Annotated in this window: 51 protein-coding genes (1 of these 51 running past the window's edge); 24 read left to right on the top strand and 27 right to left on the bottom strand. The window is 48.4% G+C overall.

The genetic code is table 11. The annotated features are described in order from the left end of the window. The first annotated feature begins 53 nt into the window (after positions 1-53). The 3 genes from folD to ACKFKH_RS22560 all read left to right on the top strand — a co-directional run bounded on the left by folD (position 54) and on the right by ACKFKH_RS22560 (position 2,478). A complete protein-coding gene (gene folD / locus ACKFKH_RS22550; RefSeq protein WP_446860604.1) occupies positions 54-908 on the top strand; it encodes a bifunctional methylenetetrahydrofolate dehydrogenase/methenyltetrahydrofolate cyclohydrolase FolD in 855 nt (284 codons plus the stop codon). A 53-nt stretch (positions 909-961) separates the two neighbouring features. Then, positions 962-1,936 carry a geranylgeranyl diphosphate synthase CrtE gene (gene crtE, locus ACKFKH_RS22555; protein ID WP_446860605.1) on the top strand — a complete coding sequence of 325 codons (975 nt, stop codon included), beginning with the start codon at positions 962-964 and terminating at the stop codon, positions 1,934-1,936. A gap of 77 nt (positions 1,937-2,013) precedes the next feature. After that, positions 2,014-2,478: a divergent PAP2 family protein gene (locus tag ACKFKH_RS22560; protein ID WP_446860606.1), complete on the top strand. Its 465-nt coding sequence runs from the start codon at positions 2,014-2,016 to the stop codon at positions 2,476-2,478. Between the two features lie 16 nt (positions 2,479-2,494). On the opposite strand, the gene ACKFKH_RS22565 is transcribed toward ACKFKH_RS22560, so the two are convergent. From ACKFKH_RS22565 to ACKFKH_RS22585, 5 genes are all read right to left on the bottom strand, one after another. Further along, positions 2,495-3,163 carry a hypothetical protein gene (locus ACKFKH_RS22565; RefSeq protein ID WP_446860607.1) on the bottom strand — a complete coding sequence of 223 codons (669 nt, stop codon included), beginning with the start codon at positions 3,161-3,163 and terminating at the stop codon, positions 2,495-2,497. A gap of 124 nt (positions 3,164-3,287) precedes the next feature. Beyond that, a complete protein-coding gene (locus tag ACKFKH_RS22570) occupies positions 3,288-3,614 on the bottom strand; it encodes an MgPME-cyclase complex family protein (protein WP_446860608.1) in 327 nt (108 codons plus the stop codon). A 299-nt stretch (positions 3,615-3,913) separates the two neighbouring features. After that, on the bottom strand, positions 3,914-4,636 hold the full coding sequence (locus ACKFKH_RS22575; RefSeq protein WP_446860609.1) for a pyridoxine 5'-phosphate synthase: 723 nt from the start codon (positions 4,634-4,636) through the stop codon (positions 3,914-3,916). Positions 4,637-4,821: 185 nt separating this feature from the next. Beyond that, entirely contained in the window at positions 4,822-5,499 is a 678-nt protein-coding gene (locus ACKFKH_RS22580; protein WP_446860610.1) for a LabA-like NYN domain-containing protein, read from the bottom strand. A gap of 223 nt (positions 5,500-5,722) precedes the next feature. Next, positions 5,723-7,726 carry an amylo-alpha-1,6-glucosidase gene (locus tag ACKFKH_RS22585; RefSeq protein ID WP_446860611.1) on the bottom strand — a complete coding sequence of 668 codons (2,004 nt, stop codon included), beginning with the start codon at positions 7,724-7,726 and terminating at the stop codon, positions 5,723-5,725. A gap of 387 nt (positions 7,727-8,113) precedes the next feature. Here ACKFKH_RS22585 and ACKFKH_RS22590 point away from each other — a divergent pair, with 387 nt between their 5' ends. Further along, positions 8,114-8,533, top strand: a complete 420-nt coding sequence (locus tag ACKFKH_RS22590; protein ID WP_446860612.1) for a hypothetical protein — start codon at positions 8,114-8,116, stop codon at positions 8,531-8,533. Between the two features lie 89 nt (positions 8,534-8,622). On the opposite strand, the gene ACKFKH_RS22595 is transcribed toward ACKFKH_RS22590, so the two are convergent. Next, positions 8,623-9,909 carry a Glu/Leu/Phe/Val family dehydrogenase gene (locus ACKFKH_RS22595; RefSeq protein ID WP_446860613.1) on the bottom strand — a complete coding sequence of 429 codons (1,287 nt, stop codon included), beginning with the start codon at positions 9,907-9,909 and terminating at the stop codon, positions 8,623-8,625. A gap of 139 nt (positions 9,910-10,048) precedes the next feature. On the opposite strand from ACKFKH_RS22595, the gene ACKFKH_RS22600 reads away from it, so the two are divergent. After that, the gene (locus ACKFKH_RS22600; protein WP_446860614.1) at positions 10,049-10,648 is read left to right on the top strand and encodes a DUF4126 domain-containing protein; all 600 of its coding nucleotides are present in this window, start codon (positions 10,049-10,051) and stop codon (positions 10,646-10,648) included. 67 nt (positions 10,649-10,715) lie between these two features. On the opposite strand, the gene argJ is transcribed toward ACKFKH_RS22600, so the two are convergent. Continuing rightward, a complete protein-coding gene (argJ, locus tag ACKFKH_RS22605; protein ID WP_446860615.1) occupies positions 10,716-11,957 on the bottom strand; it encodes a bifunctional ornithine acetyltransferase/N-acetylglutamate synthase in 1,242 nt (413 codons plus the stop codon). 422 nt (positions 11,958-12,379) lie between these two features. Next, entirely contained in the window at positions 12,380-13,171 is a 792-nt protein-coding gene (locus tag ACKFKH_RS22610; protein ID WP_446860616.1) for an alpha/beta hydrolase, read from the bottom strand. Positions 13,172-13,352: 181 nt separating this feature from the next. Between ACKFKH_RS22610 and ACKFKH_RS22615 the strand changes: the two genes are divergently transcribed. Further along, positions 13,353-14,357 carry a CHAD domain-containing protein gene (locus tag ACKFKH_RS22615; protein WP_446860617.1) on the top strand — a complete coding sequence of 335 codons (1,005 nt, stop codon included), beginning with the start codon at positions 13,353-13,355 and terminating at the stop codon, positions 14,355-14,357. Between the two features lie 8 nt (positions 14,358-14,365). On the opposite strand, the gene map is transcribed toward ACKFKH_RS22615, so the two are convergent. Then, a complete protein-coding gene (gene map, locus ACKFKH_RS22620) occupies positions 14,366-15,127 on the bottom strand; it encodes a type I methionyl aminopeptidase (RefSeq protein ID WP_446860618.1) in 762 nt (253 codons plus the stop codon). Here map and ACKFKH_RS22625 point away from each other — a divergent pair. Then, positions 15,111-15,296 (top strand): hypothetical protein, encoded by a 186-nt coding sequence (locus ACKFKH_RS22625; RefSeq protein WP_446860619.1) that lies wholly within the window; start codon positions 15,111-15,113, stop codon positions 15,294-15,296. The two genes, map and ACKFKH_RS22625, sit on opposite strands and share 17 nt — an antisense overlap. 92 nt (positions 15,297-15,388) lie before the next feature. Here ACKFKH_RS22625 and ACKFKH_RS22630 read toward each other — a convergent pair whose 3' ends face one another. Continuing rightward, positions 15,389-16,192 (bottom strand): DUF2513 domain-containing protein, encoded by an 804-nt coding sequence (locus ACKFKH_RS22630; protein ID WP_446860620.1) that lies wholly within the window; start codon positions 16,190-16,192, stop codon positions 15,389-15,391. A gap of 92 nt (positions 16,193-16,284) precedes the next feature. After that, on the bottom strand, positions 16,285-18,621 hold the full coding sequence (nrdJ, locus tag ACKFKH_RS22635; RefSeq protein WP_446860621.1) for a ribonucleoside-triphosphate reductase, adenosylcobalamin-dependent: 2,337 nt from the start codon (positions 18,619-18,621) through the stop codon (positions 16,285-16,287). A gap of 226 nt (positions 18,622-18,847) precedes the next feature. On the opposite strand from nrdJ, the gene ACKFKH_RS22640 reads away from it, so the two are divergent. From ACKFKH_RS22640 to ACKFKH_RS22650, 3 genes are all read left to right on the top strand, one after another. After that, positions 18,848-19,396 carry a hypothetical protein gene (locus ACKFKH_RS22640; protein ID WP_446860622.1) on the top strand — a complete coding sequence of 183 codons (549 nt, stop codon included), beginning with the start codon at positions 18,848-18,850 and terminating at the stop codon, positions 19,394-19,396. A gap of 356 nt (positions 19,397-19,752) precedes the next feature. Beyond that, a complete protein-coding gene (locus tag ACKFKH_RS22645; RefSeq protein ID WP_446860623.1) occupies positions 19,753-19,980 on the top strand; it encodes a hypothetical protein in 228 nt (75 codons plus the stop codon). Between the two features lies 1 nt (position 19,981). Further along, complete coding sequence (locus ACKFKH_RS22650) at positions 19,982-20,722, top strand: type 1 glutamine amidotransferase (protein ID WP_446860624.1); 741 nt, start codon at positions 19,982-19,984, stop codon at positions 20,720-20,722. Between the two features lie 10 nt (positions 20,723-20,732). Here ACKFKH_RS22650 and ACKFKH_RS22655 read toward each other — a convergent pair whose 3' ends face one another. Beyond that, on the bottom strand, positions 20,733-21,221 hold the full coding sequence (locus tag ACKFKH_RS22655; RefSeq protein WP_446860625.1) for a hypothetical protein: 489 nt from the start codon (positions 21,219-21,221) through the stop codon (positions 20,733-20,735). Between the two features lie 198 nt (positions 21,222-21,419). On the opposite strand from ACKFKH_RS22655, the gene hisC reads away from it, so the two are divergent. The 4 genes from hisC (at position 21,420) to ACKFKH_RS22675 (ending at position 25,941) form a co-directional block, all read left to right on the top strand. Further along, positions 21,420-22,478: a histidinol-phosphate transaminase gene (hisC, locus tag ACKFKH_RS22660; protein ID WP_446860626.1), complete on the top strand. Its 1,059-nt coding sequence runs from the start codon at positions 21,420-21,422 to the stop codon at positions 22,476-22,478. Positions 22,479-22,614: 136 nt separating this feature from the next. Next, complete coding sequence (locus ACKFKH_RS22665) at positions 22,615-23,001, top strand: hypothetical protein (protein ID WP_446860627.1); 387 nt, start codon at positions 22,615-22,617, stop codon at positions 22,999-23,001. 94 nt (positions 23,002-23,095) lie between these two features. Then, the gene (locus ACKFKH_RS22670) at positions 23,096-23,305 is read left to right on the top strand and encodes a hypothetical protein (RefSeq protein ID WP_446860628.1); all 210 of its coding nucleotides are present in this window, start codon (positions 23,096-23,098) and stop codon (positions 23,303-23,305) included. A 98-nt stretch (positions 23,306-23,403) separates the two neighbouring features. Then, positions 23,404-25,941 (top strand): tetratricopeptide repeat protein, encoded by a 2,538-nt coding sequence (locus ACKFKH_RS22675; protein ID WP_446860629.1) that lies wholly within the window; start codon positions 23,404-23,406, stop codon positions 25,939-25,941. Here ACKFKH_RS22675 and ACKFKH_RS22680 read toward each other — a convergent pair. Then, on the bottom strand, positions 25,928-26,284 hold the full coding sequence (locus tag ACKFKH_RS22680; protein WP_446860630.1) for a hypothetical protein: 357 nt from the start codon (positions 26,282-26,284) through the stop codon (positions 25,928-25,930). The two genes, ACKFKH_RS22675 and ACKFKH_RS22680, sit on opposite strands and share 14 nt — an antisense overlap. 484 nt (positions 26,285-26,768) lie before the next feature. Between ACKFKH_RS22680 and ACKFKH_RS22685 the strand changes: the two genes are divergently transcribed. Continuing rightward, a complete protein-coding gene (locus ACKFKH_RS22685; protein WP_446860631.1) occupies positions 26,769-27,170 on the top strand; it encodes a fasciclin domain-containing protein in 402 nt (133 codons plus the stop codon). Between the two features lie 453 nt (positions 27,171-27,623). Then, positions 27,624-28,706: a fatty acid desaturase family protein gene (locus ACKFKH_RS22690; protein WP_446860632.1), complete on the top strand. Its 1,083-nt coding sequence runs from the start codon at positions 27,624-27,626 to the stop codon at positions 28,704-28,706. On the opposite strand, the gene ACKFKH_RS22695 is transcribed toward ACKFKH_RS22690, so the two are convergent. Next, positions 28,690-29,499 carry a DUF362 domain-containing protein gene (locus ACKFKH_RS22695; protein ID WP_446860633.1) on the bottom strand — a complete coding sequence of 270 codons (810 nt, stop codon included), beginning with the start codon at positions 29,497-29,499 and terminating at the stop codon, positions 28,690-28,692. The genes ACKFKH_RS22690 and ACKFKH_RS22695 overlap by 17 nt on opposite strands. A gap of 58 nt (positions 29,500-29,557) precedes the next feature. Continuing rightward, positions 29,558-30,781, bottom strand: coding sequence for a sensor histidine kinase (locus ACKFKH_RS22700; RefSeq protein WP_446860634.1), 1,224 nt, complete (start codon positions 30,779-30,781; stop codon positions 29,558-29,560). A gap of 1,209 nt (positions 30,782-31,990) precedes the next feature. Here ACKFKH_RS22700 and ACKFKH_RS22705 point away from each other — a divergent pair. Beyond that, on the top strand, positions 31,991-33,949 hold the full coding sequence (locus tag ACKFKH_RS22705) for a tetratricopeptide repeat protein (protein WP_446860635.1): 1,959 nt from the start codon (positions 31,991-31,993) through the stop codon (positions 33,947-33,949). An 82-nt stretch (positions 33,950-34,031) separates the two neighbouring features. Here ACKFKH_RS22705 and ACKFKH_RS22710 read toward each other — a convergent pair whose 3' ends face one another. The 6 genes from ACKFKH_RS22710 to ACKFKH_RS22735 form a co-directional block, all read right to left on the bottom strand. Then, entirely contained in the window at positions 34,032-35,234 is a 1,203-nt protein-coding gene (locus ACKFKH_RS22710) for an ABC transporter ATP-binding protein (RefSeq protein ID WP_446860636.1), read from the bottom strand. A gap of 6 nt (positions 35,235-35,240) precedes the next feature. Beyond that, positions 35,241-36,041: an ABC transporter permease gene (locus tag ACKFKH_RS22715; protein WP_446860637.1), complete on the bottom strand. Its 801-nt coding sequence runs from the start codon at positions 36,039-36,041 to the stop codon at positions 35,241-35,243. Continuing rightward, the gene (locus ACKFKH_RS22720; protein WP_446860638.1) at positions 36,025-38,607 is read right to left on the bottom strand and encodes a glycosyltransferase; all 2,583 of its coding nucleotides are present in this window, start codon (positions 38,605-38,607) and stop codon (positions 36,025-36,027) included. Before ACKFKH_RS22720 ends, ACKFKH_RS22715 begins: the two co-directional genes overlap by 17 nt. 84 nt (positions 38,608-38,691) lie before the next feature. Further along, positions 38,692-41,283, bottom strand: coding sequence for a glycosyltransferase (locus tag ACKFKH_RS22725; protein ID WP_446860639.1), 2,592 nt, complete (start codon positions 41,281-41,283; stop codon positions 38,692-38,694). 13 nt (positions 41,284-41,296) lie between these two features. After that, positions 41,297-42,373, bottom strand: coding sequence for a glycosyltransferase family 2 protein (locus ACKFKH_RS22730; RefSeq protein WP_446860640.1), 1,077 nt, complete (start codon positions 42,371-42,373; stop codon positions 41,297-41,299). Between the two features lie 76 nt (positions 42,374-42,449). Beyond that, a complete protein-coding gene (locus ACKFKH_RS22735; protein WP_446860641.1) occupies positions 42,450-42,680 on the bottom strand; it encodes a hypothetical protein in 231 nt (76 codons plus the stop codon). 174 nt (positions 42,681-42,854) lie between these two features. On the opposite strand from ACKFKH_RS22735, the gene ACKFKH_RS22740 reads away from it, so the two are divergent. The 5 genes from ACKFKH_RS22740 (at position 42,855) to ACKFKH_RS22760 (ending at position 49,092) form a co-directional block, all read left to right on the top strand. Beyond that, positions 42,855-43,913: a glycosyltransferase family 2 protein gene (locus ACKFKH_RS22740; protein ID WP_446860642.1), complete on the top strand. Its 1,059-nt coding sequence runs from the start codon at positions 42,855-42,857 to the stop codon at positions 43,911-43,913. Between the two features lie 68 nt (positions 43,914-43,981). Next, a complete protein-coding gene (locus ACKFKH_RS22745) occupies positions 43,982-45,418 on the top strand; it encodes an NAD(P)/FAD-dependent oxidoreductase (RefSeq protein WP_446860643.1) in 1,437 nt (478 codons plus the stop codon). Positions 45,419-45,610: 192 nt separating this feature from the next. Continuing rightward, positions 45,611-47,320 carry an LIC_10190 family membrane protein gene (locus tag ACKFKH_RS22750; RefSeq protein ID WP_446860644.1) on the top strand — a complete coding sequence of 570 codons (1,710 nt, stop codon included), beginning with the start codon at positions 45,611-45,613 and terminating at the stop codon, positions 47,318-47,320. A 274-nt stretch (positions 47,321-47,594) separates the two neighbouring features. Next, the gene (locus ACKFKH_RS22755) at positions 47,595-48,101 is read left to right on the top strand and encodes a hypothetical protein (RefSeq protein WP_446860645.1); all 507 of its coding nucleotides are present in this window, start codon (positions 47,595-47,597) and stop codon (positions 48,099-48,101) included. Positions 48,102-48,330: 229 nt separating this feature from the next. Then, entirely contained in the window at positions 48,331-49,092 is a 762-nt protein-coding gene (locus tag ACKFKH_RS22760) for an FRG domain-containing protein (RefSeq protein ID WP_446860646.1), read from the top strand. A 52-nt stretch (positions 49,093-49,144) separates the two neighbouring features. Here the strand turns inward: ACKFKH_RS22760 and ACKFKH_RS22765 are convergent, their stop codons facing one another. From ACKFKH_RS22765 to ACKFKH_RS22775, 3 genes are all read right to left on the bottom strand, one after another. Then, positions 49,145-49,876: a hypothetical protein gene (locus ACKFKH_RS22765; protein ID WP_446860647.1), complete on the bottom strand. Its 732-nt coding sequence runs from the start codon at positions 49,874-49,876 to the stop codon at positions 49,145-49,147. Between the two features lie 306 nt (positions 49,877-50,182). Continuing rightward, on the bottom strand, positions 50,183-50,884 hold the full coding sequence (locus ACKFKH_RS22770; RefSeq protein WP_446860648.1) for a Crp/Fnr family transcriptional regulator: 702 nt from the start codon (positions 50,882-50,884) through the stop codon (positions 50,183-50,185). A gap of 416 nt (positions 50,885-51,300) precedes the next feature. Next, positions 51,301-51,711, bottom strand: coding sequence for a response regulator (locus ACKFKH_RS22775; protein WP_446860649.1), 411 nt, complete (start codon positions 51,709-51,711; stop codon positions 51,301-51,303). 352 nt (positions 51,712-52,063) lie between these two features. Here ACKFKH_RS22775 and ACKFKH_RS22780 point away from each other — a divergent pair, with 352 nt between their 5' ends. Beyond that, positions 52,064-53,209: a cysteine desulfurase family protein gene (locus ACKFKH_RS22780; protein ID WP_446860650.1), complete on the top strand. Its 1,146-nt coding sequence runs from the start codon at positions 52,064-52,066 to the stop codon at positions 53,207-53,209. A 177-nt stretch (positions 53,210-53,386) separates the two neighbouring features. Here ACKFKH_RS22780 and ACKFKH_RS22785 read toward each other — a convergent pair whose 3' ends face one another. The 3 genes from ACKFKH_RS22785 to ACKFKH_RS22795 all read right to left on the bottom strand — a co-directional run bounded on the left by ACKFKH_RS22785 (position 53,387) and on the right by ACKFKH_RS22795 (position 57,247). After that, positions 53,387-55,147 (bottom strand): ABC transporter ATP-binding protein, encoded by a 1,761-nt coding sequence (locus ACKFKH_RS22785; protein ID WP_446860651.1) that lies wholly within the window; start codon positions 55,145-55,147, stop codon positions 53,387-53,389. 290 nt (positions 55,148-55,437) lie between these two features. After that, positions 55,438-56,658, bottom strand: coding sequence for a YdcF family protein (locus tag ACKFKH_RS22790; protein ID WP_446860652.1), 1,221 nt, complete (start codon positions 56,656-56,658; stop codon positions 55,438-55,440). A gap of 424 nt (positions 56,659-57,082) precedes the next feature. Then, the gene (locus ACKFKH_RS22795; protein WP_446860653.1) at positions 57,083-57,247 is read right to left on the bottom strand and encodes a hypothetical protein; all 165 of its coding nucleotides are present in this window, start codon (positions 57,245-57,247) and stop codon (positions 57,083-57,085) included. Positions 57,248-57,318: 71 nt separating this feature from the next. Between ACKFKH_RS22795 and galE the strand changes: the two genes are divergently transcribed. After that, positions 57,319-57,671 carry the beginning of a UDP-glucose 4-epimerase GalE gene (gene galE, locus ACKFKH_RS22800; RefSeq protein ID WP_446860654.1) on the top strand. 652 nt of this gene lie beyond the right edge of the window, so 353 of the gene's 1,005 nt are visible here — the first part of the coding sequence; its start codon is at positions 57,319-57,321; its stop codon lies beyond the right edge, outside the window.

Genomic DNA, 57,671 nt, shown 5'->3' on the forward strand with positions numbered 1-57,671 from the left:
CCTCATCCCTCATCCCTCATCCCTCATCCCTCATCCCTCATCCCTCATCCCTCATGATTCTCCTCGACGGTAAAGCCCTCGCCCAAAAAATGCAGACCGAGTTAGCCCAACAGGTGCAAACCCTGCAAGCTCAAAATCGTCCTCCCGGTTTGGCTGTACTGATGGTCGGAGACAATCCCGCCAGCGCCGCCTACGTGCGAAACAAAGAACGCGCCTGTGCAGCCGTGGGGATCGCCTCGTTTGGCAAACACTTTCCGATCGAGACGACTCAAGCAGAATTAGCGCAAACGATCGGAGAATTAAACCAGGACGATCGCGTCGATGGCATTCTGGTACAACTGCCGCTACCCGATCACCTCGATAGTGTCGCTCTGCTCAATCAAATCAATCCCGACAAAGACGCAGACGGGTTGCATCCCTTTAATCTAGGGCGACTGCTGCGCGGCGAGCCGGGGCTGAGAAGCTGTACACCCGCCGGCGTGATGAAGCTGCTCGAAGAATATCAAATTGATTGTAAAGGCAAACAAGCGGTCGTCATTGGGCGTAGTATTTTGGTGGGGAAACCCATTGCACTCATGTTGTTGGAGGCGGATGCGACGGTGACGATCGCCCATTCTCGCTCTCATGACCTGACGGCGATCGCCCAAAGTGCTGACATTTTGATCGCAGCAGTCGGTCGTCAAAACCTGGTCACAGCCGAAATGGTCAAACCGGGAGCCGTGGTGGTCGATGTGGGGATCAATCGCGTAACTGACGCGACGGGCAAAAGTCGTCTGGTTGGAGATGTCGATTTTGATGCGGTGCAGCAGGTCGCAGGATACTTAACGCCTGTTCCGGGTGGGGTGGGTGCGATGACTGTTACCATGCTGTTGCACAATACAGTGTGGAGCTATTCGCAAAAGCTTTGAGGGTTGAGAACTAAAAACTGATTTTCACCTTTCTCATTTTTATAAAATCTCTAATGCAAAATTTGCCCAATGGGAAGCAAGGCTCAGTAGGAGGGACTCTAATGGTGGTGACGGACGGAACACAGTTTTCTAAACAAGCGCCTCAGTTTGATCTGCGGGCTTATCTCGCGGCAAGACAAAAAAAGGTAGAAGCAGCCCTCGATCGCTCGCTTCCGATCGTCTACCCTGAGCAGATCTACGAAGCGATGCGCTACTCTCTGCTGGCCGGTGGAAAGCGGCTACGGCCGATCCTCTGTCTAGCAACGTGCGAATTGGCAGGGGGAACGATCGATATGGCGATGCCAACCGCCTGCGCGTTAGAAATGATTCACACGATGTCGCTGATTCATGACGATTTGCCTGCGATGGATGATGACGACTATCGGCGGGGCAAACTCACCAACCACAAAGTTTTTGGCGAAGCGGTGGCGATTTTGGCGGGCGATGGGCTGCTGGCTTACGCTTTTGAGCATATTGCGGAAGAAACTCAGAACGTGCCTGCCGATCGTCTCGTCAAAGTCATTGCTCGATTGGGGCGGGCCGTCGGGGCTGCGGGACTGGTCGGCGGACAGGCTGTTGACCTCCATTGTGAAGGCGTTTGTGATGTCAAGATTGAGACGCTCAATTTCATCCACGCCCACAAAACGGCCGCTTTACTCGAAGCTTCGGTGGTCAGTGGCGCTATTTTAGCCGGGGCCTCCGAAACAGATGTTCAGAAATTGACTCGATATTCTCAAGCGATCGGACTAGCCTTTCAAATCGTCGATGATGTCTTAGATATCACGTCCACTCAAGAAGAATTGGGCAAATCAGTCGGCAAAGATCTGCGCGCTCAAAAAGCTACCTATCCCAGCTTTTGGGGCATCGACGAATCCAAAAAACAAGCCCAACAACTCGTCGAGCAAGCCAAGTCAGACGTATCAGGATTTGGCGATCGCGCCCTACCTCTGATGGCGATCGCGGACTTTATCACCGCCCGAACCCACTAAGAACTACCGATAAAAAGTGCCGATTCAAACCAACTGAACAACCCACCAAACCCTTTCATCCCTCATCCCTCCCCCCTATGCAGGACTTTGGCACCATTTTAGACAACCGAGTGCTGCTGATCGCTCTCGTCGCGTGTTTGATTGCTCAGGCTACAAAGCTATTGGTTGAGTTAGTCGTCAATCAGAAGGTTAACTTGAAGGTTTTGGTCGAAAGTGGTGGAATGCCCAGTTCTCATGCGGCGTTGGTAGCAGCGCTGGCGGCAGGAGTCGGGCAGACATCGGGATGGGCCAGCAGTGAGTTTGCGATCGCCACCGTGTTTGCCATTATCGTCATGTATGATGCGGCGGGTGTGAGACGGGCAGCCGGAAAGCAGGCACAAATTCTCAACCAGATGATCGACGAATTCTTTCAGGGCGAACATCAATTTACTGAAGAACGTCTCAAAGAACTGCTCGGACACACGCCCGTTCAGGTGATTGTCGGCTCGATTTTGGGAATTGCGATTTCTTGTGTCGCCGAGTTTGCCTTTAATCTAAAGTAAATAATTTGAAGTAAAGCTATCTGCCGCCGATCGCAGGCACACTCACCGCAGATCTCAAAAGGGTGACGCGACGGCTATCGACAACCATCGCCCAAAAGCCGCGATCGCTGAGTTTCTGTAAAGTTGAGTTAGCGATCGCCTGATCCGTCGTTTGAATGGCTAACAGATAGGGACGCTGACCATAGGAGACCAGACCCACTTCTTTGCTCAATGCCTGCTGGACTTGTCCCGCCAATTCTGGACGATCAAAGTAGCTGACCAAGACGGCATATCCAGTCCCAAGCGGTTGAGGGTTGTAGGTCGATGGATCAGAGGCTTTGGCCGACAGAGGTGCAGGTTCGGGGGGGCGAGTCGCTGTCGGAGTCTGAGTTGAGCGGGCGACAAAGGCTTGGAGTCCAACGGTTTGGGTGAGGTATTGGGCCCACGAGTTAGCCGTCTCAACCGAACTAAAGCCACTCACACGAGTCACCACATTTTCCAGGTAGTTACAGACCGTCGCATCTGCATTGTTGGGCAACACACTCCGGACTTTGGACTGGGTTTCTGAAGTTTTGTTGAGAACCAATAACAGATACTCGCCGGACTTGGGGGGCTGACACTGAGGATAGGAGGTCTGCGCCATCGTGCTTGTGGCCGTCATCGCCAACCCTGCAACTGTAAGAAATACCTGTAACGATCGAGTCATAGTGAGTTTTGACTTTTGGATTCTAGATTTTAGACGGTCTCAGGCGATTTGTTTCAAATTTAGTCGGACGGGTTTGAGTGATTTTACCGATGAGCTTCAATCTAATCTCTGAAATCCGAAGCGCCTATGAGACAGAAGACAGTGACGCAAGCGGTTGAGGAATGGTTTCTGAAGCCTCAAACTGCCCGGTGATCACGTATTCTAATCGCAGTTTTAGCCAGGTGATGAATTGAGGATTGGTAGACACGATCGCCGCTGCGGGTTGCGGACAGCCAGCTTTGACGGATGCCAATTCGGGCGCTTCCAAAAAGGCAGGCTGACGAATTAGCCAAAAATCAATTTCCTTTTCGTTTTCTCGATAATTGCGAGTTCGTTCCTTGATCACTTCTGCGATCGGTTCTTCATCGATGAGAAATTTCTCGCTGGCCAAAACGTAATAGTAAGTCGTCATTTGCTTAAATTTGTAGTTTGGATGGCAAAAGGATGATTTGGGCGGTTTGAGTGTGAGGTTCGACGAATCTCTAAGGATCGTGAATTGAATAAGGTCGATGATTGCCTGGTTGCTTCGCCCCCTAAATCCCGCATTCTGGGAGACTTTGAGAAAGCAGACATTCTAGAATTTGAGGCAGTTTCGCGGTTCAAAGTCCCCCAAATTTGGGGGATTTAGGGGGCAGAAGCCGAATTAAACGACGCGAAATCGCGAGAATTACAGGTTGTTTAATTCACGATCCTAAGCCAAGATCTTCACGTTCAAAGTTCTCCTCGAATCGCTTGTTTCATCTCGCGCACGGCTCGTTCTAACCCGACCAGGGCGGCCCGGCTGATGATCGTGTGTCCAATATTCAATTCTTCCATGCCTGGGAGACCTGCGATCGCAAAAACATTCCAATAAGTCAAACCGTGTCCCGCATTCACGCGCAGGCCGGCGGCGATCGCTTGTTCACAGCCTTTGGCTAAGAGTTCTAATTCTTTTTGGCGATCGGACTCGCTGTGAGCTTCGGCATACTGTCCGGTGTGGAGTTCGATAAATTTTGCGCCTGTGGCGGCGGAGGCTGCAATCTGGTGAGAATCTGCATCAATGAATAAACTGACCGGAATGTGAGCGTCTTGGAGTTGGGCGACGACTTGCTGCATACGATCGCGCTGCCCTGCAATGTCTAATCCGCCTTCGGTCGTGACTTCTTGACGCTTTTCGGGGACGAGGGTGACGTAATCGGGTTTGATATCGAGGGCGATCGCCACCATTTCATCAGTCGCTGCCATTTCTAGATTGAGATGAGTTCTCACCGTCTGACGCAACAGCCGTACATCCCGGTCTTGAATGTGGCGACGGTCTTCGCGCAGATGAACGGTGATGCCATCAGCTCCGGCTAGTTCTGCGAGGACGGCGGCCGCAATGGGGTCAGGCTCTACAGTGCGTCGTGCTTGACGAATAGTGGCGATGTGGTCAATGTTAACGCCGAGAGTAGGCAATTTCTTTTTCTCCAAAAGGCTCGATCTTGATTTTAGTGCATCTACGATCGCAGCTAAAACGATCAATTCAAGTCACTCTTAAAGTCCCCTAAAATTGGCAGCTTGGGGGGCAGAAGCCGTCAACACCGAAGCCGCATCCATCAAATTCACACTAATAAACAAGAATAAACAAGAGCAAATCGAACTCAATCACGACGAATATTTAGCCAGGTGGGTGACTGAGATTCGCGACCCCTGGAGGGTAACTCGGAGAGATCGCTTTCCTCTCGCTGAACTTGGTCTTTGATGGTTGCCAGATCGGTGTAGAGGTCAGACACATTGATCAAGCTGTCACTGGTCATTGAGTAAAGGCTCACCACCTCGACCCGCACGCCCCGATAACTAACCGAATTGACTGCATAAGCGAGATCTCCATCTCCACTAAGCAAAACGATCGTGTCACAACAACCTGACAACCTCAACATATCGACCGCCATTTCAACATCCAAATTAGCCTTACGAGTGCCATCTGGAAACTGAATTAACTCTTTAGCAACGACGCGATATCCGTTGCGGCTCATCCAAAGTAAAAATCCCTGTTGTTTTTCGTTACTGCGATCGACTCCGGTGTAAAAGTAAGCCCGTACCAGTCGCCGCCCCCCGACTAAAAATTGCAGAAGCTTTGCATAATCGATGCCAACACTCAAGACCGATGCTGCATAAAACAGATTAGAGCCATCGACCAACACCACCACGCGGTCGTGCTCCTGAGAGGCATTCGTCACCCTGCTAGAAGCCGCTACTTCTGGCTCAAACGGCTCATTCCAATGATCTAAGTTAGGCAAGTGACGCTCTCTCTGAGGTCTGGGAATGAGTCCCGACATAACAGCCTCCGGGTGAATGAGTTTGCGGATTGCTCCTGGTTTTGGGGCGATCAAGCTCAAGTAAAACGATGGGAAAGGCTCTCTACCGCGCAGTGATTCAAAAGCAGAAGAATTTAAGATTTCTTTTAGTTTTTAACATGATTTCCTGACAATTGACTTGAGTTGATCAACCCAGCAATCACTCTTGATTTATCGCAACATTTTTGGATGAAATGAAACTTGGTTAGAAGTCTGTGCATTCGTCTAAGCAGCGTAAAAGTTCGGCAATGGTGCCGACATGGGCGATCGCTCCTCTCGGTAGATGCGGTGCATCGCCATCAAACAATTCTGAAATCGCGCCCAAACAAACCTGCTGCTCTAGATGAGTCTGCAACGGCTGCCAATCAAATAGCAGGGGACAATCCGCATAAAAATGATTCCATGCCCGCAAAAAAGGACTGAGTAACCAACTCCAAACTGTGCCCTGATGGTAAGCCAATTCTCGCGTCCAGACCGCGCCTTCATAGCGTCCTTGATAATTGGGATCAGTAGGGTCAAGCGTTCGTAAGCCATAGGGAGTCAGGAGTCGATCGCGGGCCACCTGCAAAATCTGTCTTGCCTGGTCTGAAGAAAACGCACAGTGATGAAGCGACAGAGCCAAAACTGCATTGGGTCGAAGGGTCGGGTCGCTGCGATCGTCTGGGGTGATCACGTCAAATAGATAGCTGCGATCGGCATTCCAAAATCGCTGAAGAGACTGCTTTACCTGACTGGCTTGATCGGCATAGCGACGGGCTTGGTTGACGAGGGCAGCATTGGTGGTATCCGATCGACTCAAAGCCGTAGCCCACTGAGTGGCCCAACACAACGCAGAATACCAGAGCGCATTCACTTCGATCGGTTTGCCTCGACGGGGAGTGACGGGTCGATCGTGGACGCGGGCATCCATCCAGGTGAGGGCGATCGTGGCATCATCCCAAATCACCAGTCCATCGGAGGCATCAATGCGAATGTTGTAAAGCGTCCCGGCTGTAAAAGATTTGTAGATTTGTTTGACTACGCCGTACTGTTGAGTGAGAAAGTCCCAATCTTGGCTGGCTTCTAGATAGAGTCCGAGCATTTCGATCCACCAGAGTGAGGTGTCGATGCTGTTGTAGATGGGCTTTCCGTCAGGTTCGGCAAAGCCATTGGGAATCAGCCCTTGATAGCAGTATTGTCCGAGTGTTTTTAATAGCGATCGCGCCAGTGAATAGCGTTGTGTCGTCAGGGCTAATCCAGGAAGTGAGATTAAGGTAAAGCGTCCGATATCTCTAAACCAGGGGTAACCCGCAATCAGCGTTGGCGTTCCGGTTGTGCTTCTAAAGGCGACAAAGCGATCGCTCGTTTCTAATAGTTTTTTCTGAAAGTTTGATGAGGCTGTGTTGGTCAAGGGTGCAATCCGATCGGTTTGTTGTTGGAGTTCGCGATCAAACGTTTCGCTGGTGAGCTTTAGTGATTCGGCTGTCAATCCTACGCTTGCTTCTAATGTGATCATTTCTCCAGCGTGCAGTCTGGTTGAAATGTATCCTGGACTATAGAGATCTTCGCAATCATTTAAACCGCGTTGAGTTTCTTCGGGATAGTGAAAATTCCAGTACCAAACGCTGTCAGGCTGATAGTGTCCTTGACTCCAGCAAAGCTGCCACGGGGTTCCGACTTGACCCGGCCGCATCGATTGCAAACTCAGATGGTGTGGCTCGACCAGTTGAGAAAAGCTCAGATCAGGGGATTGGTGTTGCTGTTGATGAATGGGGCGATCGCCGATCAAAGGACGCAATCTCAAAACCGCTGCTTTTTGCCCCTGATAGCGATATTGCATCAACACACGATGACTAAACTCAGGTAAACCAGACGCTTCTTGATCCTGCTTTTCTAACCCGTAGGGCATGAGAATCTGACGAGTCAATGCCCAGTCATCTTGTTGCCAAACCCAGGTCGGCACCGGATCAGGCGAGAACGATCGCAGCATTTCCCCTTTTGGAGACACCGTACCGTCATGCCAAAAGTTTGTCCCCAGTGAGAAGACAAATCCAGCGATTTCTAGACTGGCATCAATGTGAGAAAGCAGTAGCGTGCAGCGATCGGGGGGATCAAGCGCCGCCATCAACCACCCATGATAGGTGCGAGTACGCGCATCACAAATGGTGCCACTGGCAAAGCTGCCTAGCCCGTTAGTGAGTAGCCATTCTCGAATGTCGAGGTCGTTCATGGGGATGGGGTTAGGAAGCTTCTACTCAAAACTCATATCGTGTTTTCATCTGAGATAGCGTAATCTTTTTTAGCCTTCACGATGTTTTCATTAGAAACCTCCGAGAACTTTGGTCGTCTTAAGAAATAAAGGAATGTGCGTTAGGCTCTAATGCTGTTTTGTCTGAGTCTGAAGTCCAAAATCTGAAGTCCAAAATCTGAAGTTCAGAGTCCAGAGTCTAAAGTCCGCAGCATCAAAGTATGAGCTGGTATGAAAACCCTGATTGTGTAAAGGCTTGGCGCTCCTTCCCCGTGACACTTCACAAACAGTAACAACTCGGCTCTTAAGGACTTTCGTGGCTTGCGATACTAAATCTATTAAGTCTCGTCTCTGTTGAGGGTGAAATCGATGAAACTATCTCGTTGGGCAACAATTCCGACTGCGCTGGCCGCTGTTTTGGCAATCGGAAATCTTGCAGTGAGTCAAACAGTTGCGATCGCTCCAAACTCGCAAACCATGACCCTGAATGGAACTTCTGGCGGCCCTAAAAAAGATGCAAGCTGTGCAGGGTTTATTAACAATACGCCCAATCACGTTATCCAGGTGACGGCTGATGCCAATCTTCGCTTTAGCCTTCAAGGATCAGGCGAACCGACGCTACTAATTACCGGATCTCAAGGGCAAAACTTCTGTGTGCAAGCCGATAGCCTGTCGGGTGGCAAAATCGAAATTCCAGGACGCTGGACAAAAGGAAAGTATCAAGTCTATGTGGGCGATCGTGCCCAGGGACGCAATCCTTACACCTTGTCGATCGCACCTCAAAATTAAGCGGGACTCTGGACTTTAAACTCTGGACAGAGCAGCATTTGATGTCCAACGTCCCGTGTCTCCAGTCCATGGTCTCCAGTCTGTTGTCTTTAGTGGGCGTTGTAGTAGAGGCGAGTCCCTTTGGCATCGATCGCTTCTCCTAGTCGATTTAAAGCGTGAACGTAGGCGGCCGTTCGCATGGGAATGGAGTGGGTGTGCGCGATCGTCCAGATTTGTTCTGTCTCGTCGATCATTTTGCGCTGAAGGCTCTGGTTGACTTCGCCGATCGTCCAGTACATGCCGCTGCGGTTTTGCACCCATTCAAAGTAGCTGACGGTTACGCCTCCTGCATTGATCAAAATGTCAGGAAAGACATAAATTCCCTTAGCTTCAAGAATGGGATCGGCGGCAGAGGTGATCGGCCCGTTGGCCACTTCAAAAATTAGTTTGGCTTTGACTGCGGGAGCGTTTGTTTCTGTAACCTGCTTTTCTAATGCGGCAGGAATCAGAATATCCACGTCTAACGCCAACAGTTCCTCATTGGTAATCACCTCGTGATCCACAATGTTGCAGACCGTCCCTTCACAATAAACGGCTTTCATTGCACGAGTCGAATCTTTGAACTGGCGCACACTGGGAATATCTAACCCATTTTTGGCATAGATTCCGCCTTGAGAATCGCTGACCGCCACCACCTTGTAGCCCGCTTTGAATAGCAAGTCCGCCAGCGTCCCTCCTGCATTGCCAAACCCTTGAACGGCGACGGTTGTGGTTTGTGGAACGCGATCGAACTTCGGCAAAATTGCTTCAATCGCATAAAACGCCCCCATCGCCGTCGCCGCTTCCCGTCCTAGACTGCCTCCCATTGCGATCGGCTTGCCCGTCACCACGCCGGGACTAAGCTGCCGCTTGATAATGCTGTATTGATCCATCATCCAGCCCATAACCATCGCGTTGGTGTAGACATCGGGAGCCAGAATATCGACATCGGGGCCAATAAAGTCAGCGATCGCGTCAATATACCCCCGGCTCAACCGCTCCAATTCGAGTCGAGACAGCGCTTTGGGGTTGACCGTAATGCCCCCTTTTGCGCCCCCAAACGGCAAACTCAGCGCCGCACACTTAAACGTCATCCAAAACGATAGAGACTGCACCTCATCAAGCGAAACGTTGGGATGATAGCGCACACCTCCCTTACCTGGCCCGCGAGCGTCATCATAACGAACCCGATAACCTTGAAACACCTTCAGCGACCCATCATCCATTCGCACCGGAATCGAAACCGTAAGGCTGGCTTTGGGAAATTTGAGCGACTCGATCGTATCCTCAGAAACCGAAGTGTACTTTAGTGCCCGTTCTAACTGTCGAGCCGCATCCGATAAGAGAGAATCTGCCATAACTGTTATTTTTCCGGCTTATCTAGAAAGCAAATGCAAAGATAGATGAGGTTCCTTCACGATGAAGAAACGATTCCTGAAGTTCGTCGCCCCCAAACGGCTTTAACTGTCTGCCCCTCTTGATAACCCTTCTTAGCCCATGATTGAACTTCTCCTGGCCGTTCTCTCTGCGTCGGCGGCCGCAGGAATGAGAATTGCCCTACCGCTGCTGGTCATTGGTCTCGTCTTTGGAGGAGAGTTGTGGTCGCGGGTGCCCATTTTGTCTCGTCTGTCGCCGCCGATCGTGCTGGGTGTGCTGGTCAGTTGGTCGCTGTTGGAAATCTTCGCATCAAAGAATCGCGTTGGACAGCGATCGCTACAAATCGTTCAACTTTTGCTCAGTCCGATGGTGGGGGCAATGATGGGAATGGCGATCGCCCAAGCAACCGATGTTCCCGGCTGGTTGTCTAATCTATTAGGGGCGGTGGGAGGCTTGCTGGCCCTGGTCTTACAACTGGTGCAGGTCGGCTGGTTTTACCGTTTGAGCGGTTTACCTTTATGGATTATTTTTTTTCAAGATATTTTGTGTGTTGCGCTGGTACTATTTGCCTTTGATGCGCCTCGCCAAGGGGGAATTATTGCCCTACTGTTACTCTGGTTAGCGATTCGCAGTTCCAAAAATTGGCAACGCTGGTATCGTCAGCAAGCGCAACCAGGACAAAAGGGCAATCCTCGGCGGTATTTGCAAGACCCGGATTAGGAGGGATGAGGGAGGAAGTGGTCTTGCTAGTTTGTGGAATGAAGATTCACCGTGGGCGTAGAGGATGTCAAGTCGTGTATTCTGCGTTGATCTTCACATAGTCGTAGCTAAGATCGCAGCCCCAGGCTTTGCCGCTTCCTGATCCGTTGCCGACACTGACTGAGATGAGAACGGTGTCTGCTTGCAGATAAGCTCCGGCGGCGGCTTGTTTGAGATAATCGCTGGCAGAAGGACGATCGAACATTTGAGGTTGTCCGTTTTGCATCATCAAAAAGTCGCCCAGCTTGATCTGAAGTTCGCTTTGCTCAAAGGGGATGCCTGCCCGTCCCGCAGCGGCCGAAATTCTCCCCCAGTTGGGATCGCGACCAAAAATTGCGGACTTGACGAGAGAAGACCCTGCGATCGTTTTGGCAATTTGCCGAGCACCATCATCGTCTGGGGCCCCCGAAACTTGCACCTCGATCAGACAGGTGGCGCCTTCACCATCCCGCGCGATCGCTTTCGCTAAGTAGGTACACACTTCTGTCAACATCGCTTCTAGCTTGTCGGCATCGGCTCCCATTTCGGTAATAGCGGGGGTGCGAGACTGACCATTGGCCAGAGCAATCAGCGTGTCATTGGTGCTGGTGTCTCCATCGACCGTAATTTGATTGAAGCTGCGATCGGCGGCTCGACTCAGCATTTGTTGCCACAGTTGGGACGACACCGCCGCATCACAAGTGACAAAAGACAGCATCGTTGCCATATTGGGGTGAATCATGCCTGACCCTTTAGCAATGCCTCCCATCCGGACGGGACGATCGCCAATCATCGTTTCTAAAGCGATCGTTTTAGGAACTAAATCCGTCGTCATGATGGCTCTAGCGGTCGTCTCCGAACCCGTTTCGCTCAAGCTGGCAATTAGTTGGGGAATGCCCGATCGCATGGCATCCATTTTAATCCGCTGCCCGATCACGCCCGTCGAGGCCAGCAAGACTAAATCTGAGGAAATGTTTAAGGCTTGAGACACGAGTTGGGCAGATTCTAGCGCGTCGATCATGCCTTGAGTCCCGGTGGCGGCGTTGGCCTGTCCGGCGTTGCAGAGAATAGCGCGGGCGATCGACTTTGCCTGAAGGCGTTCTCGACAATAATCGATGACAGGCGCTCTCGTTTGGCTAGTGGTGAATACTCCGGCAGCGATCGCGTCTGCATCAGAGACAATCAGTGCTAAGTCAGGGAGACCGGACGGCTTGAGTCCTGCGGTGATGCCTGTCGATCGATATCCCTTGGGGGCTGTCACCCCACCCGAAACCTGCTGCCAATCTGCCATAATCCTATCTCCCTTCCCTTATCGATCCATGAGAGCGGATTATATCAAGTCAAAGGGGTAGAGGATGATTTCAGAGAGCCGATAGATAAGAAAAAAGGGAGGGTCGCATCTCGCAACTCCCCCTGTCATCAGGGTGCATCTACTGAACACAGTATGTCACCTTTGGGGTGTAGGGTGAAACCCCTCAAGCAATTCTTTGTCAAAATTACATAATTTTCTCGCGAAAATTTCACAGAACAAATAAAAACCAGTGTTTTTTCGGTAGAAATTATGTGCTAGGTGCCATCTAAATTCCTAGATTGAGTGTAAATCTGCTCGTTTTATGGTAGCGCTTTCAAAAGAGGATGTTTCGGTTTGTGGCGATCGAGTTCCGCGACTGCAACCAGTTTTGAACTCATCCCAGGTCAACTAGGTATGTAAGCCTAATTTAGACCTTGAGATTGGAGCCATTCTAAAATGATGTCTGCCGAAATCCTCCAATCTTCTCCCAACATTAGATCGTGAGAAAGGTCGCTTAGCAAGATAGGCTTTGTGTGGTGAATATTAGCAATCTCTGTACACTCCTTGTCTGGAACTAAGGGATCTTTTGTACCCTTAATGACTAATACCTGCTGAGGTTTCACAGGGCGATTAAACTTTAGAGACGTTAGCTCTTTTAACATTAAATATCCGGATTCAGATTGATTTACAATTTTCTGACTGTATCGATTTCTTTCCTCTTCGGTTAGCTTGTTGGGTAGGAAAAAGCTTTGAATGACTTGTGAAGAATGCCACAAAACATCTGGGTTAGAAGTCAACAGCATTTGAATTGTTTTAGCAGGATAAAGGCGAAGAAAGCGAAGTCCTACGGCACGCAATCCTGACGGTGTACTTGTAGACATGATGACTGCGGCAGGCACAGAGTTTTTTTCAATATATTTTTGAACCAGCATCCCACCCAGTGAATGACCTACTAGAATGGTCAGTTTCTCAATTTTTTGTATTGTTCGATCGATATCTTCCAAATATTCACTAAAACTAACTTTTTGAGAGCTTGAGTCACTATTTCCATGTCCTCGCAAGTTGAGCGCGTAGGCAAAATATCCCGACTGAGCAAAATAATCTAGAAAATGTTCTTCCCAACACCATGCGCCATGATAGGCACCGTGAATAAATAGAACACTTTGGCCACTTTTGTTACCTTCAGGCGATCGGGCAATCAGTTCAACCTGCATCGCTAATCTCACATATCCCTATTCTTGTCTTAAATACTAATAAACTCTAACTAATCAGTTCTAACAAATTCTCCGATCAGCCTTTAATTCTCCCCTGTTTTTAAGGAGTTATCCCATTAGCAGGAAGATTAAGAGGTTAGCGTTCTCTTATCCTGCTAGATGATGATAGATACCGACAGCTATGAAGACAACCCTAGAGAAGCCAATGCAAAAGCCTGCTCAAGAGGAAACGCTAGAGAACTTTGCTTACCAGGCGATCGCCAAACATTTCAAAAAGTTTGTCAAACATGAAGCGGACGTTTTGCAGGACAAAGATCCAGAATGTTTGCACCAGATGCGGGTGGGAATTCGGCGGTTGAGAACGGCTATTCAGGTGTTTGGGTTTGCGATCGAGTTGCCCAAAGGAGTCAGCGATCGTCGTCTTTCCAAAATTGCTCAAACCCTTGGAGCAGTTCGCGATCTGGATGTGTTGACCGCCGAACTTGAAACTCAGCAGCAAACCGATTTGCCCAAAGCCGAGCGGGAAGAACTAGCTAGCCTGCTCAAAAAAATGCACAAGCAGCGCAAACAGGACTTTGATCAGCTAAAACAGACTTTAAAGAGCAACCGATATCAAGATCTCAAAGATGGCTTCGATCACTGGCTAGAAAACCCTCAGTGTAGAGCGATCGCCCAATTCCCCATTCTAGAAGTGCTGCCTGATCTCTTGCTGCCTCTGATCAGTGAAACGCTGCTGCATCCTGCCTGGTTGGTTGGTGCCACGTTTGAAAATGGTCAGGCGACGATTCAACCTATCGACCCTGAGACGATCGGGCAATTTCTCAAACAGCACAGCCTGACGCTACACGACCTTCGCAAGCAGATGAAACGAGTGCGCTATCAGACGGAGTTGTTTGTCGATTTTTATGACGATCGCTACGCCGCTCAGGTGGATGAGTTCAAAACGATTCAAGAAGTGTTGGGGCAGATTCAAGACAGCGCTGTGATGCAAGATTATTTGATAACGCGATTACAGGTTTCTCTTGAGGAGAGTTGTCCGACGGTGGCTCGACATCTCGATCGCAATGTTGCTCATGCCTGCGAACAGTGGCAAACTCTGCAAAGTCACTATCTAGATGCAGAGTTTCGATCCAGTCTGCGACAGTTGTGTAACGCCCCCCAGGTAGCAGAATCTACTTTCTCTTAGTTCAGCGTTTAGTTCTGCGTCAAAATTTCATACCCGGTTGCCGTAACGACGAGCGTATGTTCGCATTGGGCTGAGAGTTTACGATCTTTGGTGACGGCCGTCCATTTGTCTTTGAGAACTTCGACTTCCCAGGTGCCTTCGTTGATCATGGGTTCGATCGTAAAGACCATGCCGGGACGCAGCTTTTTACCCGTGCCGCGTTTGCCATAGTGAGGAATCTGAGGCGCGGTGTGAAAAATATTGCTGATGCCGTGACCCACAAAATCTCTCACTACGGAGAACCCTTGAGACTCTGCATATTCCTGAATGGCTGCCCCGATGTCGCCGATTTTTGCGCCAGGTCTGACCTGCTCGATTCCCAGATGACGGCATTTGTCGGTGACTTCGACGAGTCGTTTGGCCAAAGCGGACGGCTCGCCGACGAGGTACATTTTGGAGGTGTCGCCGTGGTAGCCGTCGAGAATCAGGGTTACGTCGATATTGATAATGTCGCCGTCTTTGAGAATTTGTTTAGCGTTGGGGATGCCGTGACAGACAACTTCATTGACGCTGGTGCAGATCGATTTGGGAAAGCCGTGATAGCCGAGGGGTGCGCTTTTGGCTCCGTGTGCCTGTGTCCAGCGTTCGGCTTCGTCATTGAGTTGCAGGGTCGTCACGCCGGGTTTGACGAGGGGTTCGAGGTGGTCGAGTAGCTGTGCGGCTAGGTGTCCGGCACGACGCATTTTGTCAATTTCGCGGCTAGAGAGGAGGGTGATGACTTCTTGTTCCATAGGGTTTATTTTAGCTTTGATAGTCGAGGACGGGTTGACCACCTGCCTGCGCCCGATCGACTTCTCTCAATTATCTAACGCGATGGGAACTCGATCGTGCGCGATCGCTAAAATACTCGCCTCAATCGCAACTGATGAAGTATGTGAGCAGTCGATCGCCTTTGCATGAAAGGATGAGTTGGAGCAATCAGTTTTCAAGCTTTGCTACCTCTTCCACAATTGAGCCCGTTCAGATACTTCTGGCATCAGTTACCCAAACAACTATTTAGATTTCTGAATTTCTACGATTAGTTCCTGCAACAAAACCTCTAGATTTGGCTTGAATGGCTCAACTTGATTCCGCGTCGGCAAATTTTCCTTGTGACGCACTAGGTCATGATTATGTAAATCAGCGACATCTCTTGCTACATTCTCTAACGGGCTAAATAGCTCACGACGGCTTTTAGATACTTGGCTAACTACTTGCGGGAATGTCTTTTGACCAAAGATTGGTGGGATGTGGTTGATGAGTGCCCGTATCAGAAGAGTTGTTGCTATGTAATTTTCTGCGACGAAAGAACTGTTTAACTCCTCACAAAATCGAACAACTTTTGATAGATCAAACTCACAACTTTCCACTGAGCGCAGCTCTTCGATGATATTCGGGTCTACATAGTTTTCTCTTGATGACTTGTTCACTTCTTGAGTTGTAACTTTACTCGAATGTTGCAGCCTACTAATTAATTCTTGAAGTAGACCACCTTTTTCATCAGCACTTATCACGGCTTTTTGCCATCGATCTTCATCCTGTGCCGCCTCAAGAAAGCTGTGACCTAACATTGTTAAACGGTCAATTACAACCCCTGCTAAACTTAACGAATTGCCTCCAAGAATTCTAACAACAGCCAAACCACCATCGCCAAGAAGTTCTATGTGTCTACACACTTCTAGAAAATCGCGTTCACCAATATCCAGTGCGTAATGATCCCCTCCATAAATTCCTTGGGTAAGTACTAGTGGATGTCCACTCTCGCAAGATTCTGCTTCTCTCAAAACACAACGTAGCAAGTTCCAATCACGCTTCATAATTTACTGCTCAGACTCATCTCTCAATATAAACTCCCCGCTGTTAATACAGAAAACGAGGAGTTCAGGTTGAGAGCATTTTTAAGGGATAGTTAAGTGTTACCCTTTTTCTCAGGCATCATGCACTTATCGCTATCGCATCCGGCTGGCCCTTCGGCGACCACTTCACCCGAATCGTAGCGAGTCAGAGCCGTGTAGAAATCGGTCGTCTTCTGGCGTGAAAGCACTTGTTGTTGAAGCTGCTCAAAGGTGGCTCGATCGATTTTCTCAAACGGCAACCGGGGGAAAGGTGCATCAAATCGCGCTAACAATGCAGCACTGATGTAGCCTTCGTTTTGGTCGATCGCTTGATAGATTCGAGATGCCAACGCTTCGATCTCATCTTCGCGAAGTTCAATAGTTGCGCTGGTATTGTGAGCCGTGTAGTAGCGCTGAACTTGCAAATAGAAATCCATCTGAGCGATCGCTGAGAACTTTTCGATCTCAATCTCATCGGCTCCTGGAATGCTGGCCCAAGGCACTTCGACCGGAATTTCAACTAACCACTCAGTACAGCGCGGATCAAACGGATCATTCAGCAAGTTACCCGCTTCGTCTTTGTCAGATTGGGAAGGGACAATGCTGTAACCATAATCTAGACAAGCCATCGCTACCGGATCGTTTTTGCGGAACGTAATCCGACGAATGAACCGTTGGGCTTTGGGCGGGTGCCATCCAGGACTTGCGCCCGTTAGCAGCGATTTGGTTCCGGCAGGTTGGACGGTGGTGCAGCGATTGGGGCGACGCAGGTTGTGACGATCGCAATACTCTCCAACTACTTGATGCACGATTTCTCGCCAGCGAGTTAGATACTCCTGTTCTTTTTGCTTGAACTGTAAGCCCGTGACCGTATCAGGTCTACCCGCCTCCCACCAACGCAGCCACTCCACGCCAAAAGCATTCACAAAGAAATCGAAAAGTCCGGTGAAGGAAACACCGACGATCGGATCAAGCTCACGAGAATACTGATAGCGAGGCTCATTAAACTTGTGGTTCAACAATGCCGCAACCGACAACGCACCCGCTGTAAAGGCTTCTTCTTGTTCGTTGAAGTTAAACGGATCAAGCTGATTGAGGTGAACTTCAGAAAGGTTACAGTGAAAATTTTCTCCCAAAATTTCCCCACATGGGTTAAGTCCGTAGCGTCCCAGCCGATGTTCTAATTCTTGAGTCGGCATTTTTGGATAATATTCTTGTATCCATTGTTGCCCTTGACCTGCGTTGTAAGCCCGTAGAAACTCAGTCTTTAGTTCCAGTGTGGTGAGAATATCTGCGTTAGAGCGAGCGATCGCTTCGGGTGCATACTGAATCGCGCCTTCCCCGGAGTAAAACTGCTTGCGAACGGCATCGATACATTCTTGCTCAGTGGGCTGATGATGATAGACGCGAGTGTGATTGGCCATGCGAAGAACATCGCGATCGGGGTCAATTCGCCAATTGCCCTCAGCATCTTGTTGCCAAAGGTTATCTTTCGCCCCAGCAAACTCTACATCTTCACTACTGCCTTGACGCATCCCCGCTGAGCGCCTAATATTGCCGGCCACGACACAGGCGGCGGCTTCGTCAATGAGAATGCAGCACTCGACAGACGTGAGTTGACGACCGATCGCCTGATCGAGAACCGTAGCACAGCGTTCATATAGTCCCGGTAGTCGGACAGGGTTAGCCACACCGCCAAATCCTTTGAGGCGCTCACCTGCGGGGCGGACATGGCTCAAGTCAACGATGATTTCTACATCACTGGTGAAGCGATCGTCGGTTGAGAGTTCTAATAAGCTCTGGTAAGAAGCCACCCAACCCTGACGACTGTCACCGACTCGAATCGTCACCTGATTGCCTTCGACAAAGAGTTCTGTCTGGTCTTGACGCTGATCGACAGGCTGAGACCCGATTTCACTAACTGATCGAATCTTCAAGCGATTGCGAATGACTGGAAGTTGGCTTGTGTACTTGGGTTCTAAAACGGCACCTGTCCCCGATCCCATCATGGCCAGATCCATCATCAAGCCGAACGATCGCCAGTCGGTCACATTGGTACTGGTGCAATTGTAGGAGCCTGAGAAGTTTTCGGGTTTAGCAATCCAACCCGTGCCGCCCACCCACAGCCAGCGTCCAGACGGTAGACAGCGCATCGACTGCTGCATCTTCTCGATCAAAGTGCGCTCTTCTGCGGTAAAGTGTCCCAGTTCGGCGAGTCCTTGAATGGTGCGATCGCTGACTTCTTGCCAGGATTCACGGCGATCGTCAGCAATTTTGCGGCTGTAGGTACGGTAAAAGACAGGGTTTGCAGCAGGTGCCGATGGGGGAAACTGCCCGTTTAGCTGTCCTGAAGTTTGGACATTTGGATCTGAAAGGTCTCTGGGTCTAATTCGTTCAATGTCTCGAACCATTTGGGACTCCCTGTCTCATATATAGCGTTGAGGTGACAAAAAGATGTCTTACTACTCTATATGTAGTTCTTAAATTCGGCAAGGAATTGATCAGGTTTTGTGATCATTCGCTAGTTCAAGTGAACTAACTCGACTTGTCGATCGAGTATAAACCTATTTTCAAAAAACGCCCGAAAACAGCATCCACTCCAGGAATAGATCGGATATCCTAAACTTTTTGCAGAAAATGAAAAATTCTCAGAACTTTGTCAAAGCTGCGATCGTCCTCAGTGTGATGACGACTGGAACCGCCCACGCTCAATCTGCTAAACCGAACCCAGACGCTCAACTTAGCCCAGCCCATCTGCAAATTCTCAAAGCCACCGGACTCAAGGCTGCGTCCCTCTCTTACGTGCCTTTGGGGTTTCGATTAGACGAAATTCAGGTCAACGCCCAACGCAACGCGAGAATTGGCGGACTGAGGTATCTGATGATTTATCGCAAGTTTGGTCGCGACACTTCACAAGATTTTTGCTTTGCGATCGAAGCCACTAGCGGCGGAATTGGCGACCTGCCATCGGGTGAAAAAAGCTTTCCAGTGAACAATCCGACCTATGGCAAAACCACGCTGGAGTTGGGCAGATTTGGTTCGGCCAATCGGTCTACTCTATTGTCAAACTGGATAGGAAGCGGCCCGTTTTATCGATTTACAGGGGCAGATGTTAACCCAGCACTGAATCGCTGCCGCAATATCAGCCCACAAGAAGCGGTCAAAGTCGTTGAATCTATTCGTTAGATCAGCTTTTGATTTGATTTATAGGTTGATTTAGCGATCGTTTTTTGATGAATTTAGTCGGCTCTTTTTGCATTACAAATAGGGCCATTTGAACGTTACACAAATCAGAGCGTTACACAAATCACTTCTTAGATGCATCAGATGCAATGGATCTTCGATTTCCCCCAACCCTTCCTTAGTCAGGCGGGGAGCCAGAAAATCACACCTTCGATTAGGGGGGAAGCCGTAGGGAGGGGAGTTTGAGAGTCTATAGCTATGAAAGATCAAGCTGATATTAAACCAAAGTCCAAAGTTGGGAGTCCAAAATTTTCTCATCGCAAGTGCGACAATAGACTCGTCCTTTTACAGAAGTTTTTATGTGGCGAGTTATTGTTTACTGTTCTGCGGATAGTTGGCGTACCTATGCTAAAGACTTTAATGCGATCGTCGCCAAATATGGGGCAAAATCGCTCTCCAGCAAGAAGATGAAAGACGACGAGCGGCGCATTATGGAGTTTCAGATCGAGAATGTGGATGAGGCCGAATCATTTCAAGATGAGTGCCTGTTGTTAGAGGGGTTTACTGCACAATTTGAGGCATTGTAGCTTGACAAAACATCGGTCTGACTTAAAGATTCTGCTGCTGCAAATTCGTCATGACAGCCTGACTCGACAGGAAGAGTTTGATGCGTTTGTACATTACAGTCGCTTAGAAGCTCATCAGTTTTCGGTGCTGGATGTTTATAAAACGCCTGAGTTTGAGGTGACGCAGATCAATGGCTTTGATGCGTTATTTGTGGGCGGATCTAGCGACGCTTCGGTGACTCAGCCTGACGTGTATACGTTTGTGCCTGCGATCGAGCGTCTTTTAGTTTGCTGTGTCGATCAGCGCATTCCTGTTTTTGCATCCTGCTTTGGGTTTCAGGCAGTGGTAGAAGCGCTGGGTGGAAAAGTGATTGTAGACAAAGACAAGATGGAAGTGGGAACGTATCCACTTTGGTTAACGCCAGCGGCCACGCATGATTTATTGTTTTGTGATGTACCGGATGGATTTTGGGCAGTATCAGGACACAAAGAACGAGCGATCGCGTTACCTCAAAATGCAGTTTTACTCGCATCCTCCGATCAGTGCCCCTATCACGCTTTCAAGATTCCAGACAGACCGTTTTATGCGTTTCAGTTTCACCCCGAAATGAATGCTCAAGAGTTGGCAATCCGAATTCGTCGCTACCAAAATCGCTATTTTGATCACCCAGAAGTTTTGGAGCAAATGTTGAGCGAGTTGCAAGAAACACCGATCGCCAATCAACTGATTGAGAAGTTTGTCGATCGTATTCTTTTGGGCTGACGATCGCGTTCTAACGATGATTGGCAACGCTGGTAAATCCTGTGGCGCGTAGGATTACTTTTGCGCCTTTGCGGACAATCAGAACGGTTCTAGATCCGGGCGCTGTGGGGAGATCGGGGTTGTCCATCGGCTCTTCTAAAACGTAGGAGTAGTCTCGATTTCGCCAGCCAATTCGACAGATTCCGTCGCGACAGGTGACTCGTCCCCCGGTTAAGTTGAGGCAGCGATTTTGGGTATCACAGCCCCGGTAAGTGAGGTTTCCAGTGCCATTCACGCCTGACCACGAATTTGTGTTACCGATCGTAATCGTCCAGTTATCATTGCTCAATGTGTAAGAACGTTGGTCTACTTTGGGTTGTTTAGACTGTTGTTTGGATTGTGCAACCTCCCATTGAGTTGTGTCAGCGGGAGAATTTTTAACTTGCGCGAAGACGGATGGAGATAGACTTGTAAGAGCGATCGAGGTCAACAACAGCCGAAACCCTAATTTTAGAAACATTTGCTTACCTTTGATGAGCGTTCAATAATATATTCAATAGAGTTAGTATGATTTACTGACTGTCATCCTGCCAAGAAAATATCTATTTGGACTTTAGACTCAAGACTTTAGACAAGACTTTAGACTAGAAGCTTCAAATGCTCCCCTGTCTGGTGTCCCCAGTCCAACGTTTACAGTCAAACTCATCACCCGATCGCAATGGCTGACTATTTTCGTTCTAACATTCAAGCAATGGCTGGCTACAAGCCTGGTGAACAGCCCAAACACGGGAGCGGAATCATCAAGCTCAACAGCAACGAGAATCCTTATCCTCCGTCACCCAAAGCGATCGAGGCTTTAAGCGCGATCGACGGTGAATGGCTCAGACGTTACCCCAATCCCTACGGAAATGAGTTTAGACAAGCGGTAAGTCAGGTGTTAGACATTTCACCCGATGAAATCATTGTAGGTAACGGTAGCGATGATTTGTTGAATATCGTGATTCGCGCTTGTACAGAACCGGGACGCAAAGTGGTCTACCCCACGCCGACCTATGTGTTGTATCAAACGCTGACTACCATTCAAGCCGCCGAAGTGGTCGAGATTCCTTACGGGGAAGGGTTTGAATTGTCGCTAGAAAGCTTGATTGCTGCTCAGGGAGCCGTTACCTTTGTCGCGTCGCCTAACAGTCCGTCGGGGCATGGAGTGGCGATCGCTGATCTGCGAAAACTGGCCGCTCATCTGACGGGCATTTTGGTAATTGATGAAGCCTACGTCGATTTTGCTGAGACGAATGCTCTAGAGTTGGTCAAAGAATTTGAGAATGTTTTATTGATCAGAACCTTGTCCAAAGGCTATTCTCTCGCGGGATTGCGTCTGGGTTTTGGCATCGGACAGCCTCACCTGTTGAGTCAACTATTCAAAGTCAAAGACAGCTACAACATCGACGCGATCGCCTGTACTGTCGGAGCGGCCGCCATTCTCGATCAGGGCTACAAAAATGCTTGTGTCGATCGCATCAAAGCTTCTAGAACTCGACTCGCAGCCGACCTGAGACACCTCAACTTTCGAGTGTGGGATTCTCAAGCCAATTTTCTCCTGGTACAGCCTCTCCAGCCCGCAGAATTTCTCTACCAACACCTCAAAGCTCAAAACATTCTCGTCCGCTACTTTAACCAACCCGGACTAGACAACAAACTCCGCATCACGATCGGCACTCATGAGCAAAATGAAACTTTAGTCAAAGCCCTTAGCCAGACCTTGGACATTGGACGTTAGACTGAAAATCCAGGATCTAGCCTCTAAAATCCAAACTTCTGCATAACCGTAAAGTCGCGCAAAAGTTAAGTGCCCAAAAAGCGGTTCAGGAGGTGCCAAAACAAGGTATCGTGCAAAGTAGTCAACAAAAATTAACATGGTAGAACGTCCCATCAAAAAATCTGAACGTCAGTCCGCTCCTGCTGGCGACAGTTCTCAACCTTCAGAGTCTAAAAGCTCAGAGTCTCACAGTTCAGAATCTCAAAATTCTGCGCCCCAAAATTCTGCACCCAGATCTTCTACGCCGCCGCCCGCCCCCAAACGCGCTGATCGCACCGCCGATCGTTCTTCCGATCGTACCGAAGACCGGGGAGACCGTCGCTCAGACCGCAAAGGCAAACGGGGCGATCGCGAAGAATCAAAACAGCCTGTTAATTTGGCACTGATGCGCGGCCCCAAACCCGTCAAACCCGCTGCCGCCGCTCCCGAACCTGAGCCAGAAGCCGTGGCAGAAGAAACGTCAGAAGAGACCGCAGCAGAGTAGTTTGCCATGATGCAGACTCCTGTAAAACTTACGGAGAAAGGTAGGACGTTTAGCACTTCGTTCTGCCTTTTTTTGATGAAATGGCAACCAACCCATGACTAAGCGAACCTCACCCGGCGATTTGCAGGACTGGGATGATGCCCAAGACCTCAATCACATCGTCCACGACAAACGCGATGGTAAACGCGCTACACCCGCCAAAGGTCGTCGTCGCAACCGTCGCTACGAAAATCGCCTGCTCAAATTTCAAGTGGAGGGTCAAGTAGAGGGTGCAGAAAGTTTGGATGAGACCGACTTAGAGTAAGTCCCCGCTCTAGATTTCGAGCATCTGACCAAATTTTGATTACCCTGGAAGAGGTGATTTAATCCATTAAAATTGGCTGACAGACGAGGATTTTCTCAATGAAGTACCGCAATCCAGCGTTCTCTACAGTTCTTTGGCAAAGTGGGGTGGTTCTTTCGCTTTGCTGTCTGTCAGGTCAAGTGGTGAGCGCGACACCCTCAGAGCCGTCTTCTCAAATCAAGGTAGCGCAAGCGTCTCAGCCTTCTGGCCAAGCGGATGTCAGTCAGTCTCTGGCTCAGATGACGGCGTTGTTTAATATTCTGTTGACTATTCTGATTTTGCTGGTCGGAGGTGCGATCGCCACCCTCTGGATTCTACGTCGGGCAGTCATTCAAGAAGTGACGACGCGGGTCAAAGGTCAGGTTGCAGGATTGGAGGCGCTAGAAGGGCAGGTTTTGCGGACGCGAGAAGATGCGACAGCTATTTTGCACGAGTTGGAAGCGGTGGCTGACTCAGTGGAAGATGCGGCAAGTGGGCTACAAAAAAACATCGATCGCGAACAGCAAAATCTCTCAGGATTGGGAGTCGAGCTGTCTCAGTCAAAAAGCCAAATTCTCACAGATTTTGCGACTCAACTCAAAAGCTATCAGCAAAAATTAGAGCAATTAGATGCTGAATTTGTGGCCCAGCTTGCTCAAGTGCAGGAAACAGTCCAACAGCGTCAGGAACGATCGCTTCAGTCGATCGATCAGTCAGAACAAACCTTTGAATCTAATCTTGTGGAACTGCAAGGAACAGCACAGCAGCAGAAGGATTCGACGCTCAGCGCTTTGAGATTGTTGGCTTCAGAATTTGCGCCTCAGCTTGTCGCGCTCCAGTCCTCGGTTGAGCAACAACAAATGCGAGTTTTGCAGGGGTTAGAATCGTCTGAGCAAGAGTTTGACACAGAGTTGGCAACGCTGCGAGCGACGATCGAGAAACGTAAAAGCGATCTGCTAGAGAATCTGAGCCAAATTGCAGCCGAGTTTGTTCCAGAACTAGATACCTTGCGACAAACGACTCAACAGCAGCAAGAAAATCTTCTCGAAAAGTTCCGGCAATCCGAACAGACTTTGGATGCTCGATTGACAGAAACTCAACAGGTTGTTGAACAGCGTCGAGATGCTATGTTAGAGAATCTGGAAACGCTGGTTGCTGAAGTGACTCCTGAAGTGACAACGTTGAGAGAAACAATTCGACAACAGCAAGAGAACATTCTTGAAAATATCCAAAAATCGGAACAGGAGTTCAACGCTAGAATTTCTGAATTCAAAGAAATTACCGAAAAACAAAAGAATTTATCACTAGAAGATCTGGATAAACTAAAGTCGGAGCTAATTCAAAATCTACAAAAATCGGAACAGGAATTCAATATCCAATTAGTAGAATTTCAATCAACTGCCCAACGCCGCAATGATTCACTTTTAGAAAACTTAGAAACGCTAAAATCTAATTTTGAACCTCAGCTTGCTCAACTTCAAGCAGAAGCTCAGACACAGTTTCATCAGAAAAAAGACCTGATTCTCAAACGCTTAGAAACGATCGAGTCCGAATTCTCTGATCAAGTCGTGCAACTGCGATCGCAGACCAACACTGAAAAAGAATCTACGCTACAGACTCTCAGACAGCTACAATCCGAATTCTCAGCCCAACTGACAGAACTGCAATCAACTGCCCAAGAGCAAAAAGAACTCATCCTACAACAGCTTGCCGAAGCCTCTCCCGTTTCCGAAGCCACTGTCACCAAAGTTCAGAGAAAAACTCAGGCTCTCGCCGAACAAATCGAACTGCTGCAATCCATTCATCCCAATCTGTTTGTCGATACAAAGGCTTGCTTAAATCGGGGGAATGCGCTGTTTTCGGAAGGACTGTATCAAGCGGCGATCGTGCAATATGAGCAAGCCCTCGAAATCCAGCCCGACAACGCAGACATCTGGTATCAACAAGGATTGGCGCTGCAAAAAGTGGGTCGAGACAAAGATGCGTTTGATGCATTTACCAAAGCGATCGAACTTCAGCCCACTCACTACAAAGCCTGGGTCAGTCATGGTCTTATGCTCAGTCGTCAAAAACGCTATCAAGAGGCGATCGCGTCCTATGAAAAAGCCACGAAACAAAAGCCCGAATTTTCGGAGGCCTGGGTCAATCGAGGCGTGGCGTTGGGAATGTTGGGACGCAATCAAGCGGCGTTTGAGTCGTTCGATCGGGCGGTGCAGTTTCAACCTGACGACTCGGTAGCCTGGATGAATCGTGGCTTGGCGCTAGAGGAGTTAAACCAGCATCAAGAAGCGATTACCTCGTTTATCGAAGTCGTGCGGCTCAAGCCCAATTCCTATAAAGCATGGGACAAACGGGGAGTGGCGCTGATTCAACTAGGGCGCGATCGGGAAGCCATTTCCAGTTTCAATAAAGCGTTGGAAATCAAGCCAGACTATGCGCGTTCTCACTATAACAAAGCCACCTGTTACGCCCGACAAGGCAAAATTGATGCAGCCGTCGAGAGTCTAAAACAAGCGATCGACCTCAGCCCAAGCTACCAAAAAGAAGCGGCCACCGACCGATCGTTTGACACAATTTCGGGAGAAGTGGCCTTTCGACAACTGGTTAGCGGTGCGTAAACTGAAAGCCGATCGTCAGCGTTTCTAAAAAAGAGGCTTTGATTTCGCAGCCTAACAAGCCAAAAATTTGAGCTTCCGTTTTTTGCAAATCCTGCTGATCTTTGACACTCGCTTGATTGAGAGATTGATGCAGCAAAGCCAGCCGTTCTAACTCAAGCATCATCGAATCGACTTTTGATTCTTTGACATATAAGCTAGTCAAAATTTCTCTTACATTGCTGGTGTCGTCGGCTCTGATGCCCCTGTCCAACATTGGAAAGATCAGTCGATCGAGGTTTTGTTGTAAAAGTTTGCGAATGTAGTAACGAGTAGCAGGCGTAAAATGGCGGCGCATAGGTGACATGGCAGAGAACAATTCGGTAAATGAGCGCGATGGGTAATGGTAAAGCACCTAGGGGCGTAACTAATTTTTCTCTCTTTTTTCTGTAAATCGGAGAAGATTTCAGTTACATTTGTCACACCTTAACTGCAAAACACTGAGATGCGGGAAGCCGTTAGACAATCTTTATATTGTCCAGCTTAACTTCTGAAACCTTGGTGTAGAGGGAGCTTAAGCGATCATAGATAGTCAACATTACATAAGCTTCTGATTAAAATCCTTAAACCAAAATTAAGAAACTCGCGAAAACACGGATCTTTGTTAAAGCGCTCTTTTATGTTTGTAATTAAAAACTCCTGAAATACAACCTGATGATTTAGCCCCGCTAACTGCGCTAGAAGCCAATCCTTGCAATTTCTATGTCTTAAGACAGTTACATGAGCAATTAGACACTTTTCTTTACAAAAATACGTTACCTTTGCTACAGACACACAAGCTAGGTAAATTTATGTCAGACATTGTTGATACTGCCATTGGTGCTGGTTCATTTGGCACTCTAGTCGCTGCTGTTAAGGCTGCTGGTTTAGTAGATACCCTCAAAGGCGCTGGCCCATTTACCGTTTTTGCACCGACTGACGAAGCGTTTGCTAAACTTCCCGCAGGCACCGTAGATTCACTGCTCAAGGATATCCCCAAGCTGACGAAAATCCTCACCTACCACGTTGTTTCAGGCAAAGTGATGGCGGCTGATGTGGTAAAGCTGAAGTCAGCGACCACTGTCCAAGGTTCAGATGTGAAGATTGATGCCTCCAGTGGTGTCAAAGTCAATGATGCCACCGTAACAACACCAGATGTTGCGGCTGATAACGGCGTGATTCACGTCATTGATACTGTGCTGATTCCTGCATAGTTGGGCGATCGCATCTAGCAGTCCTAAATCAGTTGTAACGCCAAATTGATCTTTGAGTGCTACAGATCTTGGAGAGCAACCTAAATTCCCTACTTGTGGGAAACTTCAAGCCAAAGAAGTCTCGGATTCTCAAAGTCCCCCAGAATGGGGGATCTAGGGGGCGACGGATCTGTAGCATTCACAAATTGATTGGGTATGAGAATCCTTAAAGGGCGGGTTTTTGGCGATTAGTTCTTAGCGATCTACGACTAACCCCTCATCACTAGCCGCCGCTCACAACTCAAATAGGATTGCTATAGAACTCTATTGATGGGGTGGCAGCTAAATCAGGTTGCTGCCCCAAACTTGTTTAAACAGACTCTAGCTTTGCTTTTTAGATCTGCTTCTGAAAAGACTAAACCGATTGAGCAAGAAGTTTCCACTGCATTTAAGGCTATCAATAAGTTGAGAACTTTGATTCACGAACCGCTCATCCACCAGGCAAAGTATGCTAGAGCGTTGCGCCCTCTTCTTCCGGATGAAGCATTCGCTCCTGACCCAGGCAAACTAACGATTTTGCTCGCTAATTTAGTCATTTTGATAGTAGGCTGGACGATCGCCGCCACGCTCAGTGATTGGGACATTCGCTTACTAGGGCTGTTTTTACCGATCGCGCTGATTATGGGCAACAGTGTGATTGCCTTGCTATTTAGTGTTCATGCTTTGATGCACGGCAGCGTGATCAAAAATTCTCGTCTTAGTCATGGGGTTACGCTACTGGCACTTGCAGTTTGGTGGATGCCACCTACCCTCTGGAAGGCCGTTCACAATCGAGAACACCACAATAAAACAAACTCGATCGCTGATCCCGATCGCAGCTACACATATGAGCAGCCCAACACCTGGGGCAAATGGATTCAAAATCAGTTTGTGCCTTCTTCTGAGGTGAGTCCCCTGGGTTTAGTGATGGGAATGGTCAGCGCTTGGGGCGTTCATGGATTTCGCAATCTTACGGCTGTTGTTTTGTTTAATCGCAAATCGGTTCAGTATGTTCCGGCTGCTTTGACGGTCAGCCCAAAAGAACGGTGGGCGATCGCACAGGAATATCTTGTACTCATTGCCATTCATTTCAGCGTGATTGCTTATTTAGAGTTTGACTTAAAGCAACTGCTGCTGGGCTATTTTCTTCCGATCGCCATTGGTTATGCTGGAGCGATGTTTTACATCTTCACCAACCATTTGCTGTGTGAGATGACGAGCGTGAATGATCCGCTTGTTAATACCGTTTCGCTGCGAGTTCCTAAGCTATTCGATCGACTGCATTTAAACTTTTCTTACCATACAGAACATCACATTTTCCCCGGCATGAATTCTGATTACTATCCGATGGTTCAAGAACTATTGAAAGCTCATTATCCTGAGCGATATAATCTCTTGAACGCCGGAGAAGCTTGGCGCTTGTTGATGCACACTCCTCGTCACTATCGAGATAGCAATACCTTTACAAATTGGTCAGGGAAAGCCTCTATTTCCTGTCCGCTCAATCAGGTTGAGTAATCTGCGCCTGTTTTCTATGTTGCTCAATGGCTTCTAAATAGTCAGGAATCGGTTCTTTAGTTGCCTGACAAGCAACCCGATCGACCGCTACCAAATCGTCCCCAAAAAAGACCTTGCCAACCTCGATCGCGGTTCCTTTGTCAGGTTTCCAATCGTGGCTCATCAAACGGCGATCGGCATCCACCACGGCTCCATCAAACAGATGCCCAATGCAAAAATAGACATCCTGTAAGATTTGCGGCACCGAGGGGCGATGCAGTTGTCCGCGTGAATTGGCGCTCCTGGCTTTGTATTTGGCGCGAGGAAAGAGTCCGTAGAGATTTTTTAGTGACGCAGAAATGAGAGGCTGATCTTTCAGTATCGTGCGCTTAAAGGTTCCGACGGTGATGCGACAATCGACTTCTTGCAAAAGAGCAGGTGCCCACATCGTCTGAAACCGAACCGGAGTCGGAGAAAGATTGGGATACTCGACGATCGACAGCGCATCTGCGTCCAATAGCTGCATTCCCTCATCAAGAAGCGCGTATAGTCCATTCTTTCCGGCAATATCAGCCAGACTAACGGGAGAGCAAACGCCCTCGACAATCAAAATTTCAGCCTGGGGACTCGCCAGCCGCAACGCCGACAGCACACTCCTCAAAACGCCCATACTCACCGTCACAGGCGGCCCAACAGGATAGCCAAGATTGGGTTTTACCAAAATCCGTTTGGCATTGTGAGCGATCGCAGGGGGCTGATAAACAAAATCTTTAGCAGATGCAGTCTGAACAGGCGCAGAAATCTGAGTCGGCATACAAATTGAACTGAATATCACAAACCAATCATTGCACTCAATTCAGAACCCTCATCCCTCATCCCTCATCCCTCATCCCTGTACAAAGGACTTTTTTTGACTCGTTAACGGCGATCGGCAAAGAAACCACAAACGTTGAACCAACTCCGACTTCTGAAGTGAGAGAAATCTTTCCCTGTAATAGCTTCACTAATCGAGCGACGATAGCCAGTCCCAATCCAGTACTACCAGGGACGTGAGAGTGATCGGCTGACACGACTCGGACATAAGGCTCAAAAATTCGACTCTGGTCTTCGGGAGAAATGCCAATCCCAGTATCACGGATGGTAATTGACCAATCGCAATCGTGGAGTTGGCAAGCGATCGTAATGGTTCCTTTTTCGGTATAGCGGACAGCATTGCTCAAGAGATTGGTCAGGATTTGCTGTAGGCGCATCGCGTCGGTCACCATCAAAATCGGCGCCTTTACATCGACAATCAACTGCAAATTTTGAGCATCGGCAAGCGGTTGAATCACTTCTAACGCCGCATCAATCACCGATCGCACATCAACCCGCGTCAGATTAAGCTGCATTTGTCCAGATTCGTAGCGTGACAGTTCTAACGCATTGTTGATTAAGTGCAGCAGTTGCCGACCGTTGCGAAGCACTCGCTCAAGATGATCCAGTGTAGGAATGCTATCTTTGACCTCAGACTTTTTCTGCTGACGTAGTACTAATTCTGAATAGCCAATAATGGAGTTGAGCGGTGTTTTGAGTTCGTGGGCGAGATAAGAAAGATTGTCTTGGCTGACACTGACGAGACGATTTAATTCTTGATTGGTCAGCGTTAACTGGGTTTGGAGTTGTTCTAGTTCTTGTAACCGCTCTCGCACATAGCTTTTGAAACACTGGGCGATCGCTTCATCGATCACAGCATCGATCAATACAAAAGCCCGAATCACATTCGTAACTGAATCACTGAGAAGATTGTCTTGCAACGCTGAAACGATCGTTGATCGCAATAAGTGATACTCTCGCGCAATCTCTGTCGGGTCAAACCCCTGTTCTGCCCTCAGCGCTCCATGCTCTAAGCTAGCCTTTGCTAGAGACTCGACGTTACTTTCTTCGGTGCGCGAGAGAACGGTTGACAGCGCTTTTAGCACTACCGGAATGTGGTCGCGGACAGCGGTGGGCGATAAGCGATCGGTACTTTGAATGCGTCGATCTTGAGAAACCGCTTTCACCCATTCTTCGACGATCTTATCCGCTTTTTCTGTGAGTTGTTGGCTAATATCAGTCATCATTCAATTCTCGCTGGCGGCAAAATAGCTGACCTGATGAGCTGTCTCTGGGGAGCGATATAAAGAGATAGAGAGAAGTCAATCATACACCTCTCCAGAGGGCAAGTGTAGAGTCTAGCTTAAGATAGATGTTTTTGACGCGAATTATCAACCTTTTGGCTAAAAATGTCCTGATCTGCGGTCAATTAATGCGATGAAGCACTCTCGCTAATCTTTGGATTGCTAGTGATCAGGCGTTACTGATCGTCCTGTAGGAAGTTCCAATTTTGCGTGCGCTCTAGCCTTTTTTCTTTAGTGCAGAATGCGCGATCGCCAAGGTCAGATAGATTGAAGTGACCACCTTCGTTCAGGATCGCAGATGAAAGCAAAAATTCCCGACGCTACTAAGAAATCGAGAATGTCATACCAAGTTGAAAATAAGCTGCAATCAATTGATCAGTCAAACTTAGTCAAAGCCCCCCAGAATTGGCTGCCGTGTACACCCAAGTCGATCAATCTGTCATTGCTGAGATCCTTCGCCCCCTAAATCCCCCAAAAATGGGGGACTTTGAGCCGTCGTCCTGGCTTTGAACTTTGGAAATCTTTCCTTTGTCAAAGTCCCCCAACATGGGGGATTTAGGGGGCTGAAACCGACTGAAACGAAGCGACAACGACTTATGTGTACACCGTAGCCAGAATTGGGGGATTTAGAGGCGAGGATCTGTAGCAAGTAACCGTTGATTTGGTATAAGTGTGTATTTTGCAACAAGGCTATTTGTAAAAACCACCCTAAACCACAGGTAGTTCCATTGCTGAACGATCGCGCTAATTCATTCGTTTACAGTCGGGTTGACAGGTCTCCCAGTCAGCCGCTTCTACGTTGAAAGTGTTCTTGCTCGCGTCGGATGGGTTGGTCTTGGAAGGCTGGGACTATCTGGCTACAGAGATCAAAATCAAGATAGAAAGGCAAGAGCCGTCAGAATCACATCACTTATCGGGAATGAAATTGATTGTGAAGATGGCAAGGATTTATTGTGCGATCGAGGGCGCATAAAGTGTGAGTGAAACGATAAATGAGAAGCTAATGGCTACAATCTCAGATGACAGTTCAACCAGGATTGGCTTCTATTAGAACAACAGCTTTTGATCACAATTCTCTGGGTGATATCCGAGTGTAATTGACGACGACTACAGTTGAAAACTTGACCGAAAGACTTCTGAAATATGAGTGTGATTCAGCGATTAAAACAGTGGTATAAAAGCAGCGCCGTCGCGATCGGTCGTCTGAGCGTCAAGTCCAGTTCTACCAATCCGGGCGCTCATCACCGACTGAGCAAAGCCCTCGTCCAGGCAGAACAGTGGTCAGCGGCGATCGCTGCTTGCCAACGAGCGATTGAATTGAACTCAAAAAATCCCTGGTTTTACAAAACGTTAGCTGAGGCTTACATGGGGGAGGGTCAATGGAAAGAAGCCGTTTCAGCAAGTCAAATCGGAATCGCTTTAGATCCTAATTTGCCCTGGTTGCATCATGGGTTGAGTAAAGCGCTGATCGGACAGGAAAAATGGGAAGCGGCGATCGCGTCCGTTCAGCAGGCGATTGATTTGAACGATGCAGTTTCCTGGTTTCATTTCACATTGGGAGAGGCGTGTTTTAAATCGGGCCAGTGGGCGGCGGCGATCGTGCCTTTGCGTCGAGCTATTGAGTTAGCTCCTGGGTTTCCCTGGTCTTATTATTATTTGGGTCAGGTGTTGGTGGCTCAAGAAGATGTGGAGGGGGCGATCGAGGTTTACCAACAGGTGCTAAAACGACACCCCAATATGGAGTATCTTCGGTCTTGTCTAGACTATGCTTTGCATCTCAAAGATCAGGATCAAAGAATTCAGGCTTACGTTCAAGAGTATTCTCAAAAACATTCTCAAAAGCATTCTCGGACGCAGGTGAATAAGAGCGAGTCTTTGCGAATTTTGATGGTCACGCCATATCCGACTTATCCCCCTAAGCATGGTGCAATTACTCGCATGTTTTATGAGATGCAAGCGTTGAGCCGTCAGCATCATTTAGTCGTAGTTTCGTTTGTGTTTTCGCAGGGTGACTATCGGTTAGAGGCAGAGGTGAGCCATTTTTGCAATCTGTCAATCACGGTCATGTTAGGCGATGCGCCCCCTCGACAACCTCAGCAGCCTAAACTAATTCATCGCTACAGTAGTCAGAGAATGCGTAAGATTCTCAATACTTTGCAGACTGCCAACTTTGACATTGTGTTGTGTGATTTTATATACATGGCACAATACCGAGATATTTTTCAAAATACATATTGTGTATTAGGAGAACATAATATTGAATCACAATTATTAAAACGCTGTGCGGAAGTTAACGGCAACGTAGAAGTAAATAAATTGGCAACGCAAACGGAATCAGTAAAAGCATTTCTGGAATCCGAGTCAGAGTCGGCGTTGTTAGCAGATTTTGAAACGCAATACTGGCGGAAATTTAATCTCAGAATCGTGGTGAGTGAGAGCGATCGCCAAACGCTAGAAAGTCGCTGCAATATTGGTTCAACGATCGTGGTAAACAACGGCATTGATACTACTGAAGTAACATTGTTGGAAAATCCTGACAATAAAAATATTCTGTTTATCGGCACCTTAAATTACTATCCCAACATTGACGGAGCCTGCTACTTTGTGGAGAAGATTTTACCGATCGTTTGGCAGCAAGACCCGACCATTTGTTTTTGGATGGCTGGGGCTGACCCGCCTCAAGCGATTCTCGATCTGGCCCAGGATTCTAGAATTCGGGTGATTGCCAATCCGGAGACGATGAGTGATGTGGCTCAAAATTGTCAGATGACGATCGTTCCCTTGCGAATTGGGGGCGGCACTCGGATTAAGATTCTCCACTCGATGGCGATGGGGTTACCTGTGGTGACGACAAGTTTGGGCTGTGAAGGGTTGGCGATCATGGAGGGCGTGCATCTACTCATCCGTGACCAGCCAGAATCGTTTGCGGAAGCGATTTTGCAACTCCTCTCGGATGACGAACTCCAGGAAAAGCTGCGCGTAAACGGTCGGCAATTAGTCGAACAGCAGTATGACTGGCGGCAGATTTTTGAGCGAGCGGAACGGCAGATTGTGGCAGGATTTTGGAAATGGCGAGAGGAGCGATCGGGCAGTAATAATTCTGAGTAGTATGAATTCAATAAAGGTCTTTGGCTTTGTTGTTTGGAACTTCTGTCTCCAATTCTAGGGGACTTTTGAGACATGGAGAGGGCTACAGATCGAGGGAAATGGGCGAGACGATTTCCCAGTGGCGGGGGGGACAGAGGAGGCTTTGCTCGTTGGGTGTCCAGGCGATTTGGAACGGATGCTGGTTCCAGTGATAGTCGTAGGTGAGATTCCAATCGGAGGAAAATATACCAGCGTTAACATAGTAGTGGCCACCACTGAGATCTAAGCGATCGACACACAAGCGAATCTTTCCCATTCCTACAGATATCGGAATCGTCAATGCTGAAGTGAATGTGTTGGTGTTAAAGTAGATCTGACCGTTTTCATCACTAATGCTAACGCTGAAGATCACAGATGAAAACTGCTGGTGTGATTCGTAGTTAATCTCAATCGTCATGGGATCGCCATTGTTGATCTCAGTAATAGAATTGTGACGTGAATCGAATAAATTAACTTCTATGATTTCTATTTCACGAGAATAACTGCGAAATTTTTTGGCGTGAGATTGCAAATCCATAATGCCCGCATATCGTCCTGCAACCACTTCGGGATCGCCGTAGGCTTCAACCTGTCCCTGTTTGAGCCACAAAGCCTGATCGCATAGTTGCTGAATTTGTTCAACGTTGTGAGAAATCAGCACGACTGCACAACCATTTGATTTGAGATCAGCAATGCGATCGAGGCACTTGCCCTGAAATGCGCCATCGCCCACAGATAAAAATTCGTCAATCAACAGCACATCTGGTTCTGTGTGAATGGCTACCGAGAAAGCCAGCCGCATCAACATTCCAGTACTGTAAGTGCGAACGGGATTGTCGACAAATGAGTCCAATTCTGCAAAGTTGACGATCGCTTCAAAGCGTCGGGTCACTTCTCGTCGGGTCAAGCCTGCCACGATCGCGCTGACAAATACATTCTCTCGTCCCGTCAGATCGGGGTGAAAGCCTGCCCCCAAATCCAACAGTGCGCCCATTCGTCCGTTGACTTTGATCTGCCCTTCATCGGGACGCACCACCCCGCTCAAAAGCTGAAGTAGCGTCGATTTTCCTGCCCCATTGTGACCAATCACACCCAACATTTGGCCAGGGGCAACCGTAAAACTCACCTCGCGCAGTGCCCAAAAGTAGTCGATCGCTTTCATGCGGCGATGTCCCGAAAGGGCGGCCTCCATAATGGTGCGGGGGCGATCAGCGTGATAGCGACTGTAGCGTTTACCCAGTCTGTGAGCGGTGACAGCAGGTTGCATGAGGGTCTAAATTTCTTCTACAAAGCGTTCACTCTGGCGCTTAAAAACTCGATATCCCAGAGGAAGGAGGATGCCCGATAGGATAGCCAAAATTAGCAGCGATCGCCAATTGGGTTGAGTGCCATAAATTAAGACGGCTCGATAGGCTTCGAGTAAAGTGACCAGAGGATTGAGAGCAAAGAGCGATCGAAACTGCTCAGGAACTTTGTTGAGATCATAGAAAATCGGCAGAATATAGAACATCAACTGTAATACAACGCCCAACGTATGTTGAGTATCTCGAAAGGTCACATTCAATGCTGCTAAGGGATAGGCAAAACTAACGGTGAGAATAAATTGCAATCCGAATAAGATGGGTAAAAATGTAAAATTGTAAGTTAAATGAACTCCATCAAAGATTAGAAAAAACAATAGAACAGGTAGTGCTAACAGGAAGTGAATTAAACCTGTGGTGACGGTGACGATCGGTAAAATAGTAATCGGAAAACCTGGCTGACGAACCAGAGCGCGATTGCCTGTAATTAATCCGGTGGCTTGAAAAAGAGACGTTTGTGTCCATGTCCAGACGAGTAGACCACTGAATGCAAAAGATGAATACTGAGGAACATTCACCAATAACACCAGACGGAATACGAACGTAAACACTAATAATTGCAGCAAAGGACTGATCAGCGTCCAGGCGATACCGAGGGTCGATCGCTTATACAACAGCTTCAAATCCCGGACAACCAACTCTCGCAGCAAATCTCGATAGTAGACAAACTGCCGTCTTTGCCAAAAGGTTGACCGTCTACTTTTGAGAAACATAGGATTGATTTTGGAGGGATTCGGTTCGTTCTATAACTGGAATGTAGGGCTGACTGCGACCATTGCGTTTGACGAGTTGACAGCTTTGCCAATAGCCCCAGGAGCCAGCAATTAACCCAGAAATTTCTTGCCAGAGATACAGCCAAGGTGTGTCGTGTTTGCGCTGGAGTCGATCGACAATTCGCCAGACAAAATAGCGAGGCATGACGTTGACTAACTGCCGCAATCCTCGGCTGTCTTTTTCGTTTAACCAGAGGTGGAGATGATAGGCAGTACAGCTTTTCATTTGGCCATAAATTTGACGATAAAAGGCGGACAGTTCTCGACGATGACGATGCCACACATAAGCTTCGGGAGCGTAAACTAAGGTGTACCCTGCTTTGAGAACTTTGTAATAGAGGTAGGTTTCTTCTGCACCTGCGGCGGGCGTTCCGGGGCCCAGGGTTTCTTCCATTAATCCAATTTGCGGATGGCTAAAAATGCTGGTTCGCATCGCAGAATTTGCCGATACGCCCAACTCCCAAACGGGCGGAGAATATTCAAAAGAGGCTAACCAGTTTCCATCTACTTCTAAAGGTAAAAATCCGGCGCTCAAACCGTTTTTCAGCTTTTCAAACATCCGTTGGGCGGGGGTTTCGAGTTCTAACGGCAAGACATTTCCCGTGACGACCATCACATCTGGACGCGCCATCGGAGCAATCAGTTTTTCGAGCCAATCCGGAGGAACGGTGACATCATCATCGACGGTGACAATGATTTCGCTTGTACTGGCGACGATCGCCGCATTTCGTCCATACGCTCCGCCTTTTCGAGTCTCTTGAACGAGTTTGACTTGGGGAAATTGAGCGACGATCGGCGGAGTCAAGCCTGAATCTGGGCGATTGTCGGCCACGATAATTTCTATGGATCGAGTCGTTTTTTGGGCGGTGAGATGATGGAGACAATTCAATAAGTCAGTGGGTCGATCGCAGGTTGTAATGATGATGCTGACAGGAATTTGGTCGGAGAGTGAGGGCTGGGGAGTGGTCGGTTTAGCGATCGGAGTCCAATGCTGGGTCAGCAGAAAATCTAAGGCTTTGCGGGCAGTTTCGCGGTTACGCTGGTGAGGAAGAGAGAGCAGATCGAAGGTGAGTTGGTGAGCGATCGCGTCTCTCAGTTGAGCAGCACTGATGGGTGCAACCTGATTTTTGATGTCTACAGAACCGATGAATGTCGAACCTTCGGTAACAAAAATTCGAGTGGCTTGGTAGCCTGTGATATCAAGTAAATCAGGAAGCAAATCGGGTAAATCACTCAAGTCAATTGCCTGCGTGGTCATTAATTTGGGTGTGGGTTCAATCGACACAACTTTGTGAATGGGGGCGGTCTGTCTTGCTTGCTGGTAGCCTTGCCAACTGCGCCACACGCCCTGAAATTCAGCAATAATAAAATCGCGAGGCAGATTATAGGGGCGCAACCAAGAAATACACAGCCGCGCAAACTTCCACAACGCTAAACACAAAAAGCTTAAACGTAATTTTGGATAAGCTGCAATGCCTGTGTAAATGTAAGCGTAAAAGCTGGTGAGATTGCGAGTGAGAAACGATCGCATCGCTTGATCATACTCTGGAGACCGATACCGAACGATCGCATTTGGCTCATAGAGAAGCGTCTGTCCGGCAATCAGAATTCGACAAAACATTTCCCAATCGCCGCCGCCTTCGGTCAGAGTGTCTCGATCGAGTGCCAGGTCAAACATGCCAATCTGCTCAAACAATCTGCGACGATAGGACATATTCACCCCAGAACCTAGCTGCATCGTGCCCAGATCGCTCCAGGATTTGAGAGAAGAATTCCAGCGTCGATCGCACCCTCGCCCCAAACCATACCAAAACTCAAAGAGCGCCTGATTTTCGGTTTCGATCTGGTCAGGAATTACCAGTCCTGTGAGCGCCATGACTTGAGGATTTTGGGCAAACGAGGTGGCGATCGCGCCAATCCAATTTGTATCCACGATGCCCTGTTCGTCTGTGAAGGCAATGATTTCGTTTCGTGCTTTCCCGATCGCCAGATTTCGCGCTTGATTGAGGCCAACTTTATCGGTGTAGAGGTGGTGAAAAGTTGGATAATTCTGCTGCACGATTTTTTGAAGTGCGTCACTCTGCGGAGCGTTTTCGACAATCAGAATTTCTAAATTGGGATATTCAAGTTTTTGGAGTGCCTGTAGACAATCCGTGAGATCTAATTCCGTCGATCGTCGAGGACAAAACGCCACTGTGACAGACGGCAAATTCTGAATTGCAACGGGTGTCAGCTTCAGTAAATCCGCAATTTGCCAGCTAGAATCTGGAACGGCTAATCGATAGTTGATCAACTGCCGCCCGATCGCTTCCGCAAACTGAGGAAAAATCTCTTGAGCGATGGCGTGTCCCGAACATTCTCCCCGCTTAACTGGAAGCTGAATATAACCGATCGGACTTCCATGCAGCTTAACCAGACCGCGCAAAAACTGATAGCCCTCCAGGTTAGTAATGGATTCTAACGGACGGCTTAACTCGATATCGGTGACTTTGATGCGATTGGACATGGGGGAGGGAGGACGGAGGACGGAGGACGGAGGACGGAGGAGTTTAAGAATTCGTGGTTCTTAAGACCGTTTGTCTGAGGTCTGTTACGTCTGCCTTTTTTCTACTGTTTTCATTGATGGAGCTGCTGTGTGAACTTGGGTGCGTCCTTGTTGATCGACTCGCTGCCACGATCGCCAGAGTGACCACGGCCCAGCCAGGTTTCCGGCGATTTCTAGCCAGATGAGTGACAGGGGGTAAAAGCGATCTCCTTTGAGCCAGAGCAACAGACGTTTGAGGTAGTAAAGCGGCAAGAAGATGAGTAGGGTGCCCAAAGCGCGGAGGTCGCGATCGCACAGTACGGTGGTCAAATGATAGGCGACAAACCCCTTGCTGTAGTTGTATAGCTGACGACGCAGGGCAGACATTTCGCGGCGGTGTTTGTGCCAGACGTAGGCGGTCGGTTCGTAGACGATCGTGTAGCCTGCTTTGAGAACTTTGTAGAACAGATAGATGTCTTCTCCGACTCCTGAAGGCATTCCGGGGCCGAGGGTTTCGTTCATGAGTCCGATCGCGGGATGGCGAAAAATGCTGGCGCGAAAGGCGGCGTTGGCAGTGCCTCCTAATTCCCAGGTGGGGACGGCGTGAAAGGGCGATCGCTCAAACCAGTCGCCGTTGACTTCAAAGCGCTCAAATCCGCGTCCGAGTCCGCCGTTGCCGTAGTGTTCAAAAAGCTGTTGGGGGCGGGTGTCTAGTTCCAGGGGCAAAATGTTTCCCGTCACGGTCATCACATCGGCGCGCGCAAAGGGAGCAATGAGTTTTTCGAGCCAGTCGATCGACAGCGTGACATCATCATCGATCGTGACAATAATCTCTCCTTGACTGGCAACAATTCCAGCATTGCGGGCGTAGGCGACTCCTTGACGAGGTTCCTCAATCAAGCGCACCGTGGGGAATTGGCTCACGATCGCCGTTGTCAATCCCGATGCTGGGTGATTATCGACCACGATGATTTCGACCGATCGCACAAACGTCTGAGACACCAAACTTTGGAGACAGTGACGCAAATCATCCGGGCGATCGTAGGTGCCAATCACGATCGAGACTGATACATGCGTGGGGAGTGTTGCAGAGGGAACGCGATCAGATTCCCATAATTTTGAACTCCATAATTTTGAACTCCATAATTTTGAACTCAATGTCTCTACGATTTCAGTTCCCAATCGCATCACGCTAATCGGTTGATAGTCATTTGTAATATCAACTTGTCCCAAAGGTGATCCCTGTTTCATGACAAAGACGCGGACTTTACCAACTTCTGTAACGTTGTAAATCGGTTCTAAAGGCTGTGTAATTTCAATTGCACGAACTGCAATTTTATCGGTGACTTCTTTTTGAATAGGTGTGGACTGTTTGACTCGATCGCTGGGTGATTTTCCATACTTTTTAGCAATCTCATCAGCAATCTTTTTAGATTTTGGATACTTGTCTAAACTCGTCAGACAACCCCAAAGTTGAGCCACAATCAAGTCACGCGGAAATCGAGTCGGACTCAACCAGGACAACATCAACGGACGCAAATGACCCGACCACAACCACGACAACCCTAGACGAATCAGAGAAAGCGTCGTTTCGGGATAGACGATCGCCGTTCGCACAAAAAACGCATAAACACTACCGTTGTGAGCGAGTTGAGTTCGCAGTTGGGCATAGTCTCGTCGATGTCGGTGACGCACGATCGCACTGGGTTCATAAACCAGCGTATGACCTTCTTTGAGAATGCGAAAAAACATCTCCAGATCACCTGCTCCATTCGTCACCGTGCCCACATCCAAAGCAGGATCAAAATAGCCAATCTCGTCAAACACACTGCGCCGATAAGCCATGTTTGCCCCGGTGCCCAAGTTGCCCGTTCCCAGTTGCGTCCAGTGCATGGGTTGCCCTCGGCCGACTCGCCACCACCGTCGCCGAAATCCTCGCCCAAATCCGCCATTCATCTCAAACAAAACTTGAGCGTCGGTTTCTAACTCATAAGGCACGACCAACCCCGTCACCGCCATCACTTCAGGATTTTCGACAAACACTTGAGCGAGTGATTTTACCCAGTTGCGATCGACCACCGTATCGTCGTCGGTGTAAGCCAAAATGTCTCCGGTTGCTTCTAGAATGGCTCGATTGCTGGCCCAGTCTCGTCCCAGACGCGGCTCACACACGTAGCGAACGCGGGGATAAGTTTGCACTAATTTCTCAGTTGCGTCACTGCTGGGTGCGTTGTCGATGACCAATAAATCCAGGTTGGGATAGTCTAATTGGCAAAGTGAAGTGAGGCAAAGATTGAGATCAGAGGTGCGATCGCGCGTACAAATTGCAACGGTGACAGACGGTAAAGCTTTCTGTTGGCTGATTGGCGGAAATTTGAGTAGATCATCAAACTGTAGTTTTTCAGGTAATCCTTTCAATAATTGATTGAATAGAAGCTGTTGAATAATTGAATCACAATGCTGTTCTAGAATCTGTTGCTCAAGGTAATCGGCTGAACATTGATGATTGCTAATCGGAACGTTAATCCATCCGATCGCAGTCCCATACAGTCTTACCAATGCCTGAAGCCTGACATAGCCGTGTAGTTGATCAAAGGCAGCGATCGGCTGTCCCAATTCAATCTCGACAACTTTAATCGGGGTGAGTGCAGAAGTCATGAAGGGCAGCACCTTAAGAAGAATGTTCGGATAATGTCGATCGTCCAGTTTGCCCCACTCGTGAAAGCAGCGTTTGCAAACCATTTCCCACAAGCACTTTGAGAAACACTTTGGCTCTATTTCGGTTGCTTGAAGCAGCTTGTCGATGAGGACGAGAGAATCCGAACCAGCTTTTTATTAATAATTGATAGTATCCCACTCGTAAAAATGGAGTAACTCGATCAACTCTAACCGCTTCAAAAAGCCAGAACAAGGTTGTACGATCGTCTCCCCAATCAGAACTTTGATGAGCGAAATATAAGTAGAGACTACTACTCGATAATGAATATAAAAAGTTGGGGATTTCTAAATGTTTTTCTCGAATAGATTGCAGCATTAAAGTGTGCGATCGGGCCATACAAGAATAGTCACAGGACATACTTTGCCGAATCTTACGATAACCGACTAAAAACTCAGGGACGGCTCGAAATTCATATCCTTCAGCAATTCTCAAATACAAATCCCAATCTTCACAACCTTGGGCATTTTGTGCTTTTAGCTGACAATTGTAGCCGCCCACTTTCTCAAAACAGCCTGCTTTAATCAACGTGGCGCTAGCATTTCCCAAAAAGTTGTGACACAGCAGCGTTTGAAAAACATTCCCCTCAATTTTCGCGGCGTGAAATCCTCCCGTTTGCTGATCTTGCTCATCAATATCGATCGACCAGCTATAAACCAAGCCCACCGATTTAGGAGACGCTAATAAGCATTGAACCTGCTTTTCTAAATTGTGAGGATACCAGAGATCATCCGCATCGATCGGGGCGATTAGTTCCCCTTTGGCTAGTTGAATTGCCCGATTTCGAGCCGCCGCAACGCCTGCATTTTGCTGCTTGACTAAGAGAATTCGTTCATCGGTTTTAGAGAGGCGATCGACGATTTCAGCGGTGCTATCTTGAGAGCCATCATCGACCACAATCACTTCTAGATTCTGATAAGTTTGAGTCAGAATTGAGGTCAAGGTTCTCTCAATAAAAGCCGCCGCATTGTATGCCGGAACAATCACTGAGACAAGCGGTAAAGACAGGGCAGTTGCGGATTGGCTCTTCACATCGGGATGTCACATTTCACACGTTGGACAAATCCTAGCTCGAATGGTTCGAGATGACGATCGGTTAATTAAAACTTTAGTCATTTTGCGGACGGAGCGATTTAGCGTCCTTCATTTGACTGTTGTCTTTGACACGCCCCGCATTCAAGCTCAACCCTTCCTCAAAAGCAGGTCTTTTGGTTCCCCCTCTAAATCCGCGCTCAAGTCCCGTCAGATCAGCGATCGACTCCTCTGTGGATTCCTCAAGACAATATAAAGCTTTCATAAAGTGTAACTGACTAACTTGTAGAAAACCCGACTGTGCCATCAGAGTCAGCTTTAGGTGCTTTCCGCATCTCAGGTTCATGGTATCTTTTTATTCAACAAAAAAATACGGATCAGTTAGAAGACTCTACAAAGATGTTGTCTGTAAATACCATGACTCAGGCGCGTCGAATACCATACCCCCTAGATACTCAACGAACGCTTCTCACTGACCATAATGGATTTTCCTGGACTCTCACCCTCGATCTCGATCGTTATCCCGGTCTACAACGGCGGGGAAGCGTTTCGCAAATGTCTCTCTAGTCTTAGTCAATGCGCCCCACCCACAACAGAAATTATCGTCGTCGATGATGCCGGGACGGACGACTCCTGGCAAGTTGCCAAAACATTTGGGGCAACCGTGATTAGACTGCCCATCAATCGCGGGCCAGCACATGCTCGAAACGTCGGGGCACTGACCGCCAAAGGTGAACTGCTATTTTTTATGGATGCTGATGTGGCTATCCGACCCGACACGCTGTTACAGGTGATTCGTGAATTTGACCACTACCCCGATCGTGCCGCTCTGATTGGTTCTTACGACGATTTACCGGGCGCATCCAACTTCTTATCGCAATACAAAAATCTGTTGCATCACTACACTCACCAGACTGCCAGCGAAGAAGCTTCTACGTTTTGGGGCGCTTGTGGAGCGATTCGGCGGCCGGTCTTTTTGGCGATCGGGGGCTTTGATGAAAGCTATCACAAACCGTCGATCGAAGATATTGAACTAGGCTATCGACTCAAACGCGCAGGCTATCGAATCCGTCTCAGCAAACAGGTACAGGTCAAACATCTCAAACGCTGGGGAGTGCGATCGTTGCTCAAAGCTGATTTCTACGATCGAGCCTTACCCTGGACGCGATTGATCTGGCGAGACGGCAAGTTTATCAACGACCTCAACCTGCAAACTTCTAGCCGCATTAGTGTAGTTTCAGTGTATGGCTTAGTGCTTTCCCTCATCCTTGCCTGCGGGTGGTCGAGTGCCCTGATGCTAACGGCCCTTTGTGCCTTGACGCTGATTGGATTGAATGCGTCTGTATACCGATTTTTTTATCATGAGCGAGGCATGAAATTTGCGCTACAAGCGATCCCCTGGCACTGGCTCTATTTTGGGTATAGCGGGTTAGCCTTTGCGATCGGTTCCCTCCAATTCAAATTCCAACCCCAAATCGCGCCCCCCCAACTGATCGGCTCGATTTCAAATCAGAGAGTTTCTCTGTCAGGACGAGGATAAACCCATGAGTTTATTAGATTCTGAATCAGCGCTTTATTCTACATTTCAACAACGATTTGAGGTTTTAGGTGAAACATCATCCAGTGGTGATTATTGGTGCGGGCCCCGCTGGGCTGACGGCCGCTTATGAGTTAGTAAAACGGGGCGTTCAGCCGATCGTTCTAGAAAAGTCTAATCAAGTGGGTGGCATTGCCCGAACTGAAACCTACAAAGGATACCGCTTTGACATTGGAGGACATCGCTTTTTTACCAAAGTAGAAGTGGTGCAAAAACTGTGGCAAGAAGTCATGGGAGACGACTTTATCAAGGTGCCCCGCCTCTCTCGCATCTATTACCGCGATCGCTTCTTTAACTACCCTTTAGAGATTTCAGACACCCTATTCAAACTCGGCATTGTAGAAAGTGTGCGGATTGTCTTGAGCTATCTCAAAATCAAAATTTTTCCCTGTCCCCAAGAAGAAACGCTAGAAGACTGGGTGACCAATCGCTTTGGGCGACGGCTGTTTCTCACCTTCTTTAAGACTTACACCGAGAAGGTTTGGGGAATTCCTTGTAATAAGATTCAGGCAGATTGGGCCGCCCAACGCATTAAAGGACTGTCACTGATGACGGCCGTGATCAATGCCTTGTTCAAAACCAACCATACCAAAACGCTGATCAAAGAGTTTGACTATCCGATTTTGGGCCCTGGCATGATGTGGGAGCGCTTTCAAGCCGCCGTAGAAGAGCAGGGCGGAGAAGTCAGTTTAGATGCTGGCGTGACTCAACTTAAGCGAGAAGGCAATCGCATCCAAAGCGTCACAGTCCGACAAAATGGAGCAACGATCGAGCTTTCGGGTGATCACTTTATTTCGAGTATGCCGATTTCTGCGCTGATTCAACGGCTCGATCCTCCGCCCCCTAATGAAGTGCTGCAAGCTGCCAACGCGCTCAATTATCGGGCGTTTATGATTGTCTCGCTGATTGTCGATCGCCCCCATTTGTTTCCTGACAATTGGATTTATATTCACAGTCCCGATGTCAATGTCGGACGCATTCAAAACTTCAAAAATTGGAGTCCGGCGATGGTGCCCGATGCCAGCAAAACCTGTCTGGGCATGGAGTATTTTTGCAACGATGGCGACGACTTGTGGAAAATGTCAGACACCGAGCTACTAGATCTGGCTACCTGTGAACTGGTAAAACTGGGACTCGCCAACGCCAACGAGGTCGAAGATGGAGTCGTTTTGCGTCAGCCCAAAGCCTACCCAGTCTACGATCGCGACTATCGCCAACACCTCAAGGTGATTCAAGGCTTTTTGGAGACGATCGAGAATCTACAAACCACGGGACGCAATGGAATGCACCGCTACAACAATCAAGATCACTCCATGTTGACGGGGCTTTTGGCGGTGAGAAATCTGTTTGGTGAACATCACGACCTCTGGGAAGTCAACACAGAACGCTCCTATTACGAAGAGTTTACCTATGAAAAGGAGCAACCAGCAAAATTGTTAGTGCGGTAGACAGAACATGAGATCTGCGGAATGCGGAATAATAGACAACCCCTGCGAAAGATGAATGCAGAATCGATCTGCAAATGGTGAATGATGTGAGGACAACTCCCAGCCCAAAAGATTCAGGGTAACCAGGGCACATCCCTTTACAAAATATCTCATCCCTCCCTCCTCTCTCCTCCCTCCTCCCTCCTCCCTCCCATGCTCTACTTCATCGTCGTCTGGCTGATTTTATTTGTCGTCTGCTGCCCGATCGGCACTGCCTTGCTCAACAAACTGCCCAACAACGGATTTGATCGGACGGGCGATCGCCTCATTGTGTCAGCCTGGTTGGGGTTGGTGATGTTGTCGATCGCGCTACTCGCGACCTCTCTGATTTTGCCGCTGTCTCCATTGGTCGGAGGTGTGGTGGCGATCGGGCTGAGTGCTGCGTCTCTAGAATGGCAACAAACACGAGAGGAACTGGCTGCGGTTTGGGCCAGGGTGCCGCATCGGGTGATGATTGGGGTTTTGGGATTGGCGCTCCTCGTGGCTGCGCTCACTACTGGACAGGTGGTTTGGCATGACACGGGCTACTATCACTACGGGCTGATTCAGTGGCTTGCTGAATATGGAACGGTGCCAGGATTGTCGCTGCTCTTTACCAATCTGGGGTTTACGTCGTCGTGGTTTGCGCTGGCGGCTCCGTTGAATGCTCAAATCTTTGATGCGCGGGTGAGTGCCGTGACGAATGGCTTTGTGCTGTTGATCGCAGTGTTGCAGGCTTTGATTTGCCTCAGACAGAGCCTCATGGGTGCAAGGTTGAGCGATTTGTTTGCGATCGCGTTTGCATTGATCATGCTGCCGATCACAATTTGGCTAGTTCCGATGTCACAAATTTTGGTTTCTCCTTCACCCGATCTGCCCGTCGCCTTTCTAGTCGGCATTGTTGGCTGGTCGATGTTGGTGGTGTCTCGATCGACTCTGGTCGCCAACGAGATGAATGATTCCTTACGAGCAACTCGACGCGATCGGGTGATTCCTCTGATTTTGGCCACGGGGGCATTCACAATTAAGCTGACAGCGCTGCCTTTAGTTGTGATGTCCAGTCTGTTTTTTGTCTTTCATCCCGGTGTCAATTTGAGAAGGATTGTCAGGGGCGGGGCAGTCGTTTTGTTGCTGTTGTCTCCGATGCTGATTTCTGGGATTCTTACGTCGGGCTGTCCGCTTTATCCGGCGGCGGTGCTTTGCGTTGATCTGCCCTGGTCGCCGACTTCTCAAGCAGTGCAGCAGACGGCCGCTAATACACATGGCTGGACAACCTGGTATGGGTCGCCGCCATCGGGGGTCAATCCCTGGATATGGTCAATTGGGCAATGGTTTAATACATCAACGACCGAAAAGATCACAGCGGCATTGATTGTGCTGGCTCTGGGGGCGGCGGTTTATGTGATCGTGACTCAGGCGACGAAGCTTCGAGGTGAAATTTGGGTAGCCGCGATCGGCGTTTTAGGAATTACCTTTCTGATGTTGACTTCTCCATTTTTTCGATTTAATTTGCCATACGTAGCGCTTTTGTTAGCGTTGTCAATGGCGGTTGTTTTTATGAGACAGTTTGATCGTATTCTTCATTTCCTAAAGTTTTTGGAATCGTTGATACGATCGCATGATTTAGTATTCAATTTGTTTTCGGCAACTGTTGTATTAGTGGTTGTCGGATATTCTTATCCTCAATTGCTTTTACCACTACGAATGAAGGATATTCCTGTGGTAGAAAAGCAGGCTAATGGCATTGTTTATTTCTATCCTGAAGACAATATGCATTGTTGGGCGGCCAAGATTCCTTGTACTTTTACCGATATGCAAGAGGTTGAGTTTGCCAATCCTAACCGAGGTCTGGCGGGTGGTTTTATTCGCAAAAAATCGTTCTAGGTGTAGAAGTTGATTAACGTGAATTCAATGTAGATCTTTCGCCGCGGTTATTAATCCAGCCTCCTAAATCCCCTATGAGTGAGGGACTTTGAACCCAAAATCTTGTCTAAAAGTCCTCCTGAATTGGCAGCTTGGGTAGCAGAAGTGCAAAATATCGAAGCGAAAAAACTTCATTGAATTGACGTTAAATTAGAGAGAGATCAAAGTAATTTTACTTAAAAGCTAGAGTCGCAAATGTCCTAGGCTTGGGAAAGAAAATTATGCGTTTACCCGTATGCTCAAGCGATTCGATCTAATTTTGCTGTTGACGGGCGTTCTTTGTTTGACTTCTGGAGTTGCCATGTCACCCGTTCAGACAAGAGTCAGTGCCCATCCCACTAGCGCCACCGCCAAAACCCACCAAGAAACCTTCGATCGCTACACTCGTTTTATCGACGAAGCCTGTAAGCCCCAAAAGCGCACCTTTCAAGGATTGGAATATCAACTCTGTCTCATAGAAGACTTGCCCACCAGAGTTAGTATGCAAGGGCCAGAGGGCGAAAATGGGCCAACGGCTTACTTTTATAGTGGAAAGCTATTTGCCTTTAGAGATACGGGGCGAGGAGAGGCGCAGATGTTTAGAGACGGGCGTTTGATCGCTGAAGTAGAAGTTGGCAAAGTTGCACCTGGCTACAACAAAATCACTACAAAGTTTAGTCCCGCAGACCGCAAAGCACTAACCGATCGTGCCCTAAGTTCTAGTCAAAATATGCTCAAAGTTTTTGGACGACGATCGACCTAAAAGTTAGTAAACACTGATCAATATGCTTTCTATACCAAGAGCATCGAATCTTGAAGCGATCGTGCGATTTCATTAACCATCCCATCCTCAAAATTCTCAAACCATAAGGCTCTGTCCGGTTAACATTGCGTTCCTTGCACTTCTAACAATTTCTGTTTCATAAAATCATTACTGGAGCTATGATCTTTATGCGAGTTCTCTGCTCTGAACATCTTAATGAGAAGAACATATGCAAGAAGTTGTTATTCATACGGTTACCGAGTACATTGATTGTCTTGCAGAGATCAATCGTGGAAAACGTGCGCTTTATCGGGGTCAACGGCGCGATCGCGCTCTATTACCCAAAATTGCTCGTCTGACAACTTACTTACCTATTCTTCAGGCAGAGCGAGAAATCATCGAGGTTTTTAAGCTAAGAAGCCTCCCGTTGCTTGAGCAGCATCCTGATAACGATTGGGATTGGCTGTCAATTATGCAGCACCACGGACTCGCCACAAGATTGTTGGACTGGAGCGTTAATCCTCTAGCGTCTCTCTGGTTTTGCGTCTGCAAGCCCCCCGTTGAGACTGAATCTGGTGTCATCTGGTTATTTCATCCAGAGAGCGACGATTATGCGATTCCCTCAAAGCAGGCAGACCCGACTTGCATTGATCGGAGTTATTTGCTCAGAGGCAAGAAGGTTGCTTCTCGGATTCGAGCGCAAGCAGGCTGGTTTACTGCCCATTATTTTGATATGGAACAAGAGAAGTTTATCTCATTAGAAGACGATCCCACATACAAACCTCGTCTCACAAAACTCATCATTCCATTTGATGAATTTGCAAATATTCGCTTTCAGTTAGATCGTTTGGATGTGAATTCAGCAAGTCTGTTTCCTGATTTGGATGGACTTTGTGCTCACATTGAATGGGCATTTTCGAGCTTTGCAGACGAAGCGTTTGAGGATATTCCTAAAAAGAGCTTTCCGACTCCAGATCATTCAATTATTTAGCGATCGACCTGTTTTGGCAACCAGTCGATCGCATGCTACTTGAGCGTCTACTTTAGCGAACGATCTGCGCTACGTCATATAGCCCATGTTCATTGTTGGCGTAGGTTTGCCAGTAGTTGGTTTCTTTGTCAAAGCCCGGTTGCTGACCGAGAGACTCAAAATCGTCGCGACTCTTCCATTGAGCAAGCAGCGCGATCGTCGATTTGTCAGTGCTAGGACACATGGCGGCCCACTGCAATCCGGGTGTCATTTCTAACACACCAGGCATTTCTTGACTGATAATCATCGCTAAATCAGATTGACTCTGACTCGGCTTCATCTTGAATTGACTGAACATAATCACATCCCCCTGATTAAAGTTGGGCGAGGAAGCAGATCGCGTTTCGGTATGTTGCACTTGGCAAGCAAAGGTTTGAGGTTTTCCGCCTGCTGCAATGTTGAGAACATGTTCGGATGCATAAGACTGAAAGCTCGACAAATCCTTGCCTTTCCACTGAGATAAAGCAATCACTTGAGAACCATCTTGCGCTTTGAGGATAGAGGAGTCTTGAAAGCCAGGAACCTTTGAAAATGATGCTTTCTCTTCTTTAGAAACCTGCGAGAAAACCTGGTCTTGAGTTTTTGAAGTGGTGGGATAAACGGTCATCACATTCACCACATCTTTTGTACCATCGAGCGTGACCGTCGTCGCTGCCTGAGCCAGACTGGGAATTGCCAAGAACATGCTGAGTGACAGCGCAATCGCAACCATTAAAGTTTTGACTCTGAGTAGGTGATTCATCATAACGTTCGACTTCCGCTTAGTTGAGTGATTCGTTGCGTTTTTCGGCGTTGCTGAATCAGGGGATGAATTGCCCCAAAGCGGCGGGAAACCTAATGTTCAAAGTCCCCTATTTTTGGGGGATTTAGGGGGCGAAAAGATGGACACTTCCCACAGATTCATCCCTCCAGCAACGCGCGTTTTTCAACCTCACACCAATGAACCCCATTATTACTTGAGTCAATCTTTTTGAAACCACCCATTTAGCTAGGTATGGTATAGATATTCTGGGCTGCATACAGCAGAGTTAATCGATGGTCGAACTTCTCATCACCCTGCACCGAGTAAGCGATCGTATTCAGCTTTAATTGCTTTAAAACATTCACAAGACATTGCTTCGAGTCGTTGTTGATCTCGAATTTCGATCACACCGCGTCGATAAGAAATTAGACCCAGATCTTGATATTTGTTGGCAGCTACCGTCACCCCTGCCCGACGGACTCCCAGCATTTCTGCAATAAAGTCTTGCGTTAGTCGAAACTCATTGGATTTAACCCGATCCTGGGCTTCGAGTAGCCAACGGGCAAACCGTTGATCTAACGTATGAGCGCGATTGCAAGCCACATTTTGAGAGAGTTGAGCAATAAAAGCCTGTGTGTAGTTGAGCAATTGATCGCGCAGTTCTGGATATCGCTCACATAGTTGCCGTAGTGTCTGAGCATCCAGCTTGAAGGCATTACCTGAAATTTGCACTAGATAAGTCGTTCTAGTCGTGACTTGTTTTGCCATCAGCACATTGACTCCCAACATATCTCGATAGCCCATGATCGCCGTTTCTACGGTCGTAATGCCATCGCTCATGGTGAGTGTAATTGAGCAAGCACAATCGATCGGAAAGTAAACCGCCTCGATCGGTTCTCCTGGGTCATGAAGTCGCTTTCCTTGCTCTAGCCAAACTTGCCGAAGAAAGGGTGCAAGCTCTTCATAAATCTGAGGTGACAGAGCGGCTAATATTTGATTTTGAGGAGTCATAAAAGCCTTTTCAGAACATTTTTTGGGGCAGTTTTTGAGAACGAATTCAGGAGGCAATGCTCTGGCGCAATGTTCTTCAAACTACCAAATTGTTGCCTGGATAAAACAGCCATCAAAAGTAGGTTCTGAGTTGCTTTGCATCCAAAACGAACTGATTCTATTGATTACTAAACATTACCGCAAGAGTAGAAAAAATTAACTGACCCACGCCGATCGTCAGAGAAACTTAATATGAACAAAACAACTACACAATTGGCGACTATGGGCAGAGTTGCAGTCATCGTTCTATATCATCTGAATACCGTCTCAATTCTTCAAGGTTCTTTCTTCAATGCTCTTTAAGAAAATAAGGCAATGTGCAACTTTTTCTTAGCCCCCTTTTGAAGGAAGACGTTGATCAGAAAGTTGCCCATTGCCTAAGATACATCTAAGACATATGCAAACTGAGGCATCAGAAAAGCGATCGTACTCAGTAACTTTTCAAAATCAAATGGCTTGATCAAATAATCATAAAAGCCCGCAGCAAGTGCCTGATCTCGATCTTGATCGCTGGCACAAACCGTCAAAGCGATCGTCGGCATCTCTGGCACTCTAGCTTTCAAGGTTGCCACCAACGAATACCCATCCTCGTAGGGCAACAACAATTCACTAATTAGCAAGTCAGGCTTGTCTCTTTCGACAATTTCCAGGGCTTTTTTGGCGGAGTCTGCTGTCAAAGTTGTGATGCCATATCCTAAAAACAACGTTATTAACAAGTCTCTAGAATCTTCATCATGGTCAACCACCAGAATTCTCAAACCATCAAGCGCCAAAGAATAGTACGTCACTCCTAATAATCCTTGTAACATTAGGTGAATAATCCAGCGAAGCATTTTTTGAGAGGGTTGTTTAGAATACAATCAGTTGTAACGATCGGTAGATGTTTTTATGCTGAAACCTGTAATAGTCACAAGAAACTAGTCGTCACTATCGCGGTTCAAATTAACCTTGTTCTCATAATAAAGTTCCTGTGAGTCGAGTTCAGTACGATGTCGTACCTAGTGACTCGTCCAATTTTCGTCCAATTAAGGAGTTTTACACGGCGCGACGACTGCCTAAAAAATAGGTTTGATAATTGATACCTGATGACACCAGAAGCGTCGCACCCTAGAAACTAGAATGGCTCAATCCATAAGATCGATGCAACGCCCCATTTATCTCGATTGTCACGCGACTACGCCCGTCGATCCAAGCGTTTTATCTGCGATGTTGCCTTACTTTACCGAGCAGTTTGGTAACCCGGCAAGTGTGGGTCATGCGTATGGATGGGAAGCCGAAGAAAGTGTGAAACGATCGCGCATTCAGATAGCCAATTCGATCCATGCAACACCCGAAGAAATCATTTTTACCAGTGGCGCAACCGAGGCGAATAATTTAGCCATCAAAGGTATTGCAGAAGCCTATTTTGGTCAGGGGCGACACATTATCACAGCGGAAACTGAACATCATGCAGTGCTTGATCCCTGTCATTATCTAGGATCTTTAGGCTTTGAAGTCACAGTTTTACCCGTCCAATCAGATGGACTATTAGATTTAGATCGGTTAGAAAAGTCGCTTCGATCGGACACCATTCTCGTCTCGATCATGGCTGCTAATAATGAGATTGGGGTACTACAACCTTTAGAAAAAATTGGCGCGATTTGTCGTCAACATCAGGTTCTATTCCACACAGACGCAGCGCAAGCGATCGGCAAAATTCCCCTTAATGTCGAGACGATGAAGATTGATCTGATGTCGCTAACGGGGCACAAAGTTTATGCGCCCAAAGGCATCGGTGCGCTCTATGTGCGACGACGAAATCCACGAGTCCAGCTTGCGGCTCAAATGCACGGCGGCGGACAAGAAAGAGGTCTGCGATCGGGCACCCTGTATCCCCCTCAAATCGTCGGATTTGCCAAAGCAGTCGAGTTAGCTATTGCAACGATGCCAGCCGAGTCAGAACGCATTTTAGGACTGCGCGATCGCCTCTGGCAAACCCTCAGTCAGCTAGACGGCATTCATCTCAACGGACACCCCACCCAACGCCTCGCCGGAAACCTCAACCTCAGTGTCGAAGGCGTAGACGGGCAAGCATTGTTATTAGGATTGCAGCCAGTCGTCGCGGTGTCTTCGGGGTCAGCCTGCACCTCGGCAAAAATCGAACCCTCTCACGTTCTGACGGCGCTGGGATTGTCGAATCAGTTAGCCTATGCGTCAATTCGGTTTGGGATCGGTCGATTTAATACCCTTGAGGAAATCGATCGCGTGGCTCAAGTCGTGATGGATACGATTCGATCGCTCCGCTAATTCAACACGAACTCAATGAATCTCCTCGCTCCAGTCACAAATCCAGGCAGCCCCTAAATCCCCCACGAGTGAGGGACTTTGAACCCAAAATCTTGTCTGAAAGTCTCCCAAAATTGGGGGGTTGGGGGGCAGAAGCCGTCAACAACGCGGCGAACAAACTTGGTCGAATTCACCTCTTTACTTCAGCGCTTCTTCGAGTTTGTTTTGGTTCCAGAGCGATCGATACAGTCCGTCTATTTCAATCAGGGCAGCGTGGGTTCCAGATTGCACAATTCGCCCCTGATCCATGACAAAAATGCGATCGGTCATTGCTGCCGCAGACAGTTGGTGAGAAATAAATACGACGGTTTTGCGGGCCGTTCCTTCTGAAAGATTTCTAAGAATTTTAGTCGCCGTTTGGTTGTCTACACTCGACAGCGCATCATCCAAAATCAAAATCGGACTATCGACGAGTAGGGCCCGCGCCAGAGCCGTTCGTTGCCGCTGTCCGCCTGAAAGAGTAATGCCCCGCTCACCGACGATCGTCTCGTACTGCTGCGGAAAGTTGAGAATCTCATCATGGATCTGAGCCTGGATCGCTGCCAACTCCACCGCCGACTGTTCGGCAAACGGACTGCCATATCGAATATTGTTCTTGATCGACGTGCTAAACAAAAAGCTCTCTTGAGGCACATAAGCGATCGCGCTTCGCAAATCCTCAATTCTCAGCGTTGTAATATCATACCCATCGATCAAAAGCTGACCCGGTGAAATCTCCAACAGACGCGGCAACGCATTCGCTAACGTAGATTTACCAGAGCCGATCGCACCGACGATCGCCACCGTTTCGCCAGGCTCAATCTCAAAATTGACGTGATCCAGGGCTGGAACAGCCTTTTCGGGTAAAGCAGTGGGATAGACAAACGTGAGATCGTGAGCCGTCAATCGGCCTTTAACTTGGGACAAGGGTAATGAAATCGCATCCGGCTTGTCTTTAATCTTGGATTCCACCGTGAGAATGGACTCAATACGATCGATACTCACTTCTCCGCGCTGATACGCCGTAATCGTGAAGCCGAGCAGCGCTGTCGGAAATGCCAACCGCTCGACATAGAGCAACAGTGCAATGAAATCTCCGACCGAAATCACGCCCTGCTCGATCGCGCTGCCCCCAAACCACAGGAGAATCAGCCCACTTCCCCCGGCTAACACTTGCAAAATCGGAAACAGAATATTTCTGGTCAAAGCCAATTCCAGGTTTGCATCCAACAACTGTCGATTGAGTTGACGAAAGGCACCCCGCTCGTTTTCTTCTTGAGCATAGATTTTGATCAGCGCCATGCCGCTCATATCTTCCTGGATCATCTCGCTCATGGTCGAGAGTTCTTCTTGCACTGCTAGCTGTTGATTTCGCAGCTTATTGCTAAACAAATTCACCAAAATCAACATAAACGGATACACCGAAATCGCCAGCAAACTCAATCTGGGATTAATCCGCATCATCGCAGGCAGCGTCAAACTATACGCAAAAAATGTATTCGCCAAACTCAAGACCGCAAATCCCAGCAGCCGCCGAATGTTATCCACATCGCTGGTCGCCCGATTGATCAGATCCCCGATCGTATTCACCCCAAAATAGGCAGGTTCTAAATGCAGTAAGTGATTAAAAATCCTTTGTTTGAGGTCAAATTCAACCTGTCGCCCCACCCCAAATAGCAGCACCCGCGAAGTCATCCGCACGACCCACATCACCGAGGCCAGCCCCAACACCAGCGCCCCATAGAGGAGAACTTGATCGAAGCTAAAGGTCACCCCTAACTCATCGATCCCATCTCGAATCAGCAAAGGAATGTACACCCCAATCCCATTCACCACCAGCAGTGCCACAATGCCCAGCGTCGTATCTCGCCAATGAGGACGCAAATAGACCCCTAGTTTCTTAAGCTGCGACTTTGCCATGATGATTTAATGAGCGATCGACTTCTCATCGTAGCGCTATCCGGCAGAGGAGGGATGAGGAAGAGGGAAGAGGGAGGAGGGAGGAGGGAGGAAAGAATTGTTCTTGCTCACTCCGGAGCATTTGCCTTCCTGATTTCTTGTTTGACTGCTATTGAGGAACAAGAAACGATCGGAAAATCGCAGAAGGATTTGCAGACTGGCCCATTTCATCTCTCACGAAGCAGAATAAAGTTCTCCCTCCTCCCTCCTCCCTCTTCCCTCTTCCCTCTTCCCTCCTCCCTCCTCCCCTTCTAAAGCGTTCTCACAGGCCTAATCCAGCCGCGCAAGAAGTAATAAATTGAGTTGACGTACTCGCCAACGACTCTAGAACTGAGGGCAAAAGCGTCGGTGCTGGGTAACAGATCGCTGAGACGGAACCCTCGCTCAATCAGATCTCGACCTCGAAGACGCTGGCGAAGAGCATCTCGCGGTGGGAGCGTATAAAAATCAGTCGGACGAGGAATGATCGTGACATCTGCACCATTTGTCCCAGCGTTGGCAAACTCTCTAGAAAACGTCAGCGCAGAGCGGGTCATCTCGATCGCCGAAGTCACCACGATCAGTTGATTGCCAAAACTAATGTTTCGCGATCGCAGCAACTCTCGAACATTCTCAGCGCTGTCATGTACCGTCGGACTCTGGCTCTCCTCAATGATGTCGCCTTCAGGAATGCCAAATCGATTTTGCAGATAGGTGCTGGCTGCTCTCGCTTCAGACGTGTTTTCTCGCGTGTCACCCTCTTTGCGTTCGCGGGCCGTTTCTCCAGCCGTGACCACGATTAGAGGAGCCGTGCCGCGGGCCCGTTCTTCGGCGTAAAGCTGACCTGCATAAGTCAGACGGTTTCCTCGCTCGGTCAACTGAATCGGCTGACTCGCCAAAATTCCAAACGTGCTTTCATTGAGTGGCTCAGGCGGTGGAATCAAAGGGGCCTGGGTGGTTCGAGGAAGGGCTTGATCGGGAATCGGCTGGGTACGCGGACGAAGCTGAAGGCGAGTCGTATCTTGAGCCAAGACCACAATTACCCGTCTGCCGCCCCCCAGAGCCTCCGTCGGAGCGGGACGAGTGATCTCAAGGGCCTCCGATTCGGCTCGCTGGGCCAGAAAGTAAGACACCGCTGGAATGCTCAAAATCAGCAGCAGCGGAACGGCAATTCGTACCAGGTTGATCCCCGTTTTGGTCAACCCCTTGCCGCGAAAGACCTGCGAAAAAGCAATCAGTAGAAGAATTAGAATGAGTCCGATCGGGCTAAAGGGGACGGCGATAATTCGCCAAATGTCTCCCAATAGTCCCTGTTCGGGCGATCCTCGATAAAAGGTAAGTGCCGCGACACCCAGCAGCAGCAAAAGAACTAACCCACCTAAAAACACCCTGGGTAGTGCCCTCAGCAAAACGTACCAAGCAAACAGCCCGACGACGACCCAGAGCAGAACCTGGGTTAAGAGGACAAATACATCTGTTACCAATAAAACCATGCTGTAATTCCTTAGTGTCCTGGGGTGATGACCGTCACCTGGCTTTTGGACTCACTCATTAAACCATTACAAAAGCGAATTGAACGGGAGACTTTAGATAAACCTTTGAGCCTGGATTCGGACGTTCGATTTGGGAAAATCTATGTGACGGCTAATCTTTTAGAAAAGGATCAAAAATTCGCGGGAAAATCGCTGGAAATCTAACCCCATCAAGACTAGGATTGTACAGAAGTTTTTCAGTTTGTCACTCAATTTTTGTGCGATCGCGCCTGAATTTCTTCAAAGTCAATTCAAAAAGTAAAGTTCCTTGCAAAATCAGCGAGTCACACGATCGTCGTCGGCGAAAATGCAAGATGATTTAACTCGATCGCCGAGCCGATCAACAGTCTCAAGGGATGGTGTTTAGGAGGTAAAACCAATGGAACTAATTTTGGCAGGGGTTGTATTTGTCGTAATTTTCTTTCTGCTCTCCAAAGAACTGTTTGGCAAGTAAAGCGATGGGATAACTAGAATAAAAGTCAGGACGATCGCCCGCCTCGCAGACATTTCCCCGCGCTAGATGCTGGCTGTCGAAGGGAAATTTAATCACTCTTTTGTCCTGAGTGTTGCGACGATCATCTGAATCGATCGTTAGTTGCCCAATAGTCCAAGTTGAGAGGAATGAGTGTGCCGTCAGAAAAGCCAACCATCTTAGTCACCGGGGGAGCCGGGTACATTGGGTCTCATGCCGTGTTAGCGCTCCAGCAGGCAGGCTATCCCGTTGTTGTGTTAGACAACCTGGTGTATGGTCATCGCGATATTGTCGAAAAGGTTCTCCAGACCGAGCTAGTGGTTGGGGATACGAACGATCGGGCCCTGCTGGATCAGGTCTTTGTAGATCATGCGATCGGGGCTGTGATGCACTTTGCGGCCTACGCCTATGTGGGTGAGTCTGTTACGACTCCCGGCAAGTATTACCGCAACAACGTCACTGGGACGCTGACCCTCTTAGAAGCGATGGTCGCCGCCTCCAT

The sequence above is a fragment of the Phormidesmis sp. 146-20 genome (assembly GCF_052939475.1).

Bases quoted from the DNA above. Each gene is read 5' to 3' on its own strand.
- folD (WP_446860604.1), top strand. From the start codon at position 54: ATGATTCTCCTCGACGGTAAAGCCCTCGCCCAAAAAATGCAGACCGAG.
- crtE (WP_446860605.1), top strand. From the start codon at position 962: ATGCAAAATTTGCCCAATGGGAAGCAAGGCTCAGTAGGAGGGACTCTA.
- ACKFKH_RS22560 (WP_446860606.1), top strand. From the start codon at position 2,014: ATGCAGGACTTTGGCACCATTTTAGACAACCGAGTGCTGCTGATCGCT.
- ACKFKH_RS22565 (WP_446860607.1), bottom strand. From the start codon at position 3,163: ATGACTCGATCGTTACAGGTATTTCTTACAGTTGCAGGGTTGGCGATG.
- ACKFKH_RS22570 (WP_446860608.1), bottom strand. From the start codon at position 3,614: ATGACGACTTACTATTACGTTTTGGCCAGCGAGAAATTTCTCATCGAT.
- ACKFKH_RS22580 (WP_446860610.1), bottom strand. From the start codon at position 5,499: ATGTCGGGACTCATTCCCAGACCTCAGAGAGAGCGTCACTTGCCTAAC.
- ACKFKH_RS22585 (WP_446860611.1), bottom strand. From the start codon at position 7,726: ATGAACGACCTCGACATTCGAGAATGGCTACTCACTAACGGGCTAGGC.
- ACKFKH_RS22590 (WP_446860612.1), top strand. From the start codon at position 8,114: ATGAAACTATCTCGTTGGGCAACAATTCCGACTGCGCTGGCCGCTGTT.
- ACKFKH_RS22595 (WP_446860613.1), bottom strand. From the start codon at position 9,909: ATGGCAGATTCTCTCTTATCGGATGCGGCTCGACAGTTAGAACGGGCA.
- ACKFKH_RS22600 (WP_446860614.1), top strand. From the start codon at position 10,049: ATGATTGAACTTCTCCTGGCCGTTCTCTCTGCGTCGGCGGCCGCAGGA.
- argJ (WP_446860615.1), bottom strand. From the start codon at position 11,957: ATGGCAGATTGGCAGCAGGTTTCGGGTGGGGTGACAGCCCCCAAGGGA.
- ACKFKH_RS22610 (WP_446860616.1), bottom strand. From the start codon at position 13,171: ATGCAGGTTGAACTGATTGCCCGATCGCCTGAAGGTAACAAAAGTGGC.
- ACKFKH_RS22615 (WP_446860617.1), top strand. From the start codon at position 13,353: ATGAAGACAACCCTAGAGAAGCCAATGCAAAAGCCTGCTCAAGAGGAA.
- ACKFKH_RS22625 (WP_446860619.1), top strand. From the start codon at position 15,111: ATGACTTCTTGTTCCATAGGGTTTATTTTAGCTTTGATAGTCGAGGAC.
- map (WP_446860618.1), bottom strand. From the start codon at position 15,127: ATGGAACAAGAAGTCATCACCCTCCTCTCTAGCCGCGAAATTGACAAA.
- ACKFKH_RS22630 (WP_446860620.1), bottom strand. From the start codon at position 16,192: ATGAAGCGTGATTGGAACTTGCTACGTTGTGTTTTGAGAGAAGCAGAA.
- nrdJ (WP_446860621.1), bottom strand. From the start codon at position 18,621: ATGGTTCGAGACATTGAACGAATTAGACCCAGAGACCTTTCAGATCCA.
- ACKFKH_RS22640 (WP_446860622.1), top strand. From the start codon at position 18,848: ATGAAAAATTCTCAGAACTTTGTCAAAGCTGCGATCGTCCTCAGTGTG.
- ACKFKH_RS22645 (WP_446860623.1), top strand. From the start codon at position 19,753: ATGTGGCGAGTTATTGTTTACTGTTCTGCGGATAGTTGGCGTACCTAT.
- ACKFKH_RS22655 (WP_446860625.1), bottom strand. From the start codon at position 21,221: ATGTTTCTAAAATTAGGGTTTCGGCTGTTGTTGACCTCGATCGCTCTT.
- hisC (WP_446860626.1), top strand. From the start codon at position 21,420: ATGGCTGACTATTTTCGTTCTAACATTCAAGCAATGGCTGGCTACAAG.
- ACKFKH_RS22665 (WP_446860627.1), top strand. From the start codon at position 22,615: ATGGTAGAACGTCCCATCAAAAAATCTGAACGTCAGTCCGCTCCTGCT.
- ACKFKH_RS22670 (WP_446860628.1), top strand. From the start codon at position 23,096: ATGACTAAGCGAACCTCACCCGGCGATTTGCAGGACTGGGATGATGCC.
- ACKFKH_RS22675 (WP_446860629.1), top strand. From the start codon at position 23,404: ATGAAGTACCGCAATCCAGCGTTCTCTACAGTTCTTTGGCAAAGTGGG.
- ACKFKH_RS22680 (WP_446860630.1), bottom strand. From the start codon at position 26,284: ATGTCACCTATGCGCCGCCATTTTACGCCTGCTACTCGTTACTACATT.
- ACKFKH_RS22685 (WP_446860631.1), top strand. From the start codon at position 26,769: ATGTCAGACATTGTTGATACTGCCATTGGTGCTGGTTCATTTGGCACT.
- ACKFKH_RS22695 (WP_446860633.1), bottom strand. From the start codon at position 29,499: ATGCCGACTCAGATTTCTGCGCCTGTTCAGACTGCATCTGCTAAAGAT.
- ACKFKH_RS22700 (WP_446860634.1), bottom strand. From the start codon at position 30,781: ATGACTGATATTAGCCAACAACTCACAGAAAAAGCGGATAAGATCGTC.
- ACKFKH_RS22710 (WP_446860636.1), bottom strand. From the start codon at position 35,234: ATGCAACCTGCTGTCACCGCTCACAGACTGGGTAAACGCTACAGTCGC.
- ACKFKH_RS22715 (WP_446860637.1), bottom strand. From the start codon at position 36,041: ATGTTTCTCAAAAGTAGACGGTCAACCTTTTGGCAAAGACGGCAGTTT.
- ACKFKH_RS22720 (WP_446860638.1), bottom strand. From the start codon at position 38,607: ATGTCCAATCGCATCAAAGTCACCGATATCGAGTTAAGCCGTCCGTTA.
- ACKFKH_RS22725 (WP_446860639.1), bottom strand. From the start codon at position 41,283: ATGACTTCTGCACTCACCCCGATTAAAGTTGTCGAGATTGAATTGGGA.
- ACKFKH_RS22735 (WP_446860641.1), bottom strand. From the start codon at position 42,680: ATGGCACAGTCGGGTTTTCTACAAGTTAGTCAGTTACACTTTATGAAA.
- ACKFKH_RS22740 (WP_446860642.1), top strand. From the start codon at position 42,855: ATGGATTTTCCTGGACTCTCACCCTCGATCTCGATCGTTATCCCGGTC.
- ACKFKH_RS22750 (WP_446860644.1), top strand. From the start codon at position 45,611: ATGCTCTACTTCATCGTCGTCTGGCTGATTTTATTTGTCGTCTGCTGC.
- ACKFKH_RS22755 (WP_446860645.1), top strand. From the start codon at position 47,595: ATGCTCAAGCGATTCGATCTAATTTTGCTGTTGACGGGCGTTCTTTGT.
- ACKFKH_RS22760 (WP_446860646.1), top strand. From the start codon at position 48,331: ATGCAAGAAGTTGTTATTCATACGGTTACCGAGTACATTGATTGTCTT.
- ACKFKH_RS22765 (WP_446860647.1), bottom strand. From the start codon at position 49,876: ATGATGAATCACCTACTCAGAGTCAAAACTTTAATGGTTGCGATTGCG.
- ACKFKH_RS22770 (WP_446860648.1), bottom strand. From the start codon at position 50,884: ATGACTCCTCAAAATCAAATATTAGCCGCTCTGTCACCTCAGATTTAT.
- ACKFKH_RS22780 (WP_446860650.1), top strand. From the start codon at position 52,064: ATGCAACGCCCCATTTATCTCGATTGTCACGCGACTACGCCCGTCGAT.
- ACKFKH_RS22785 (WP_446860651.1), bottom strand. From the start codon at position 55,147: ATGGCAAAGTCGCAGCTTAAGAAACTAGGGGTCTATTTGCGTCCTCAT.
- ACKFKH_RS22790 (WP_446860652.1), bottom strand. From the start codon at position 56,658: ATGGTTTTATTGGTAACAGATGTATTTGTCCTCTTAACCCAGGTTCTG.